We start from the raw sequence: 48,135 nt of genomic DNA, 5'->3' as shown, positions 1-48,135 counted from the left end.
CGTGCCGGTCCAGCCGTCTCAGCCGCTCGATGGCCAAGTGCGGCAGGAACAGCGAGACAACCCGTCTCATCGCAGCCCTCCAAAATCATCGAAAATGCTTCGCCGCCACGCTGCCGTGCGACCTCGACCTGCCACCGCGATCGGCCGACGCCGGCAACACCGAGGCGCTCGGACGACGCACTGGCGATCCGCCAGCGGGTCCAGGCCGCAGACGGCTCGGCGAGCGGATCCTGGTCGCGATTACGTCTGCGTCGCAGGATAAGAACGGGGATGTCGGCGTCGGCCGCTACCAGTTGCAGGCGCCGCGTCGCTACCATCGACATCCGGCTTACCTCGGCGATCACCGCTGACGGCGTTCCATCGCGCACCGCGTCTTCGACGACGGCCAGCAAGGCTGCATCGTCACGGGGTTGTGCGTGAATCAAGTCGGCAGATGATAGCCCCGCCTGCTCCAAGCCCGGCGCATAGAGATCGTTGCGACAGCTCACCCACAGCACCGGTCCGCCTGTATGCGCCGCTTCTCGCGCGGCGATGCCTGCGAGGAACAGCGTTGCTGCAGCATCGTCGACCATCGAACAGCTTTGTGCGGCAACCTCGTGCAGTGCTCCAGCGCGAAGGCCCCTGCTTGCGAGGCGATCGTCGAGCGCAGGGATACCGAACGGCATGATGCGGTGATCCACCACCGGCGTTGCGATTGTCCGCAGGTGGGCGATGGTTGTCGGCAGGGACTCGAGGGCGGTGATCATGATGTCTAGACTCTACCTGTTCCCTTTATGTTCCGTTACCAGAATCGTTTGGTCAAGCGTCAGACTCGAGACTCATGTGGATAAGGTTCCGGCTGGGAACGTTGCGAAGCGCGTTTGGCTATGTGCCGCGGAGGCGGGCTACCGTGAATGCGCGTATGCGAACGACTGTCATTGGGCATGCGGATCGGCGTGCCGGATCCAGTCCGTTTCCCGCGCTATCGAACCTTCGTCAGCCGTGCCTTAGCGCCGAGCTAGCCAAGGGAGGAGTTTGGCTCCGACATCCCGCCAAGTGCATGGAATTCAATCCGGATTAGCCAGTTTTGCATTCGCCATTGCCCGGTCTGCCGGATACCAAGGTGACGCCTTTCAGGCATCCTCTCCTAAAACTTCCAGGGTCGCTTTTGGCGGCCCCTTTTTTTGCCTGAAAGCCGTCGGCACAGCGTATCCGACGCTCTGCGCTACCGGACGTTTGCATATAGCGAACGGCTATCGTCGAGCATGCTGATCGGCGTCGGCGTGATCCAGTCCGCCCCCCGCATCGGATATGGGCCGTAGAACAGATCGCCGAGCGCACGCCGGTAATGCGCGTTCATCCAGCGCCGACGGCGATGTTCAGGACCGTCATAGATCATGTGGCAGCGCTGGCAGAGCGCCGCCAGCTGGTGAAGCGCGCTGTCGCTAGGGTCATGGTTGAGATGCGCGCATGCGAGCACCACTGGTGTCCATTTGCCGAAGCTCAGGATGTCCTCCGTTGGCCGACGAACACGCCGACCGTCGCCATTGCGCCAGTATGACCGGCCTTCGTCCCACCAGCGCCCGTCGCCCATGTGGAAGACCCGTTGACCGTGCGGACGCCCGCAATGTTCGCAGCGTCCGCCTGCGCGCACGAAGCGGACCAGATGCGATAACTGGGGCCAATCGATCGGATACAGGAAGACATGTTCGGGGCGGATCGGCATCGGTGCCCTCCACCAACAGCATCGCTACCCGTATGTCTAGCGACGTTCTGGCCCTTTGATGTTCTTGCTATGTCCTACAGGCAAACATTCGTGCATCCGACCGTCAGCTGAGTCGAAACGGATCGAATGCGATGGGCTATTCAGGAACACATTGGCCGGAAGGGCTGAACGACGAAGAGGCGCTGCAGCGTCTGCAAACTCTATGTCTGGGTGCCTGCGATGGGATCCAGGATCTGGCGGATGACACGCGCTACAAAGCGCTACGCCAGGCGCTGCTTGGCCGGACCGACCTGCGACCGTTGGCGCCGGCCTTTGTCGCAGCGCAGCCCAGCCTTGAGGCATTCGTACGTCATGCGCGAGAGACCAAGGATCGCAATCTGCGGCGTGAGATGGTCCGTGAGCAGTTCAAGGCGCTGTGGGACGAGGTTCGCGGACCGGATGCCGTCAGTTCGGCGACCTGGACCGGGCGCCCTTCTCTGCGCGAGCATGCCGCTGTCATTCAGGCGTTAGCGCCTGTTGCTTTGGAAGCCTTGCAACGGCTGATCGACGATGAGGAGCTCGCTCGCGACAATGGTGGGCCGGTCGATGCCGATCGGGCGGTAGCCCTGGAGCAGCTGAAGGCGCTGCACCATGCGCTGGGCGATCTGATCGCGGCAGTCGATCAAGGGGGATCGCTCGAGGCAGTGTTCGAACGGCTCCGGCTTGTCCGCCAGGAGGCGAAGGTCGCGATCGGAAAGGCAACGGCTGCGCTGCCGGTCACGACGTCGGCGCTGATCGCGTTCGGTAGCGTCGTTGGTATCGTCGAGTTCTTCGTCGGCAATGTTGTTGTTGCGGTCGCTGCCGGGGGGATCGCAGGCAATACGCTTAAAGATGCGATGCTCAAGAAGGAGGCCGCAGCCAATTAAGGATCTGGCACTCCAACACGTTCATCCGCGCTACAAATCTAACATGGATGACGCATGGTCGTCATCACGATCCTAGATCTGATCGTTAGGCAAAAGATGAATTAGTCACCGATGATAAGCAACTTATACGCCAGACGCGTCGACAATACCGGCCCGGTTAAGGCGTGGCAGTGATACAGGACGCTCTGCCAAGGGTTATATGTTTAAAAGGCGAATGGGAAATTCCGAACACATTTTGATCAAAACACTCAAATTCTCCTAATCCTTTTCAATATAGTCCGCCCTCTTCTCTCTACTCGGCGCCTTCCTTCTGGGCCTCCTCGAGATCGTCTGAGTTTTGTGCGTCGGGCGACGGCTTATTCTCAAGACTATCTTCCGGACCGTTATTACTATCCGGCAGTTCGTTGACGTCGGTTTCAAAACCCGGTTCTTCGTCCTGTGGGGCGGCCATAACTACTATCCTTCAGCGGATGTAACGATCCGAGAAGGCACACGGTTGCTATTGCCTGCCACGCGCTAATGATGCCCTGATAAAGCGGGCTGCAGGACCCGGTCTCGGACACGCGCGCGATGCCCCACATCAGACCTTCGTTTAGCGTTGCAAGCGTGGCTAGGAGGAGGACAAATGCCGCTCGCTGATGCTCATCCGTCTCGAAGATAATCCATTTTTGCAGATGCTTGGGAGGCGCAGAGGATACGACGCGGTTAGCTGCCGAATTTGGAACGGAAGCAATCGTTTAGCGCTTGGGGTTGTGATCATTCCGGGAGCTATGACGATGACCGATACCACACGACGCACCTTCGTGACGGGAGCAGCCATTACCGCTGGTGCCATCGCCGCGACGGCTGGACACGCCGCAGCGCAAGGAGGTGGCAGTAACGCCGCGACGACACCGGCAGCCGCAGCGTATCCCAAGCCCCCCTACCCCGTGCAACGGCAGCCTTGGCCCGGTCTTGCGTCGAAGATGACACCGCGTCCCGATCACGGCGAAAAAAGCTACAAGGGTTCAGGCAAGCTGGCAGGCAAGAAAGCCCTGATAACCGGCGGAGACAGCGGCATTGGTCGCGCTGCAGCGATTGCGTATGCGCGAGAGGGCGCGGACGTTGCGATCAACTATTTGCCGGCCGAAGAACCTGACGCTCGCGAAGTCATCGCGTTGATCCGGGCCGAGGGTCGCAAGGCCGTCGCGATCCCCGGTGATCTACGCGACGAGCGCTTTTGCCGACGGCTTGTGCAGCAAGCGAGCGAACAGCTTGGCGGGCTCGATATCCTAGTCAACAATGCGGCCCGTCAGCAGACGCGTCCCGGCATCGCCGATATCTCGAGCCAGGACTTCGACGATACGATGAAAACAAACGTCTACGCGCCGTTCTGGCTGACGAAGGCGGCACTCGAACGGATGAGTGCAGGCGCGGTGATCGTCAACACGTCCTCCGAGCAGGCTGGTAATCCTTCACCCGACATCGTCGACTATGCGCTGACCCGTGCCGCGGTGCTGAACTTCACGAAGAGCATGGCCAAGCAGCTTGCCAGCCGCGGTATCCGCGTCAACGCCGTTGCGCCCGGCCCGTTTTGGACTCCGCTGCAGGTCAGCGGCGGGGCAACGCCTGAGAAGTTGCGAACCTTCGGTGGAGACTCGCCGATGGCAAGAGCAGGTCAGCCAGCGGAAATTGCGGCACTTTACGTTGCCGCAGCCGATCCGTCCTTGAGCTACTCGACAGGCCAGATCTTCGGTTCGACGGGCGGAAATGGACAACCGGCGTAACTTTCGGAACAGCGGATAGTCCGTACCCGGGCGAGCATCGCCTGCTCGGGTTCTGGTAGGCCTGACCAAGGAAAGAACGTTTTGGGTCTAAGCATCTTGATTTGACCGGTACCCTGTTCGAAGCCAGCGGACTTTCTAGCCCGCTGGCTTAGTTCGTCAGATTTGAGCCAAACCTCCGTCGGTGAACAGCTCGCTGCCCGTCATGAAGCTGCTATCCGACGATGCGAGGAACGCCGCGGCTGCTGCGACTTCGGACGGGTCGCCGACGTGCCCAATCGGCGTGGTAGACCCCATCTCGATCATGGCATCGCGACCGACAACCTCGGCTGCCAGCTCAGTTAGCGTTGGTCGTGGCGACAGGACATTGACGCGGATACCCGTACCACGCAGATCTTGCGCCCAGCTGCGCGCAAGGTTACGAACAGCAGCCTTCGAAGCGCTATAGATGCTGAACGCAGGCGTTCCCATCACGCCGGTGGTCGAGCCGGTAAGGATGATCGAACCACCCTGGCCCATCAGCTTCAAGCCCTTTTGCACGGTGAAGATTGTGCCCTTCACATTGATGTCGAAGGTCTCGTCGTAATGCTCGGACGTGATCTCGGTGAGCGGCACGAGGGCGCCGGTCCCAGCATTGGCGAACAGGATATCGAGCGTCCCGCGCTTCTGCTTTACCGTATCGAACAGCCGGTCAAGATCGCCGGCATCTGTGACCGATCCTGCCACCGCACGCGCATTCGCGCCGAGCGTGGCCACTGCCGCGTCTAGTTTCTCCTGTCTCCGGCCGAAGATGTAGACGAACGCGCCGTCCTCGATGAAGCGCTTTGCCGACGCCAGGCCGATGCCCGTGCCGCCCCGGTGATGATCGCGGTTTTGCCGTTTAGTCGGTTCATACATGCCTCCAGTTTTGGTTGCATGCAGCTGGCGCTCGACTTACCTGTGGGTAAGTATGCACCTTTTGGTAAGTATCAATTATGTCTGATCACCTTAGACCCGCCATCGTCGAGCCCGCTCCCGTTGCGCCCGCCTTCACCTGTGGCCTCGACGCGACGCTCAAAATCATTTCTGGCAAATGGAAGCCACTCATCCTGTATTTCCTGTTACGCGGACCGACGCGCTACGGTGAGTTGAAGCGCGCGGTGCGCGACGTCAGCGACAAGGTTCTAATCCAGCATCTGAAGGAGCTGGAAGCAGACGGCGTATTGCGCAGGAACGACTATAAGGAGGTGCCGCCACGCGTCGACTACACGCTGACGCAGCTTGGTCAGAGCCTTGCTCTGGCACTTGAGCCATTATGTGTTTGGGGTACCGAGAACATGGCAGAGATGCAGGCGATCTTTGCTGAACGGCATGATTGGGTTCGTCAAAAGCATGCCTGACTGCGACGTAAAGGACGAACGAAACCAGATTGGACAGTGCCGCGAGCCAAGATGAATGGCGGGATCTGGCGTTAGCTACCGTCAGGTTTGCAACCTAAGCGGCCTACGAGTGGACGCTCACGCGCCCTTCCCCGCTTCACACGTTCAGCCATACGTTCAACGGGCTTGGCGAGCGTGGTGGTCCGAGAACGAAGTTCGTCGAGAGATTTCCAACCCGGACTAACCTCAGGGCTGTGCCGTCTTGGCCACACGACGTCGGCAAAGCCAAAGCAGGTTAAAGAAGCGTTACCGGATCCGGCTTTCGCGGCTAGAGTCGGATCATGGCACAGAAGCTTATTTGGGTTCCTGCTCCGAGGGTCGAACCGGAGTTTCAAGGCCGTTGGGGCTTGCTTTCGCAAGACGGTCGGTGGGTGGATGTAGCGTATGCTAGCGAAGCCGAGGCGAAGATCGCAGCTGATGTAATGACAGCCACTCAGCCGAAGGCATGGTCAGACAACGATAACTCAGCGGCACGCCTTTCCTACGTGTCATGATGCCGCAACGGAACTGACCTAGACGCTGCGCTCTGCAACTGGAGTCACGCGCGTGGTCAGCCTATCCCCTCTGATGCCAGACGAACTGGTTTACTGCGTCGGCAGCGGCTATCCGGCGACAGCTGCTCAGGTTTCCCAACTGGCCGCCCGTATATGGGCAGAAGCGGCCCCGCATCGTTCTGCCTTCGCATGGGGAAATCTTGCGCCAGCGGCATCGGACAGACTGTTCGCAATGCGATCGGCTGCAATGGCACTGAACGGCTGCTGATCACTGCTAAGATTTAGATGCCCCGAGCTGATGGGTCATCGCATTCATCGAAAAAATGGCGCGCGGTCAGTTGCGACGCTTCTCAGGCAGGTCAGTACCGCGGACTAACCCGCAAGGTACCTACCGGCCGCGGCAACTTGCGGTAGGCGTCGTTGATGCCGGGCTCGAATGCGTCATCCAGATCCGCAACCGCGCCTAGAGCATGATGGATCATACTCCGATCTGTCGTTGTGAGACGCCGATAGCTTTTTGGATGTGTCAGATAGCCAAGCAGCCACGAACCGAAGCCGCTCGACCAAGTTTGATGGACGGTGTCTGACATCCGGGCGAGCTGGTCATATGCTACCAACGAACGCCGCCAGCGGTGTTCATCGAAATCGAGTGCGCCATCAGCAAATCGACGACCAACTTCGAGCCCGCGGAACATCAGTGCCCGCGCACGTTCTGGCGGCATGGTGAGGTTGAGGCCGCCTTCGTCTGCCGAAAGCATGACATGGGCAATACGCTCGCGCTGTCCTGGCATCGTACTCAGCAACTGATCCTGCCAGTCTTTCGCCGCCCTCAGGATTGATCCGAACAAACCGCTGACGGACACTGTCTCGCGCGCCGGCAACCCAAAGCCTTGGCGAGCGGTAGCAGGAATGAATACCCGCTGGTCCCCGGTTGTTGTTCCGGGGGGAAGGTCGTCAAGGCTGAGTGCGAAAGTCGGTCGAGCAGGCAACAAGGCATCGAACAGGTGGATAGGAAAATTGCTGCTGATGCCGCCATCGGCAAACAGGATACGCGGTTTTCGACTATCGGCGTAGCGCCGGTGGCGCGCTGAAGCTCGGCGTTCGCGAAGTCGCGGACATGGACCGGTACCGCTGCAAACAGCAGCGGAAAGGCAAGGCTCATCCGCGCGGCAACGAGGACCGGCAGATCGACCGGGGAGGGAAAGCTTAAGAGCCCAGGCATCTGAGCCGGTTCGGCAACGGATCCCGCTATCCACTCGCACACATCGCCCGGAAACAGTCGCCGCCACTCGGTATCGCTGTATGCCGCGGTGATGCCGAGGGTTGGCAGCGTATGCGGCCGCCCCATGCCAAGGTTGGTCGTAATAACCCGCAGATCAATCTGCTCGCCTGAGCTGGTCCCTTGCAATTGCCCGAAGGTTAGCGGCGGTTGGCTCCGCCAGTCTTCACCGAATGCGATGTTTTGGATCGCCGCATGAAGCCAGCTGGTCAGCGCGGGTCCGTTCCCGCCAGATTGATCAGTGCCCGGGCAGACACCAAAGTCGCTTCGCGGCAGCTGCGTTCGGATAAGCGTTTGCACATGCACAAGTAGGGCGGCGACCAGCCCGACAAGTGCTCCAAGGAGAATGCCCGCCAGTCCGGCTCGTAACGCCCACATACCGATCGCACCGACGACGGTACCAACCATAGCTTGAAACGGTGCCACCAGTGGCAGACCTGCAATTAGGCTCAGCGCGCTGCTGCCGCTCTGGGCCCGTAGCAGATACCGAAATAGGCGGCGGAAGCGAGGTTCAGGCTGGAACAGCGCGGCCATGCGCTCGGGTAGTTCGTCACAATGATATTGCAGACGGACAAAGCCGGCAGGATCACCGCGCACCGTGCGCGCATACTCGGCCGCTGCTGCCAGCGACGCGGCGATCGCGCCGGCGGACGTGCCGCCAATCGAGCGGAACCGATACCGGCGAGCAAGCTCCAGAATCGCGTATGGATAGACAATGCCGCTAGTGACGCCGCCTTTCATGACGATGTCGCATTCGTCAGCGGGCGATGCGAACATATCGGCCGTGTAGATCGGGAAATCCTGGTCGTCGCGCATACGAGGTCCTCAGGTGTTCTATGATCGTCGCACAGGCGTCATCAGCCAGCTATAGAAATTGGTCATGCAGTGTTTTTACGACAGCCTTATGATCTACCCGGACGCTCGATTTCGTCGTTGGGTCAAAACGCTCAGGCGTATCGCCCTGATTGCGGCGGTAGCGGTATATGCCTCCCCTGCCTTGGCTAGCGATGGTGAATTGCACACGTTCCACTGCCTGTTCGGCTGTCCCTTGGGGGCGCCGGCCACGAACGACACCGTCGTGCGCGAGATCTACACGCTGTCGTCCAACGACCTAACCAAGCTCGCGGACTGGGTCGCATATCGCGTAACGCCCTCATCGATCGGCCCGTCGTCGGATCGCGACTGGCGCTCCGACCTTTCGCTTGCTGCCGATGAGACGCTCGCCCCGGAAGCTTATGACGGGGCCAATCAGGCTCTGCGGACTGACCGCGGTCATCAAGCGCCGCTTGCGGCATTCTCTGGCACGCCGTTTGCCGCTGACACCAACATCCTGTCGAACATCACCCCTCAGGCTTCAGCGCTGAACCAGGGGCCGTGGAACGCACTGGAAGGGCAAGAGCGCTCGCTTGCGCAGCGACTGAACACTGCCGTCTACGTATACACCGGCCCCTTGTTCGAACGTCTAATGGCGCCGCTACCCGCCGGGCCCGTGCTAGAACGCGTCCCATCAGGCTATTGGAAGGTCGTGGCGCTTGCAGATAGCCGGATCAGCGCGTTCGTTTTCGATCAGGCGACACAGCGTACCGTAGACTATTGCAAGGGCCGAGTATCTCTTGCTCACGTCGTGCTTCGCAGCCGGTTAATCCTGTTTCCGATGGCCAACGCAGCCTCGTTTCGAAGCCTCGATAGCGAGATAGGGTGCACGTCCCCGCCCCCGCCCGATCCTGCCCCGTCGACAATCCCGCCTGAGTAACCAGACTATGTCCGACGCTGCCGTTCTCTGAGAAAGTCTTATTGCTGCGATAGGCTTCTGCGCTTAAAATTGTCCGAGGTGCCAGATCAGGCGCCTCGACGGCCAATGGGCCACATTGCCTTAACGTTAGTATCAAGCCGGGGGTTCAACAGAGACCCACACCTCTCACGGTAACGTCGGCTACGAGGATCTTGGCGATGCCGGCGCCTATGATTGAGCTGGTCGGGCCCGCGGCCGTATCGATGCTATCGGTGGGGAAGATGATCTCGAGTACGTGCGAGTTCGGGACGGGAAGACCATCGTCATCAATAACGATCGGCCGAGGAGCGATTTGAACGCGGTAAGACATAAGTTCGGCATAGCGTGTCATTCTGAATGGCGGCCATACGAATTGGTCAGTCCGACGTCATTGACCCACAAGACGACATTCGCGTCCTGTTTGTCGCTCCCCAACTTCTGCCATTCGTTAATCTCGCTGCGATGGCTGCTTTTGTCTCAGCAGATGAAATTGTATAGATGGCCGGCGCTTCGACCGCGATCCGCCCTCGCGTCGATCGGAAGCGGCGTATTGATCAACAGACTGCCACCCGCGTAGCTGATCTCAGCCGCGCTTCGCTTGGCTCGACCGGAATTGTTGAAACGCTAGCGTCAGGCGGTAGCTGTCGTTTTCTCTTCCTCGTCGGCGGGCGCGGACTGATCGTCCGGCCCCCCGGTCGGCGATGTGACCGACGGCGCAGTTTCTGGTCTCCCCTTGTGTTGTGCGTTTACCTTGGCCTGCAGGGCCGAGAGGCGGAGGTCCGCGGCGTCGGTATCCAGTCCAGCTGCGACGGCAGCTTTGAGATACCGCCCGGCCGCTGCTTCGGTATCGAACCAAGCCAGCTCCTTCTCCGCACCGACCGGTTCTCCGTCGCCGAGCGTTGAGCTCGCTTCCGCGTCGAAGCCCCCGCACTCGTCGAGCTTTCGCCAGCTAAAGGTTCGTGCGACGGAATCGTAGCAGTTCTGGCTGTAGATCATCTCACCGGCGAGTTCTTCTTTCGCAGCGATGGAGACGCGTGAGGCGCCCCGACGAACGCCTGCGGGGCTCAGCGGTTGGGGCGGCAGAGGTGATTGCGCTTCCACAGCAGTTACCAACGCCTCCTGAGCATTACCCACGTCCTCGGCAACGGGCGTGGTTGAAGTCGAAACGCCCGTCGATGACGAGCACTTCGAAATGCCGAATAGCAGCGCAACTGCCACGACAAGGATCAGCCAACCGTTATTCCCGGCATTTTTCGGCGGAGTTGTGCCAGCCGGAGGGATAAGCGCCGGTTTAGGTGTTAGCCGCACGGGCCTGCGTTCGACCAAGATTCCCCCCCGAGTTGTCCTTCGCGGAGCTTAACCTTGTCGCACTGATCGGCAATCGGAATTTTATTTAAGAATTAGAGACTTGCCGTAGCGTATACTCGCTCATAGCATTTTGAACTGAGCTGAATGTGGGGACGGCGTGGGGATGGTGGAAGTTCTGATGGAGCTGTCGATGCGCGACGCTCCGTACGAAGCCGAAGCAGCGAAACGCGTGGCCATGGTCTCGGATACGCTTCGAGCCCAGGTGGAGGGCCGCCACGTGATGATCTCAGGTGCTCAAGACGAGGCCGAAGCACGACATTGCTGGCGCGTGTGGCTGCTGAATGAACGCCTCGTCGCGGAAGCTAGCGCAGACCGCCAAGCCGTCCTCGCATTGCTGGTCGCTTGAGCTTCGTACCGCTCCGCCTTCGACCGACAGGTCGTGGAAGCGCGCTTGCGGTCAGTGACGCCGGACGCTTCTTTGTCGGATCGCCGGACTTTCTGGAACGGCTGGCAGACGAGCGCATATCGGATAGCGACCGGGCCTTTCTCCGATCAGGCGGCTTCTTGATCGAGGAAGGCGACTTACTCGGCGCGACTGCACATACGCGCGGGGTGGCTGATCGCATCGCATCCGTTGGAACGCTGGACTATCTTATCCTGGTCCCCACCCTTCGATGCAACTTGTCGTGCAGCTATTGTCAGGTGTCGCGCGTCGCCGAAACGCGGCAGGGCTTCGACTGGAGCGAAGAGACGCTAGCCGCAGTCCTGACCATGATTGACCGCCTCGAGACGCCGCGGCTCAAGATCGAGTTCCAGGGCGGGGAACCTACGCTCCGACCAGACCTCATCCGCGCGGTGATCGAGCGTTGCGCGCGGTTTGAACAGGTCGAATTCGTAGTCTGCACCAACCTTCAGCATGTCGACGATGAGATCATGGCGATCTTCGACCGTCCCGACGTGTTTATCAGCACCTCCCTCGATGGCGATGCCGCCACTCACTCGCGCAACCGCACGGGCACGTTCGAGATTACGGATGCCTTTTTCGCCAATCTTCGCTCGCTGACGGATCGTCACGGCCCACGGAAAATCTCCGCTCTACCCACGATCGATCCCACCTCGCCGCCCGAGATCGACGAGCTGATTGATGCATACGTCACGCTTGGTCTGGACAGTATCTTCCTGCGCCCGATCAATTATCAGGGTTTCGCGAGGAAACGGCATGCCACCTCGCGCGAACAGGATGATGGTTGGCGCGGATACTACCAACGCTTTGTCCGGCGCCTGATCGAGCGCAATTGGTTGGACCGCGGTCGCGTGCTGGAAGAGACCTACCTGAGCATCGCGTTGAGACGGATCTTTCAGCCCGGCCTCGAAAGACATGTCGATCTGCGCAACCCGAACCCGATGGGGGTCGACTATATCGTCGTGGATCACGACGGCACCGTCTATCCCACGGATGAAGCCCGAATGCTCGCGCGCTCTGGTGTCGTTGATCTAGCGATTGGCAGCGTCACTGACGGATGGAACGGCCCAGCGCGTGATCTGCTCAACACGGGCGTGACGAACCAGTTTGACCCCGACTGCATGCGCTGCGCCTTCCAGCCCTTCTGAGGACGCGACGTAGTGGACGATCTTGCACGCTACGGACGAATGGATTTGCCCAGGCGCGAAACTGACTTCTGCCGCCGACACCTTCATCTCTTCGATTTTGCCTTTGAGCTCATATATTCGGACGACGAGGCCGTGAGACACTCCCTGGGACGGTGGCTTCGAATTCCGGGCACGCCTTCGGCGTTCGGGGAGCGACTGTCATGATCGAACTCATCCGTCCCGCCACTGCCGACGCCGAGAGGCCTTATGTGACGCGACTCCGCAGTACTGCCAGCTCCTTCGACCCGCACGATGCGGTGCTTGTTGACGGGGACGCCGAAGGAGGCTTGTTCAGCGGCGCGTTCGGCATAGTTGCTATTGAGGGCATACCTCCTGGGCAGCTTGAAGGTGAGGTAGTGCTCGTAGATCCGGCCCGCCGCCGCATCGAACGTCTGCTCCGAGCCGAGTCGACGACGAACACGCTGTTGGTGACCGAGCGCTGCGATCAGCTGTGCGTCATGTGCTCTCAGCCACCAAAGAAGACGCACATCGACCGTTTCGATCTACTCGAGCGGGCGTGTTTGCTAGCCCCAGAAGGTATGCTCATCGGAATTTCAGGGGGTGAGCCCACGCTGTACAAGGAGCGCCTTCTCACGTTGATGGAGCGGACGCTTTCCATTCGCGCGGATCTGAGCTTCCACGTTCTGACCAATGGTCAGCATTTTACGGCGGCTGACATCCAGCGGCTTGGCGCTCCCGATTACCGGCGCGTCAGCTGGGGGATCCCGCTCTATTCCACCGAACCTGCCCTTCACGACCTTCTGGTCGGCAAGGATGGCGCCTTTGCACAACTCGAAGAGGGCCTTTCCTACCTCGCGATTGCTGGGGCGCGGATCGAACTGAGAACGGTAGTGATGAACGACAATGTCGGTGGCTTACCGGCTCTCGCGGGCTACGTATCGTCAAGGCTTCGCTTTGTCGAAGCTTGGTCGATCATGCAGCTGGAACATGTCGGCTTCGCGAAAAACAGGTGGCCCGCCCTCTTCTTCGACCACAGCGGGCGGTTCGGGCCGATCGCGGAAGCACTGGATCGGGCTCTGCTACACGGCGTGAGAGCGCAGCTATTCAACTTTCCTCGCTGCACGGTTCCCGCCGCCTATCGCAGCCTTGCGATCGCTTCGATCTCCGACTGGAAGCGCAAGTTCGCGCCAGCGTGCAGCGATTGCCGGGAGCAGACGAAATGCTCCGGCTTCTTCGAATGGCATCCCGATGAGGAGGCACGCGTGACCGTGAGACCGTTGTGAAACGAACTAAGTTCCTTGTGTCGAGCCTGCTGGCGGCTGGCTTCTCTGGCCAGCAGGACGCCCTGGCGCAGGCATTCTCGAAAGCCACGATGCGGGCTATTGATGATCCACAGGGGGGCGCCCTCCTGCGTCGATTCTCGCAGGATCACGCGATCACGCTTGCCCAGCATCGCAGTCATTCCAGCCATTCGAGCCACCGCTCGGGCGGTGGCGGCGGCGGTCATTACAGCCATACTAGTCATCGCTCGTCATCGGGCGGCGGGTACAGCCCGAGCTACGACACCACACCGACCTATTCTGCGCCGTACGTCGCGCCAGCTCCCACGCCGTCAGCTCCGGCAGAGCCCACACCATCGGTGCAGCCTCTGTTCGCACGTGAAACCAGAGCAGCGGCGCCCCCCCCGGACGGGCTACCGGCACTGTCAGGAAGAACGAAGCGCTTCACGTCGATTGTGCGCCGGGTCCAAATCGCGCTGATGGCCCAGGACCTCTACTCGGGAGCAGTTGATGGAGTGGTCGGGCCGGCGCTGCGCTCGGCCCTACGAAAGTTCCAGAAGGCTCGCGGTCTCGACGTTACCGGCACCATCACGCCTCCAACCCTCGATGCGCTGATGGTTTCCAGCGGGTGAGGTTCAATAGTCGTGTGGCGACGTCGAAAATGAGACACGTCGGCGCCGCTGCAAGTCCTCGATGGGTAACCGTAAGAGCGGGCATGAAGAGCGCAACGTCCTTTATGGGGTCGGCGGGCCTGACCCACAAGCAGACGTCCCCGCCCCCTTCCCAGCTTCCCAGCTTCGGCCGCTTGTTCATCTCGGGGTTACGACCGCTTTGGGAGCCTGACCCCGCGAACTCGAATGTCGCGACAGGGCAATAATTTAAGGTGCAGGCTGTCCAGGTCGGAGTCTTGTGCGCGATGAGCTTCCGACAGCTTTTGCGAGAGGCTCAGGCACGGGATGAGCGGCGACGCTACGTCGAACCGTAGGTGCCAATCCGGATTCCTCATTCCACAGAACCAGGATTGTAGCGATCGGTGCGGCGGTGAAAATCAGCAGGAAAAGGCCCATCAGCCATTCGTTGGGCTGTAGGGGCTGCGAGAAGCCACCGCTGGGCTGCATCGACGGGCTAGGTCGCGTAGGGCGCCCGCCGGCTTTCCTAGGGTGAAACGGGCGGTCCGCGGTCGCTCGGTAAGCAGACGGCCTGATCTGCGACCGATCATAGGCGGCGCGTGCTTCCTTCTTCCCCAAAACGGAATACGCCTCGTTGATCTCTTTCGCACGAGCAGAGACATCCGCACCATGATTGGCATCGGGGTGATGTTGACGGAGTAGCGCTTTCCACGCGGCATGAATAGTTTCGCGACTTGCCGTCGAGGGCACGCCTAGAACAGAATAATAGTCGGGTGAGAGAGCCATCTAACTGTTACTTGCGGCGAAAACGTGAAAAAGGAAGGTCCGCCTAGGCAACTGCCAGCGACTCAGGCGCTAACGTCGCGAAAAACAGGCGTTCAAGCCTTATAATTCCGTCCTGGCTGAGCTGAATGTATCCCAAATTACTGAGCGGGATTTCTACGAGGCCACGATGAACCAGAGCTTTTACCCATCGATCCATAGATTGTTCTGGAAGGTTAATTAATTTTGCGACTTGTGAAGCCGTCACCACACGACCTTCCGCCTCTGCCAGATACATGTGAAGTAGAATCAGGCCCACATGATCGCTAAAAAGATCTTTTCCTAACTCGATGAGCCGCGCGTCATAAACATGCTTGACCCGAAGGGCTGCTTTCCAAAGCCGTGACGGTGACGGTTCCTGCCTCCCGTCAATCCAAGACAATGTCGTTATCAAACGTCCTTCATCGCCGAACTTGGATACCAAAAGATCCGCTTTTATAAGGCTGCCATCGGGACGTACATATGCTTTGCGCAGATGGGTTGGAGCGGCCTTATCTATCAGCCCCGTAAGCATTTTACTACTTCTGGAGAGATCAGCAGGAGCGGTAATAGCTTTGTACGATATACCAATTAACCGATCAGGCCTGCGCTGAACCAGTCGACAGAACCCGTCATCAAAATCTAGAATGATCCCTGCCATGCTGGATACACAATGAGCGACGGGCATTCAGCGCCTTTCGAATAATTTAAGTTAATTTTCTTAAGGTTTACGAGATCGGCTTACTTCGTATGCTTGGCAAGTGACTGCTACCGGTTGTTACCCCCCATCTAGCACAACTAAAAGACGATCGAAAACGCACAAAGATGCTGGGGTTTGATGCTATTGGCAATCGACCGCGTTGAGACCCTTTGCCGATCGCATCAAAGCGTGGGCGGGGATGAACGCTCAGGTGCTCGGTAGCGTGAGAAACTCAGCGTTTGCGGTGAGCGAGCGATTGGTTTAACTACCACCCGTCGGGTCGGAGTTTCACGTGAGCCATATCAGTACGGCAGTCGAGTATGCACTTCATACCCTGCTCTACATCATTGACTTGCCTGACGACGCAGCGGCGCCAAGTTCTAAGGATCTGGCTACGCTGCGCGCACTGCCAGTGAAGTTCATGGCAGGCGTGACGACCAAGCTCAACAAGGCGGGGATAGTCGTCGCGACCGAGGGTATGCGGGGCGGCATTCGCCTCGCCCGATCGGCTGAAGAAATATCGTTTTATGACGTCGTGATCGCAGTTGACGGCCAAAAAGCGCTCTTCGACTGCCGCAATGTTAGGCATGCATGCCCCTTGTACGGTCAAACGCCCCCTGCCTGGGCGACGTCCGGCGTATGCGGGATCCACGCCGTGATGCTGGAAGCCGACGCGCGGATGAAGGATGTTCTGAAAGCGAGAACACTTCGCGACATGGCTGATCATGCCGCCACGCGGGTTCCCGCTGAGTTTCGGGAAGAGACCCGAATATGGCTAGAAAACAGATCTCAAACGAGGCGGCGAACATCGAGCTCGCCAGAGGGCATCGCGAAATCTGCTGAGATGACGGAGGTAAAAATATGCCCGAAGTGAAAGCCCGTTTGCAGCAGCTGGCCTTGATCGAGCAAGCCGCCCAGAACGCCGTCTATATTGCTGATCAATGCAATGAGATTTTGATTGGTATTCGAGCGGATGAATGCCTTCAGACTGTTCGTGATCGCATCACTGAAATTTCCGAGCAAGGCCGACTGTAGGTAGCCGTTCTGATGCTACCTTGGCTTGAAGACCCAGTTCCGGTCATTTAAGCCGCCTTCCCCGCCTCCCAACTTCCGACACTCGTTAACATTTGCACTTAAACAGGGCGCATATAGGCTCCAACAGCTTGCCGCCCATTCGTGTTAATTGGCGCCGATCAATCGCGACATCGGATACCGCGCAGAACCGTGGTGGCACCTATTCTTAAAGATCGACCGATGCGAAAATGCCTATAGCCCAATCAAGAAAAACCCGGACACGCGGTGAGAGCTGTCGGTTCTGCGGATAGAGCGCCACGAGCGGCGTCGGCGAAGGTGGATAGTCGGTCAGTACCTCAGTCAACGTGCCAGCGGCAAAATCGTCGACGAAGCGATAACGCGGGGCCTGGATAAGCCCCATGCCCAGCCGGGCAAGCTCCCCCATTGCATCGGCACCGCCGACCGTAACGCGGCTGGGCAATGTGATGTAGTCGAGCCGGCCCTCGACCATAAATTCCAGGGGGATGATCTCGCCGGTTCGCGATGACAGATAGCCGATCATTCGATGACCTTGGAGATCGGCGGGTGTCGCTGGGACGCCGTGGCGCGCGAGATATGCCGGACTCGCGCACGTCATCTCGTTCAGCGTGGCAACACGACGCATGATCAAGCCGCTTTCAGTTGGCTCGCCTGCACGGATGACGCAATCCACGCCTTCGCGCACGAGATCGACGAGGCGATCCCCTTCGCCGATATGAAGATCGATCCGCGGGTAACGGTCAAGGAACGCGGGAATGTGCGGGATCAAGAACCGCCGCGCGATCATCGCATGGACGTCGATCCGAAGCAGCCCACGCGGCTCGGCATCCTGAAACGCGCCCTCCGCCTCTTCGATATCGGCCAGTATCGCGATGCAGCGACGATAATAGGCGTCGCCATCGAGTGTCGGTGTCACGATCCGTGTCGTGCGTTCCAGCAGGCGCACGCCCAACTGGGCTTCCAGCTGCTTGATGCCCTCCGTCGCAGTCGAGCGCGACATATCGAGATCGGTTGCCGCCGCCGTGAAACTGCGACGTTCGACGACCCGTACGAGCAGCCGCATGGCTTCGAGGCGATCCATGCCCATTGTTCGCCATACCCGAATGGACTTGGCAAGACCTGACCGATTATCCCGGCCACACGACCGTCTATATACCCGTCTCAGAAGGAGACGGATCATGACGGAACGTAAAGTTGCACTGGTTACCGGGGGATCGAAGGGCATCGGCGCTGCCATCGCGAAGCGCCTTGCGGCCGACGGAATGGCCGTGATCGTAAACTACGCGCGGGGTCAGGAGGATGCTCAGGACGTTGTGACCGAGATCGCCGCGTCAGGCGGCGAAGCGATCGCGGTACAGGCAGATGTCAGCACGCCGGGCGGGATACCATCGCTGTTCGACGCTGCGGAACGCACATTCGGTGGGCTCGATATCCTGGTCAACAATGCGGGTGTGGCCATCTTCGCGCCGATTGCCGACGTCAGCGACGCCGATTTCGATCACCAGCTTGCCGTCAATATCGCTGGCGTCTTCCGCGGGATGCGAGAAGGTGCGCTTCGCTTGCGCGATGGAGGTCGGATCATCAGCTTCTCGACCAGCGTCGTCGGCGCGCTACTTCCCCGGTACGGCGTCTACACCGCGACGAAGGCTGCGGTCGAGGCCATGACGAGTATCCTCGCCAAGGAACTGGGCATGCGTGGCATTACCGTGAACGCGGTCGCGCCTGGGCCGACGGCAACGGCCTTGTTCATGAACGGCAAGTCGGAGGCCGTGGTGCAATCGATGATCGACGCCAATCCGCTGAAGCGGCTTGGCCAGCCGGACGACATAGCGTCGGTCGTGGCATTTCTAGCCAGCCCCGATGGTGGCTGGGTCAATGGTCAGACGATCCGCGCCAATGGCGGTTTCGTCTGATCAGGTTTCAGGCGCGTCCGCAGCTACGGGCGCTCGTTTCGTGGCCGACAGCGCGCGCTCGTTTTTCTTGCGTGCCCCGTCTCCAAGCCAAGGCTGGTACGGGTTCCTAACGCGTTGTTCCTGTTAGCAGATCCCCACGCCGGCAACATGGGCAAGTTGGGCTAAACAGGGCCAATGTCCCGCGATCAGCTGGGGCCGCCGTCTAAATCACCGACGCATTGCGCGTCGGGCCTCGCTTTCGCCATGCGTCGCAATTCCCCGGTCCGCGCGACGATGCCCGGAAAGATCGTATCGGGGTTGGCCGTGTAGGTACGCAGAAGTTGCAAGGCCCAGGCATAATGCCGCGCGCCGACTTCGCAGCTGCTGCTGCCGCCATCGCCATCGCCCCATATTTGCGCCATCCAGCCCGGCCGTCGCGCTTTAGGATGGCCTGGAAGGTGCCGACCGGCCCTGCGCCGCGAACATAGGCAATCGCACCCGGGCCCGCCCAAAGGACGCGAAACGCGCGGAAGGTGAAACGCGATTGCGCGCTATCGTCGCCCGCGTGGAGCGTCTTGACGATCGCGGTGCGTTCCGGGCTTCCGGGAGCAGGCGTATGGACCGCGAGCGGCGCAGCCAGCGCCGCTGTCGCAAACGCGAGCAGTGGCGCGATGCCCGCTGTGGAGTAACCTGTCATATCAACCGCGCAATGCGATAGATTCGCTGATCGCGCCAGCCATCGGCTCCGTCGATACGGAGGCCCCGCCAAACCAGCCGTGCTGCCCTGATTGCACAAGCAACTGGCGGCTGGACGACCCATACCCAGACGTTCAGGCGCCCTTCCCCGCCTCCCAAGTGCGGACGCTTGTTCATCTCCACGATATCACTAGCTGCCATGCCCAGTGCGCGTTCACGACCGCCTGTCATTAAGGTTCAAGGACAAGGTTGAAGCGAGTACCTGACCGATTGAACGATCTCTAGGTGCGCGTCACGCGTTGGCTTGGCGATAGATGGGATGACATGATTATGGCAGAGCGATCCATTGGCGCTGATGACTTGGGTGCTGTTGGCGAGGCGGAGTTTGAGCGACGGTGCGCCGCTGCCGGGCTCATCGCCAACAAGTCAGGCCGCGACAAGATGGGCTGGGACTACGTCGTGGAGCGGGCGCCGGACGAGCAAGGCCCCGCGCTGGACAAGCGCCGCCTGTTCCCGCTCTGCCGGGTCCAGGTGAAGACGGTATGGAAACGCGATGCCGGTCGCGTTTCGCTGACGCTCTCAGCCGCAGAGAGGCTCGCGAAGCCCGAGGATCCCGCTTTCGTGGTTGCGTTCGAGGCCGAGGATGGCGCGGATGACGTTCAGATCATGTCCGCGAACCTGATCCACGTGACCGGGAACGACCTCTCCCGCGTCTTAGAAAGGCTGCGTGCTGCGGGCGCGGGCCTGAAGAAGAAGCCGCTGAACGAGCAAGAGATCACGTTCCGGATCGATAGCGGCACCCCGTTTGCGACTGGCAAGGAGCTGCTGGCCGCGCTGCTCACGGCGATCGGAAACGATCCTGACGGCTACCGCGACGCAAAGCGCGCGGCGCTGGCCAACCTCGGATACGACGGGCCGCGCTACAGCGTGCAGGTCGCCCTGACCTCGGAAGACCCGGACCACCTCCATGACGCGCTCATGGGTCGCCGGCCAATCGAGGTGCGCGGGACAAATGCGGTAGATCGCCGCTTTGGCACCGAGATTCCCTCGGGCCATACCTGGGAGGCCGGGCCGGGCGGACGGCTGATGGCCACATTCAAGCCGATCCCCAAGGGTGACTGCTCGATCGTAGTGCGGGGCGAGGACGGCGAGACCGTTGGCTTCGACGGGACATTCTCCACGCTCCCGCTTCCAAACGTGCCCAAGGCCGATGAGAGGCTCCTGTTCACCACGCCTACCTTCGAGTTAGATGTGCGCGGCAGCGGGCGCATAGCCCTAAACATTGGCGGCGAGCGCCTCGAGGCAAGTCGCCTTCCGCTCCCAGACTGGCGGACGTTGTTCAAGCTCGTCCGGCTCGTGAACGCCGGTCCGACAAAATTTGAAATCCGTGAGCGGAAAACAGGTGCGAGGTTCGAGATCCCGCTGTCGAAGGCGGTCGAGGACAAGCATTCGTCGACCGGGTCCGACTTGCTGAGCCTATTAACCCGGATCGAGGATCTCTGGGGTGAAGCCGGCGCACGGGTGCGGGATTTCACCCAGAAGGAACTCGCTGCCGCTGGTGAAGAGGTGGACGCCGTCCATCGCTTCTGGAAGGGTGACCTGCTTGAGAAGCTCGACTTCCCGATAGCCGGGTCGGAGTCGGCGGAAGCTACCGAACTCGTCCTGATCCGGGTGATGTCTGTGGAGCTCGCCGGCTCGCACGTGGCGGTTGGAGAGCGTCTTGTGATGACGAATGGAAGCGGTGGTGCAGGGTACACTCAGCGAGACCGCAGTGTGGCTACGGTCGAGGAAATCGGGGAGGCGGAGGACGCGGTGACAGAGTTCGCCAAACGGATTATGGAGAAGGTGGGCGCACACGGCATCATGACGCTGGGCAGCGACTAATCCCTGCCTGGTTAGGAAAAGCTGCCCCTTCTGACCCACTTCCGGACATTCCGGTGCCCATTTTCGCTTTCCAACTTCGGACGCTCGTTCATCTTGAGAGAGGGTGCGGCGCCGCCTTTTGAAACGGGAGCGCGGATGGCTGATAGAAATCAGTGACCTGCGGATATGAACACTTTTCCTAGAGAACACCTTCTCCTCACATTAGAGTATTCCCCTCATGTGAGATATCCGTCCAGACAAGCGGCTACGTGATGCATCAGCCGTCAGCCGGGCAATACCGGGCTAGGAAGTCGCAATGTCGCGGTAGCAGCCGCACCGTACTTGCTATTCCTCTGGAAAGATCTTCGAAAGAGGTTCGCAACTCCTGTCCCTTGATGATGCTGGCGATGCGGTGATGCGCGCGGGGCACGACGCCTTGCCCGAGCATGACTGAGACCCAGGAATCGATCCTGAACAGGTCGTCCTGTCCCTGCCAGGCGCCAGCGGTCTTCGTGAAAAGTGCGATCCGCTCAGCAAGGCTGTCAGGAATGGTCATGCGCGCGCAGTCCCGCCAGAACGCCGAATCGTCGCGTTGGGTGACGTGGTAATGGAGGATAATGAAGTCGCGCACATGCTCCCACTCGTGTCGCGACTGCGCGTTAAAGCGCGAGGCCAGTGCACCGTGATCGTCGCCACGGAATGGGAACAGCTGGATCAGGCGGATCACCGCATTCATGATCAGATGGATGCTGGTCGACTCAAGGGGCTCGATGAAGCCCGCTGCCAGACCCAGCGCGATACAATTCCGGTTCCAAGCCTGCTGTCGCATTCCCGAACGGAAGCGCAGCGGTCGCGGCTCGAACAGCGTCCGGCCATCCAGAGCACCGATCAACGTTTCGTGCGCCTCGTCGTCACTCATGTGCCCGCTGGAATAGACGAGACCGTTGCCCGTCCGCGTCTGCAGCGGGATCTGCCAGCGCCAGCCAGCACCGTGTGCGATCGCGCGCGTGTACGGCACGGGGGGGCCGACCGTCTCCGTCTGCACGGCGAGCGCCCGGTCGGTCGCGAGCCATTCCGACCAGTCCTCGAATCCAGTCTCAAGCGTGCCTTCGGTCAGCAATGCGCGGAAGCCGGTGCAATCGACGAACAGGTCGCCAGAGATCCGCTCGCCTGAGGCGAGGACGAGCGCGGCAATATAGCCCCCCTCGCCGTCACGCTCGACCCGCTCGATGCATCCCTCGACGCGGCGGACGCCCCAGGGTTCGGCCAGCGCGCGCAGGAACCGCGCATAGGCGGTCGCGTCGAGGTGATAGGCATAAGCCAGCGAATGCTGCTCGTCGTGACCGAAGAGGCCAGCGCCGGCTGCCTGCTGTTCGAGCGAATAGTCGCCGTACGCCTCACCGAACCCGCGTGCACGTGCCTCCAGCCAGAAATGCTGGAAGTCGGCGATCGCCACCGACCTGCCGATGCTGCCGAACGGATGGAAATATCGGTCTCCGACCTGGCGCCAATTCTCGAATGCGATGCCGAGCTTGAAGGTCGCCTGCGTGGCACGCATGAACGCCGCTTCGTCGATGCCGAGAAAGGCGTGAAAGCTGCGCGCTGTCGGAATGGTGGACTCGCCGACGCCGACGGTGCCGATCTCGTCCGATTCGACGAGTGTCACATCGACTAGCGATCCCAGTTGCCGCACGATCGCTGCGGCGGCGATCCATCCGGCCGTGCCACCGCCGGCGACCACGACGCGGGTACGTGGAGGTTCAGACGTATCATTCATCGGTTCAGCCTGTGCAGCAGGTAGGCTCGCAACTGGCGTGCAGCATGCTCGTCAAGCGGCGCGAGCGGTCCGCGTGCCGGTGGCGGCAGATGCGCCGCGACCGCCTCCGCATCGCCGAACACGTAATGATCGAACATCACGCGCCACGCGCGCTTCTCCTGCGCTGGCCGGTCACGCAGGCTGAGCAGCGCGTGCAGTAGCGTATCCATCGGCGTGTCCATGAAGGCGGGCGCCGCGTTCCACCAATAGTTCACCAGCACGTTAAAGTCGTCGAGCGCCTCGACATGGTGCCACCACAACGCCGGGTAGACGAGGACGTCGCCAGCCGCCAGATCCGCCACCGATCCGGCGGCAACAGCGGCAGCGAAGCGTGGATAGGCATCGAGATCCGGCGCGGCGAAATCGACCATGCTCACCACCTGCCCTCCGGGAGTCGGCGAGAGCGGGCCGGGATAGAGGTTGGCGACCTGATCCGGTGGGAATAGCGTGAAGCGTCGCCGCCCGACTGCGCAGATAGCCGCATTGTTCGACATGTCGTGATGTGCGGACGCGACCGTGCGGTTGCCAATCCAGATGCTGGCGAGCGGCGGGTGGCGATCGAAGACGTCACCGTGCGGCACCAAATCGTTCTCGGCGCGGAAGCCGGGGAGATGGGTGTCGAGATCGGTGGAGCCGATATAATAAGCGGGTGCCCTGGCGTCGCCGAGATGACCGAGCACATGATCGAAGAATTCGCCCAGAGCGATCCGCTTGGCGGCGAAGTTCATCGCAGTCGCAGTCTCGTCATAATGGAAGCGTCCCCTGATCGCGGGATCGCCGACATAGCCAGTGACGGGACGGCCAGCGTCGAACCGGCGCAGATAGGCGGCAGCCTCTTGCGGCGACCTACGTCCGGCCTGGACCAGCGGCCAGTCGGCGGCGAGCCCGCGCAGGATCACCGGCTCTTCCGTCGCTATCAATGCGTCCAGATCGAGGACACCGGAGTGATCGATCTCGCGGACGGGTCGCGATACCCGCAAGCTCTCAGCCATGAAGCTCTTTCCGAAGCTTCCGATCGATCAGGTGGCGAAGGTTGCCGAGCGATGAGGCAATCCAGAACGCCGGACGCAAGAAGTCGTCGCGGTGGAGCCGTGCCAGGATATCGCCGTCGAGCGCAGCCAGCTTCCCCGCATCGACGGTGAAGCGATCGGGAATGTCATAACAACGCCCGTCGGCGAGATCGAGTTGCAGCGTGGCGGGTTCGAGCAGGCCGGCGGCGGCGAACGCGTCAAACATCGCCTTCTCGGTCTCCAGACCGACATAGATCCGCTGCAGCATCGCCGAGACGTGATCGAGTAACGGCGCGTTACCGCCGAGCTCGCGGAACACCGGCTCGCCGTTATCGACGATGCGCGGATGGTTCGGATCGACGTGGATCATAGGTTCGCCATCGGCACCCGAACCGATCGAGAAGGGACCGCGCGCCCGCGCCGCCGGCACGTACCGCGCGTCCCACCGCTCGCCGTCGAGAAACAGGTTCTCGTCCGGATCGAGCCCCAACAGGACGGTCGAGAATAGGACGCCGTGCTCGTCGCGACGTAGCAAGATCGCATAGTCGCGCTGCAGTTCCTCGAACTCGGCCGGGAAGACGCGCGTCTGGTTGATCGCATCGCCGTAGCGCGCGTGATGACCGACCGCGACACGCAGGTCGCGGTGGTCAATGTTGTTGAGAAGTACCGAGGCCATGAGATAATCCTAGACGAGGAAGGCCGCTTTCGTCAGCGGCCTTCTCGCCGCTTGGTCAGAAGCGGTATCGCGCTCCGACCAGATACCGTGCGGACCCTTCCGACAGGTACCAGATGTTGCTCTTGTCGCGGCCGTAGGAGCGCACGCCCTCCTCGGTGATGTTGATCGCTTCGAACCCGAGCGCAAAACGCGAGGTGAGGTCGAAGTTCACCGACAGGTCGAGCTGACCATAGGGCGCGGTGAACACCGGATTGCGATCGCCGCCGCGGTTGATGCCACTGAGGAACTTGTCGCGCCAGTTGTACGACATGCGCGCCGAGATACCGTTCTTGTCGTAGATCAGCGTGGCGTTGGCGGTATCCGACAGACCGACCAGCGCGAACGTGTTCACGCTCGGATCGGCCGCGATGTCGATGCCGATGTTGCCGCGGACCAGCGTATAGCTCGCTGCCACGCCGAAGCCCGTATCCCCGAGAAAATACTGCCCGGCAAGTTCGACGCCGTAGATGTGCGCGTCCTGGTTGTTGATCGGCGTATTGACCGCGAAATTGAACAGCGGATCCTGCCCGTTGGCGGTGATATCGTACTGGCCGAGTATCTGATCGACGAACCCCTGGTTCAACGCGCGGCTCTGCGTGTTGTAGTTGGCCGCGAACTGGGCGTTCGTCGTCGCGACGTTGCCCGCATTCTGCTGCAGCAGCGCCGTGTAGGTGAACAGGTTCACGTCGGTGATGTCGGCGTTGAACGTGCCAGCCAGCTGCTCACGCGCCGTGCCCGAACGCGTCCCGGCGGTGCCCGAAGTGGGATCGCGCAGACCGAACAGATTGCGGTTGACCACCGTCTGGCCGATGAAGTTGTGGACCTTCTTGTTGAAGAAGCCCGCCGACAGGAACACGTCCTTGCGCGGATACCATTCGAGGGAGACGTCGATGTTGTCCGACGACAGTGGATCGAGATCGGTGTTGTGCGCAGTGCCGGTCGCTATGCCACCGATCGCCGTCGGGCGGCCCGGACCGGCGACGTTGGTCGACGCGAACAGGTCGCCGTAACCGGCACGCGAGATCGTCTTGCTGTACGAGGCGCGGGCGAAGAGGTTATTAACCACCTCGAACTTGGCATCCACCGACGGCAGCCAGTTGCTGTAACCGCCACGCGACGACAGCGTCTGCCGACCGGCGGTGTTCAAGACGAAGAAGTCGTTGTCGGCAGTCCAGACAACCGCGGTCGGTACCGGCTGGAGCGAAACCGCTCGTACCTTGGTGTTCTCGTACCGAACGCCGGCAACCAGCTGCGCGTTGTGATCGAACAGCTTGCCGTTCCAGGATCCCTGGACATAGCCCGACCAGATGTTCTCGCGGACACGGTTGTCGTCGTTCGCGTCGATGTTGTCGGCGTGGTTCACGCCGTCGTTCGTCACGCCGAGATAATAGTCGTGCAGCGTGTTGTAGAGCTTCGTCGCGTCCTGCGTGCGGAATGCCACCAGGGTGTTGGCGTCCGGATTCCCATCGTTGTGCTCAAACTTGCACACGTTGCAGAACTGGAAGACCTGACCGGGCGCGAGACGCGCGATGTCGGGCGGCAGCGAATTGCCCCAGTCACCCAGGACCTGGCGCGTGTTATACTGCGTCTGACGCGTATTCGTGGTGCGGTAGTCAGCACCAGCGTCGAGGCGGAGCTGATCGTTCAGTGCCCATCCCGCGTCCGCGCGAAGTTCCTTGACCCGCTGCGTCTGGTTGGATGCGAACTGACGCTGCACAGCGCTCGACAGGTCGCCGAGATCGATCACGCCGTTGCCGTTGCCCTTGATGAAGGACTGGCCGGTCGGCGTCGTGCTGGCCGAACCGTCATTGATCGCGATCGTCTGCTGCGGGAAGCCATCCTTGCCCAACGTGAGCGAATGTGCGGCGACGACCGGCGCGTTGAAGGCGACTGTGGTCGAAGTCTGACCATTGGGATTGTCAGGCGAGCTGTCCGCGCGACCGATATGGCCGTCGATAGCGAGCGAGAAGCGGTCGGTCGGCTTCCATTCGACGTTGCCGCCGAAGTCGTACAGCTTGTTCTTCTGCGCACGATACGCCTGCTCGAACGCCTCGTCCTTTACGCCGTTGATCGTTTCGGACAGGAAGCTCGTCGTCGCGATGCCGTTGCTGGCGTCGTCGAACGTGACAACGCCGAACGGGCGGTTGAACCAGTTGGACTGGGTCGAGCGACGTTCCGACTGGCGCAACTGCGCATAGAGGCCATCTGCAGTGAAGGTCAGCGTGTCGGTCGGACGGAATTGGATGACGCCCGACCCGTTGATGCGCTCGCGGCTTGCCTCGGAGAAGTGATAGCGCGAGTCGTTCGGCACGGAGACCAGGGCGTTGCCGTTGGTCGGACGGTTGTTGATCACCGTCTGACCGTTGACGAAGCCGTTGCCGGGATTGAGGAAGTCGGTCAGCGACCGGATGTTCCAGTTGTCGGGCGCGACGCTGGAGAAGCTGAAGTTGCGCTTCTGGTAGCTGCCGAACAGCGACACGCCGAAGCGCTGGTTGGGATCGCTCCAGCTGGCGGTACCCGAAACTTCGGGCGTCACGCGCGCGCCGCAGTCGAAACAGTCTGACGAGCTGTTATCGTAGCTGCCCTTGACGCCGAGCGAGCCCAAGAGACCCGTATCCTTGGAGTCGAGCGGACGACGGCTGACGACGTTCACCGCCGCGCCGATGCCACCCGAGGGGATCGCGGCGCGGCCGGTCTTGTATACCTCCAGCGTCTTCACGCCTTCGGAAGCGAGGTTGGAGAAGTCGAACGAACGACCGAATCCACCCGCGCCGTCACCGCCCTGATCGCCGCCCACCGCGACGATGTTCGATGTCGCGAGCTGACGGCCGTTGAGCGTGACGAGATTATACTGCGCGCCGAAGCCGCGAACCGTGACGGTCGAGCCTTCGCCGTTGCGGCGATCGATCGACACGCCGGTAATGCGCTGCAGCGATTCCGCGAGATTGGTGTTGGCGAACTTGCCGATGTCTTCCGCGCTGATCGCATCGACGACGCCGAACGAGTCCCGCTTGATCGCGATCGACCGCTCGAGCGAGGCGCGAACGCCGGTCACGACGATCTCGTCGCCTGGGGCCTGGTCGGGCATCGCGTTAGTCGCAGTAGCGCCGGTCTCAACCTGCGGAGCGCCTGGCGACGTATCCGCTTGTGGCGTGCCCTGCTGTGCCTGAACGGCCGGTGTCGGATCTGGAGCGGCCTGCGCATTCGCCAAGCCGGGCATCGTCAGCCCCGCCACCAACGCGAATACCGACGTCGAGCGCGCGAACGCTGACGGAATAGAACCCCTCATACTCATCCTCCCTGACCGGCATGTCCCTACCGGTGTATGATTCTGGCGGTGTAACCCCGCGTTCCTCAACCGTGCTGCCGTCCGACATCGATGTCAATCAGCGCGTGACATCGACGTTCAGCATGCGCGGATTTGTTTCAAGGTGTGTCAAAAGCAGCACGGCCAGACGCAAGGCGCCGGTCAGTCAGACCGACCGTGCCTTCCGAGATCATCGTCTGCGCGTCCGTTGCGAGTTTGAGCGCATACGCGCCGCCCTTCAATCGCCAGCCGGCCCCTTCCCATCGCGCCAACGCACGCGGATCAGCGGTGATCGTCACGTTTCTGGTCTCGCCAGCCGCCAGCGTCTGACGTGACCAGCCGACCAACCGTGGCGCTCCGCCGTTCGGCAACGTTGCGTACAGTTGAGGTACGGCGGTGCCGGTGCGTGCAGTCTGATTGGTGACGGTAAACGTCACTCTGGCGTTGGTCCCGCCCGAAAACCGTGGGTTGCTGATCCTGGTGCTGGCATAACTCAGCCCGAAACCGAACGGAAACAACGGTGTATCCTTGCGTGAGGCATACCAACGATACCCGACGTTCGCCCCCTCCTGATAGGTGACGGGATAGGCCGGAAGCAGGCTGGCATCTCCGGCGCCGGCATTGGCCGAGGCAGCGTTGCTGGTCGCGCCAGTCGGCGATGTGATCGGCCGAGGGCGAGGGAGTTGCTCGATGTTCCGCGGGAAGCTGATCGGCAGACGGCCTGATGCATCGACCTCGCCGAACAACACGCGTGCGATCGCCTCGCCGCCACGCTGGCCCGGATACCAAGCTTCGACGATCGCCGGCACCCGCGTGGCCCACGGCATCAGAACCGGTCCACCGGTCTCCAGCACGACGATGGTGCGTCGGTTGGCGGCGGCGACCGCGTCGATCACCGCATCCTGATTATCGGGCAGCGACAAGGAGGGCGCATCCTGCGCTTCGGTCTGCCAATGCGTTGCAAACACAATCGCGAGGTCGGCGGCGTGGGCCGCCTTGGCAGCGGCGACCGGGTCGGTGCCGTCGACGAACGTCACCTGCGCATTCGGCGCCAGCGCCTTGATGGCGCGCAGCGGAGATGACGAATGATAGGTAACCCGGGCGAATGACGCCGCCGCGCCGCTTTTGAGCGGGATCTCGATCGGCACGCCGCCGACGGAGCGAACCTGGGACGAGCCGCCCCCGGACAGCACGCCGACGTCCGCATGACCGCCGATGACAACGATCGATCGCACGGTCTTGGCAATCGGCAAAAGATCATTCTCATTCCTGAGCAAAACGATACCGGCCTCGGCGGTACGCTGTGCGATCTCGGCGTTAGCGGCATAGTCGATCGGCTGTGCGGATGTGGGCGTGGGATTGTCGTAAAGACCGCTGGCGATGACCCCGGTCAGGATGTGGCGTACCATGTCGTCGAGCCGCGCCGTCGAGACCCGCCCGACAGCGACAGCGTTAGCAAGCGGCGTGCCGAAATAGACCTTGGCATCCAGTTCCTGGCCTGACTCTTGGTCCAGCCCTGCGTTGGCCGCCTTCTCCGTGGAATGTACGGCACCCCAGTCGGACATGACGAACCCTGGATATCTCCAGTCTCCGCGCAGGACGTCGGTCAACAGGAACTTGTTCTCGCAAGCATAGTCGCCGTCGATGCGATTGTACGCGCACATCACCGAACCCGGCTTCCCATCCGCGATCGCGATTTCGAACGCTAGCAGGTCGCTTTCCCGTAGTGCCGTCGGATCGATCCGCGCGTCGAGAACGGCTCGCCCGGTCTCTTGGCTGTTCAGGACGAAATGCTTGATCGTCGAGACGATATGGTTCGACTGGACGCCCCGGATCGACGCCGCGCCCATGACGCCTGTGAGCAGCGGATCTTCGCCAAGATACTCGAAGTTTCGCCCGTTCCACGCATCACGCGTTAGGTTTACGCCGCCCGCAAGCAATACGTTGAAGGTCTTCGCCCGCGCTTCGCTACCAATCATCGCGCTCCCGGCATAGGCAATGGCGGGATCGAAACTCGCGGCGGTGGCAAGGCTTGCGGGCAGCGCAGTGGCCACATCGCCCTTGCGTTGCTCGACCTGATTGGCAACGCCCAGCGACGCATCGCTTTCGCGCAACGTCGGTATGCCAAGACGAGGGACACCGGGCACGTAACCGGCGGACGGAATCATGTCGGACGTCATCGGTTTCGCCATCGGTGGAAATATGCCGTGAACGTAGCTCAGCTTTTCGGCCTGCGTCATCGCCGCCACGAGAGCGTCCGCCCGGTCCGCTGCGGTTCTCGTCGTGTCACGCCAGATTTCCGACGTCCTTGCGCCCGTTCCGCCAGCCACCTTGGAAGCTGAAGCTTTTGCAGACCCCACCCCTGGCAGAGCCTGCGCCGAAAGCGCCATCGGCGCGACGCTCAGCAGCGCGCAGGCGATGCGCGGAAATCCCGTGCTCATCGTAGATATCCTCCCATGCCGCATTTTCCCGAGCGACTTGGCAGCGTGATCGCCAACTCCGACATCGATGTCAATGCGAAGCACGATGTCTTCGTCATACATTGCGCAGCAGCCCCGCCTTGCTAGGATGAGGCGTGAACACCAGCAGCATGCCCCTTGCGCCCGCTACCGGCGAACAGCGCGCGACACTGCTGTTCCAGCTTTGTATCGGCGTTTATTTTCTCGGCGGATTCCTCAACTCGCTTGTCGGATTGCTGGTGCCCCGGTTGCGGATGATCGAAGGCCTGAACCACACGCGCTCGCTGCTGGTGCAGTTCGCGTTCCATTCAAGCTATCTCCTTTTCGCCGTGCCGATCACCGTGCTGGTGGTGAAGTTCGGCTACATGCGAAGCATCGCGGCGGGGCTGGTCGTCATCGCGCTGGGTTGCGGCCTACTGGCCGCATCGCTCGGGTCGCTTGGGTACATGACTGTTCTACTCGCGCTCCTAGCCGTCGCCGGCGGCGTTACTTTTCTGCAGATCGCGGCCAACATAGTCGTCCCTGTTGTCGAACCGGCACGCCGCGCCGTCTCGCGACTGACCTTGCTGCAAGGCTTCAACTCGCTTGGTACCGTGCTCGCGTCCCTGGCTGGATCCACGCTGCTGCTGGGGACGGGTCGGCAACGATCCGGCGCCCTGGCAGACCACATACGGGTCGTTCTGCCGTTCCTTGCGGTTGCGCTGGTCGCGCTTGTGCTTGCCGCAGCCTTTATCAGCCGACGCGACCTGCTGCCCGCGTCCTCAACGCCGCGTCGCGTGCCGCTCCCTGGCATCGTCGCCGTGTTGTCGAACCGACGGTTGCTGGCAGGTGGCGGCGCGATGTTCGCCTATGTCGGCGCCGAGGTCACGATCGGCACGCTGCTCGTGGAATATCTGGCGATGCCCGACATTCTGGACGTCTCGCCGGTCGCGGCGGGGCAACTCGTAGGTCTGTACTGGACCGGTGCGCTGATCGGCCGACTGGTAGGCGCCCGCTACCTCACCCGCTATGGTGCGACAACGATGCTGCTCGGTTGCGCGATGGTCGCCGTCGGGCTCGTTGCGGTGGCGATCGGTCTGCAGGGGCCGGTGGCCGCCGCTGCGCTGCTCGCAGTCGGACTTTGCAACGCTATCATGTATCCAACGATCTTCGCGCTTTCACTGCCCGATGATCATTCCACCGCCACCTATGCCTCGATGCTGTTGTGTATGGTAGTCGTCGGCGGCGCCATCATCCCGTTGCTAACCGGCGTCGTCGCGGACGCGGCCGGCTTGAGGATGTCATTCATGCTTCCTGGCGTCTGCTACATCGTCATAGCGGCGTTCGCTAGGTGGCGGCATCGCACATGGGGTTTATAGCACGTTGATGCCGCCGGTAACCATCAAGGATGTCGCGCGCGCTGCAGGCGTGTCGCCCAAGACCGTTTCGCGGGTGATGAATGCGGAGGCGCATGTTAGGCCAGCGGTGCGAGACCATGTGCTGCGTGTCGTCGCGGAATTGGGTTATCGCCCGAACGCCTACGCCCGCAGCCTGTCGAGTTCGCGGTCCTACCTCATCGGATTGTTCTTCGACGATCCGGCATCGGGGTACGCCGCAGAGGTCCAACTCGGTGCGATGGCCCGCTGCCGCCATCACGGCTATCATCTCGTCATCGAACGGATCGACCGCGACGGGCTCGAGCCGCTCGACGAGGTATCGAGAACGTTGCAGGCATTGCAGCTCGCCGGGGTCATTCTAACGCCGCCGATCTGCGACTGGTCCGATCTCACCGACCTGCTCGATCAACGCGGCATCCCTGTTGTGAAACTGAATTCATCACGAACCGGCTCATCGGCCGCGGTGATCCACATCGACGACTATCAGGCCGCCCGCGATATGACTGATCACCTCATCACAATGGGGCATCGCGACATTGCGTTCGTTCAGGGGATCGTATCGCACGATGCGGCTGGCAAACGACTAGCGGGCTTTTGCGACGCGATGAGTTGCGCGGGGATCGGCATCAGGGAAGCTTGGGTTCAAGCCGGCGACTTCAGCTTCAAGTCGGGTATGGCGGCCGGCGACGCGATTCTGTCGACCAACGATCGTCCCAGCGCCGTGTTCGCCGCCAACGACGAGATGGCTCTGGGTGTTCTGGTCAGCGCCGCACGCAGAAACATTGCCGTACCCGGGGCCCTGTCCGTGGTGGGCTTCGACGATGCGCCTATTTCTCGCATGGCGTGGCCTCAACTGACGACCATTCGTCAACCCAATGCCCTTCTTGCAAGTGTGGCCATCGATATCCTGGCCGACCCCTTGTATCAACAGGTAGGCGACCGGCTCGCACGATCGGTTCAGGTACCATATACTTTTATCGGGCGTTCAAGTTCGGGACCGGTTTAACGTACGAAACCAGGCTGGCCGAAAGCAGCTCCAACATTTAGGTGCTTGCCACCGGCGACCAACCTTATGGTTACAGTGTGTCGCTCATGAGCCATGATCTGAAGCATCAAGACCCATATGCGGTCATTCGTCCCCGCTTGTCGCGTATCCAATTCTCGCCGTTCATTCATCTGCCAGATGCGTTAACCTGGGGCCCTCGGCTAACCGCGATCCATAGTTGCGGTCAAACGGTCCATCGGCCAGCGTGGCGTTGAGGTACGACGGGAGAGCAAGCTTGGTGGAAGTGTTGCGATTGACAGGGGCGGATATGCCAACTTCGCCGCCCGGCGTTCCAAATGCGGCACCGGACCAGACAGCGACGGGCAAGGATCATTTCGAGGTGCTCGACGGTCTGCGCGGCACCGCTGCCATGCTCGTTGTGCTGTTCCACATTCAGGGCATCACGGTGATGTGGGATGCCTCCAAGGTCATTCTTCACCACGCGGTCCTGGCCGTCGACTTCTTCTTCCTGCTGTCCGGCTTCGTGATCGGTTACGCCTATGACGATCGCTGGGACCGTATGTCGGTCCGCCGTTTTCTGACTTTGCGACTGATCCGGCTGCACCCGCTCGTGATCCTTGGCGTTGTGCTGGGCTTCGTGAGCTATCTGTCCGACCCGTTTGCCGGTAGTGCGCAAGCCGTGCCGCTGGGCAAGCTGCTTGGCGTGTTCGCTCTTGGGCTGTTGCTGCTGCCCGCCGGGCCGCTCCCTAATCGCTGGAGCGACACGCACCCCTTCAACGGGCCATGCTGGAGTCTGCTTCAGGAATATATAGGCAATATCGCCTACGCGCTCCTGCTTCGTCGCTTGTCCGCCCGCGCGCTGCTGGCGATTGCGATCGCAAGTGGGATCTGCCTCGTCGTATGCGGGCTCAGACTCGGCACTATGGATCAGGGCTCAGGCTGGGATAGCTTGTGGATGGCGCCCGTCCGGCTGTGCTTCCCGTTCGTCATGGGGCTTTGGCTTTTCCGCGTACGGGGCCGACTGCCGTTCTTGCGCCTTGGTTATCTGCCGCTGACGGTCGTCCTGATCGCGGTGGCCGCGTTCCCGACGCTGTCGAACGTGGGCCCGGTCAAGCTCAACGGCCTATACGAGACGACGTGCATCGTCGTCGTATTCCCGCTCGTCATTTTGGCCGGAAGCCACTCGGAAGCGGGCCGCGGCATGATGGGGCTGTGCAAGTTCGCTGGGCGCATATCTTACCCGATCTACATGACGCATTTTCCATTCCTGTATGTCTGGATGAACTTCGTAGCGAACGGCCATCCGACCCAAGATATGCTGGTAGTCATCGGGCTGGCGCTCATTCCCTTCCTCATCGCAGTTGCATGGGCGTCGTATACATTCTGGGACGAGCCGATCCGTGCGCGGCTCCGTACCGCGCTTGGCAGTCATCGTTGATTTGTACTGGACAACAAATTCGATGCCGGTCTGCCGCCCGGTTTTTCATCAGTACGACAAACGACCCACAATCGGTCGTTCAACGCGCTCGCCAGTCGTCCCAACTTTTGCCGGTCGTTCATATTGACAAAACGGGGGGCGGCACCAGCGGGAGCCGGCAACCTGCTTCGCGCATGCCGTGATCCATCATCGACTGTTAAAAAGCGCTCCGCCTACCGGCTTCAAACATCTATCCATGTTAATTTGGGCCCTCGTAAGGCGTGCTTACTAAACTCGCGCTTGTCAGATATCGCTAAGGCCAAGCCCCTCCTGTGATTGAGTATTTCATCGGTCTCGCTTGCACTCAACGGCATGCCTAACAGGTACCCTTGCGCTTCCTGGCAGCCGAGCTCGCGCAGGATATCACGCACGGAGGCGTTTTCGACGCCTTCAGCGACCACACGTAGTTCTAAGCTTTCTGCCAACCGAATGATCGCCGAAACCATGCGGTGAGCGGCGCTATCGGTATCGACGTTGGAAACGAACGAACGGTCGATCTTAAGTTTGTCGAAAGGCAGCATCCGGAGATGCTGAATAGACGAAAACCCGGTGCCGAAGTCGTCCAGAGCAAGAGAAATTCCCCGGTTCTTCAACGACTCGATGATCCGCTGGGCCGAAGCAGGATCAGAAATGAGGGCGTTTTCGGTGATTTCGAGGCAAATACGGCGCGCCGGGAAGCCCTGCCGTGTTAGCACTGCCAATATCTTTTCCGACAGCCACGGGTCGCGAAACTGGATCGGTGATAGGTTTATCGCGATAGTCAGTTCGGACGGCCATTTATTGGCGTCAAGGCACGCCCGTTCGAGGAGTTGCAACATGAGCTCATCGATCAGCCCGCACTCCTCAATAATCGGGATGAAGCGACCGGGCTCAACCATAATGCCGTCGGCGCGGTTCCACCGAGCAAGCATTTCGAAACCAACGATATTGCCAGACGCCAGATCTACGATCGGTTGATAATATGGACGGAAGGCCTCTGTACCAAAATCCACGCGGATCTCACGCTCAAGCACAGCGCGAGCCACCAGCGCCTCTCCCATGACCGGCTTGTAAAAGCGATGTTGCGAACGACCACCCGATTTTGCCTCATACAAGGCGATGTCCGCGTGCTGCATCAACGCTTCACGGCTCGCGGCGTCGGTAGGGAAACAGGAGATCCCGATGCTAGCGCTGATATGGTGGAAGAACCGGTCGATCGGAAACGATGCAGCCATTTCACGGACGAGCTTATCCGCCATGACGTTCGCGGGACCGATGCCGTCACCATCAAGCTGGAACGTGACGGCAAACTCGTCGCCACCAAGTCGGTAGACATTACCGGTAGGGATCACGAGCATGCGAAGCCGCGTTGCAACTGCAACTAAAAGTTGGTCTCCAGCACCATGCCCGTACGCATCGTTCACGCCCTTGAACAAGTCCAGATCGATCATGAAAAGATACATCTGACTCCGCGGCGCACTGTGATAGAGAAATCCATCAAGATGCTCGGTAAGCGCACGCCTGTTTGCTAGGCCAGTCAGCACATCTTCGTAGGCCATTTTCTGCGCCGCAAGCTCTGCGGCTTGCGCGCGCTGTTGCTCGACCAGCATGTCAGCGCGAGACTGTAGCACTTGCCTGAAGCCTGCGTGGTTCGTAGCCAATGTCCGCAATATCAGTATGGCGACGATCAGGAAATTTGCGCCAACACTGAACAGCGACCAATCCGACGCTATAAACAGACGAGTTGTGACAGGCATCACGCCGAACAGCAAGACCATATAGCCGGCACTCGGAAGTGCTTGCAGACAGAAGCAACAACTAATCGCTCCTACAAAAACGTAGAGCGAAATTGATACGCTGCGGATGGGTTCAGCTTCAGAAAACAGCAACGACCCCCACGTTCCGAAAACTAGGCTCAAAAGTGTAGCCGTGAGGATAGTGCCACGAAGATAGCGCCGAATCTGGTCAGGTTGCGCGATAATCGATCTGCGTCGGACCCAGAGAAGCGCGCGCGCAGCAATCGCAACCGATAACAGGATCGGTATGCCAAAACTCATCCCGAATGGTACGTCACGAAAAGACTCTATGCCGAGAAACAGGACGTTGATGAACATCAGCCCGTACATTAAGGGAATCTGGCGGCGCAACGCGGCATATTGCTCAAGAAGAAACGTGTCCGACGCCGGCATTCGGCGCAATCTGAATTCAGGTAGCCACTCGAACATTCTTTCGGTCCCTTAACGACCTTCATTAGCAACAAAGGGTTCATAAAATGTTGAGAACGAACGCGGACTGAAGCTTTTTCCGCCAGGTAGCCTTCGCAGTTTGACGCAAAAATGGAACTGGCGATCATTTCAGATCTCCCCGAAATAACGAACGTTAATTGATCTGACCTCCGCCCCGATGGGTACTTTTTTGAACTTAAATACGTCCAATCCTCGTTATGTAGTTGGCACCGACGCCTTCCCGAAACCGGTCGTTCGTTCATGTGATCCGCAGTGGCCGACATCGGGAGCTTTGATGCCAGGCGCTTTTAGGATGGGACCGGTCGAAAGCCGACTGTTCCCGGTGTCACGGTCGTTCGGTTGTCAATTCAACAGTTAGAGCGATTTCCGATCAGGTTGGATCACTGGCACGGAGGCGATTACGGCACGGTACGAGGCGGGAGGAGGGCGCGATGCTGAAGCAGCGACGAGCAACGCTGTACTGTGTTGAAAGCGGCCCGCCGCAAAGCGGGCGCCCGAAGGGCGATGACGGTAATGCAACGTGGTCGGAGAACCGCTTAGAGCATGATGATATTACGATGAGCCGTTCGCGCCTATGCTGTCGAAGCCATGCCCTTCTCTTCGCCGCAGCAGCATAGGAAACGGTACCTCGACAGGCTCAGCACGAACCGAGCTAGGCGCGGGTCAATTCATCGCCATTTTGCTCTACGGCTGGCGCTCGTACCGTCCCTTGGCGCCCTCGATAAACAGCGCGATACCCGCGATGCGCAGGCGCAACGTGTCGAACGGCCGCGCCATTAGTTGCTGCCGATCGAAGCCGATCCGGACGATCCCGTGTTGCAGCGGTGCGAAGGTGATCGTCATGTCACTCGCAATCGGCGCCTCGGTGTGAATGGTAAGGCTGACGGCCTTCGTTGCGCCGCGCGGGGCGAACGCAAAGCCGCTCCTGCCGGTGACCAGCTTCTCCTTAGTGCCATTCGCAAAGTGCAGCGTGACGGGGAGGTTGCGCGCGGGCTGGTCCGACGCGGGATCGAAGATCCTGATCGCCACGCCCGGGGAGGTTCGCGCGGTACCGCTTTCGGCCGCGTCGGCTGGCGACATGGTGCACGCCGCGGGCAGCGTCGGATCGGCTAGCGTGGGTTCCGGCAAGCCTGCCGCACGTGCGGCCTCGATCGCCAGCGCGCGCGCATCCTGCCAATCGGACAATGCCTGTCGCACCTGCGGGGCAGCTGGCTCTGCCCCGGTCGACGGACCATCTGACATCAGTCGAGCAGCCAGGAGCTCCGCATTCGTCCTGGCGACGTTCGCAGCGCGCAATGCCGTGGCGGCGCGCTGTTGAAGGATTGTCGTGGACGGCGCGGGGGCATTGTCGGCGGTCGTCAGAGGCGTCGCGGAAACAAATGGTTCGGGGAAGATCGGGCAGCGGGCGCGGATCGTGGCCTCGATCTCGCTGCGCTGGTACCGCCGACGTTCGTTTCCGGTCTCCTCATCCCACGGCGCGGTGGACAAGTAGGAGAAGAGCGGCTTCTGCGCGCTTGGTGCGGACGCCACGAGCACGACCTCGTCGCGCTCGACGTGCCACATGCCCTGCGCCTCCTGGTCCAGCGCACCGTAACTCAACGCCCAGTCGAATTGGCCGTCTGGCCGCAGCAACAGCTCGGATCCGGTCTCCATCACACCCATGAGGTAATAATGGCCAACGAGCACGGCAGGTGTAGCGTGGCCGCCGTTGGCACGCGCGTCGGCAGGCGTGCCCTGCGTCGAGGGGGCATCGGCAGGAGTGAGCGCATCCAGTGCGTCGCTCAGGTGACACGACTTGCCCGGTTGATAGTCGAGAAACTCGGCAACGGTCAGGACGTTACGATCACCCTCCTCGCTATAGCTGCTCATCACGTCGGCAGACGCGCGCCGGCCATCCTTGCGATAGCGGGCGACCGCCTGACCTCCCGGCACATCGCGCAGCAGGTAGTGCGACGCCGCCAGATCGCACCACGTGAGGATGACCTTGCCTCGCTCGATTGACAGAGTACCGATGAAGCTGTCCATGCTGGAGAGTTGCGCATACGCCGGCAGCGGCGCGACCAGTGCCAGCGAGACGACGATCGCGCGGTGCCAATTCCGTCTCACAGCGATGTCCCATCCTTGTCCAGCATATCGAACCGATATGCGCAGCCGTAGAGTGTCTTGCCGGGGTGCGTGGTGACGTTGGAGATCGTTCGGGCGACTACCATGTGGCTGCCATAGCCGTCCTTGCCCGCGGGTTCGGTGACGTCGGTCATGATCCGCTCGCCCAGGAACTTGCGAAAGGGGAACTCGGCTTCCGCCTGGGCGCGGGTCACCTTACCCGAGGCGGCCATCGCGTCGATCATCGGCTGAGCCGACATGCTGTTGTCGATCTTTTCGGCACGCGCCACGATGGCGGGGTCCGCGACGTCGAGCACCGCGAGGATGGCATCGCCGGTAAACGCGATCCGGCGCGTGCTGTATGACCCCGCGACGGTAATCGGCTTCGGCAGGTCATATTCGGCGATGAACGAATTGGGCGAGGCGATCTTCTTCCATCCCCGCGTCCGCGCGAGCTGCTCCTCGCCATCGATCGCCATGGCGAAGCGCATGTAACCGGGAACGTCCAGGCGGCAGCTAACGGCATCGATCTCGGAGACATCAGCCGGGTCGGTCTCCGCGGCGGTCTGCTGGAGCATCGCGGCGAGCATCAGGGCGTAGAGAATGAGCATTGACGGACGTTAGGGTTGCAGCCAGAATTTGCCAGCAACATCGCTGCAGCAGGGCCGGCCGGTTTCCATTCCCCCCGTTTCGCGCCAACGAGCGCCTGTAGCACCGGCTAAAAAACATCATTGCACGGTTGAGAAGCTGTTCTACCGCTACAATCATACCCCTTTGAATGCCCCTTTTATAGTGATTGAGGATGGGGGCCCCAGGCATCGATACGGACCTCACCAACTCATTAGTGCGGACGCCGACTTGCCTCCAGGGCTGCGACACCATCTGCGGCCATCGCGTTCCACTCCGCCTTGGTATGGCAGACCCTTTTAGAAAAGCGCGATCCGGTAGTCTCTTCAGATCGACAGATCGGTTTTTCCGCAGTCACCGGCTTGGCAGCTGCCACGACAGAATGGGGCGTGGTAGGCGCAGTTTGATGAGCCGCCGCACCCGAAGCCATTAATATGGTTGCCACCGGCAGCATCATAAACTTTCCCATCGTATACTCCTCGGCCCAGAGCTTTCAGAGCCTAGCGGAGCTATTTCGACAATCAAGGGCTCAAGATCACTGGCAGACTTCCTAATCGACCTCTGGCACCTCTTTATCTAGGTCAGTTGTATTAACGTATCTATGATGCCAAGTATGCAACGGGCCGCATCATACAGCGTTAAGTCGATATGGCCGACAGAGGGGCGTGATTAATAGTGTCAGATGCATTTGGTACTGCACACGCCGCCTTGGCGTTTCTGGAATCCCACCATCTTCAGCCCACGACGGCCAATTACGCGTTCGCTCTAGAGGTCGTCAGCGACCTAGACGGACCATTAGCGCGGGCTGTAGCGCTTGAAACGGATGGCGGACTGAGGCTGACGCCGAGGTCTCTAAACGAACTAAGTCAGCGCTTCTTGGCAACAAAATCCGGGACCGCGGCGCGCATGGAAGACGCTGTCCAGAGCCATGCGACCCAGTTGGGATCATTGACATCGGATGCGCAATTACTGACGAAATCCCTGAGTGATGACGTCACCGCCATGGCGGTGGAGGTCCAAGACTGGCCAGATTCAAACGCTCTAGTGGCACGACTGACCGACGCTGAACGTGAACTCGCCGATCTGCGCAGGGATGTAGCTAAACTACAGGCCAACTTGGGATCGCTAAGCGAGCAACGCATAGATCCTACACGCGATACAGCTACGCAGGCATTGACCTCCGAAGGGGCTCGTCCTCTTTTTGCGCGGCTCGGCGAACAAAATCGTGCGTACGTCATGATGATATTCAGCGTCGCTGATCTCAGCAATATCAACGAACGTTTCGGTCACCCTGTAGGTGACAATGTGCTGAGCGCATTCGTCGCCAACCTGCGGCAGGTTTTAAAAAACGAAGAGATCATCCGTTGGACCGGCAACGAGTTCATGGTCGTGGTTACCGATGTCGCGCTGGCGAACGCCCGCTTACTTGCAGAGGAGGTCCTTGCAGCATTCGCGACCAGGCGCCTAAAATTACGCGGAAGCGGGGAGTGGATCGGAATGGTGACCGGCTCGGCCGGCATCGTCGTGGGACAGGGCGCCGACCAAGCTGCAGCTCTGATACAGGCTCGGGCTAAATTGTATCGAGCGACGATAAAGGGGCTAGGACAGGTTGAGGCGTAATTGCTGCGCTCTTAGCTGAAATGGTGCTTTTGATGAGGGCAAATATGACCGATCGCGAGGCTTGGTTGAAGGCAGGCGAAATCGTAGCAGCTCATGGAAGCGATTCTGCACGATATGTGCTGAGATCGCTTGGAAATATTTTATCCTCGGGCGATGGAGCTGAGGATTGGCGCCGGGTCGCCTTAGCAGTCGACGATATCCTCGCAACACCCCTGCAATAATTATGAACCGTGTCGAAGCGCTGGCACGGCAGGCGCTGGCGAGCTTCGAGCTCGTTCTGCAAGTCTATGCCGACAATGAAGGGGGATGAGCTGGTTCATGCTCAGCTTGCTCGAATCAGCGGAGCCGGAATATGCTCATGGCATGGCAGATTTTGATGATTGCGCAGATCCTGAACTCGGCGCGGCGTGCAATCGCCTCGCTGCTTGGGTCGAGCCGATGCCTGAAGGACTGGTGATCGATCCCGCATCAGGGCTGACGGAAGAGGACCTCGCGATAATTCTGCGTCGGCTCTACGCTACGCGTGAGGATCTGCCCGCTCCTATCCTGAGTATGGACGAAGTCCCGCGGGCCCACGTCAGTCCATCGGTGCCGCTGACCAAGAGAGGGCGGTGGGGTTGATCGCCTGATGGGGCTTTTGTGGCCCCTTTCTTGCCTAAGCCAGGCGTTTCCTGTCCGTCAGATCGCCTCATTTCGTTCTACGATATACTCGAGAACGCGATTTGGAAGGGGATGGCAGAAGTCGATTCCGATAGCTTCCGGACTGCTCCAAGCAACCCAGCCCGGTACATCGGCGAAATTCGGGATGGCAACGTCCACGAACGTGCCAACCGAAACCGCCAAGCGGGTCTCAATCCGACAACCCAATTGCGTGCAGTCACTGATCCGCACGGCTTGGGTATCAAACTTGTCTGCTGTGACAGTTGCCGACCAATCTACGGCTATCCGGACGGCCTTACGTCCGTCCTCTGCCCGCCACGACGGATATTCGGGTTTTGATGATCGATCGGCCATAGTCCGGGGATAGCCGCCCACCCTAAACATCTGGTTACAACGGGTCAGTTCCGGCCGGGGGGATGAGACCCTAAGCGCTCGCCTTTAGCCAAGGGTATTAGCTCGTGAGAAGGATAGCCGAACGCTGCGACGGCTATTGGCATGAACAGCGACTTTGGCTCAACCGAACGAACGTTAGCTTACGCCGATAGCCCCCCGAAAGCGGCGAACTCGGCTTCGGTCCAACACGGGCGTTCACGCCCCCGCGCCCTGCCGCATGAACAAACGTCCGTTTTATCTCCGACCGCGACCCGAAAGCCGTCGTTCCGCTTTCCACCACGAAAGGCCGAAACGCTGTCCTACGTCTTCGAGGCTGCTGCCGTATCTAGCTTGGGGACAAACTGATAAACGGTGCCTCGGGAAATGCCGAGTTGGCGAGCGATATGTGCAGGCTTTATACCGTCGGCGATCAGCTTACGCACCGCGTCGGGATCAATACGCGGCTTACCGCCTTTGTAGACACCCCGCGCCTTTGCTGCCTCGATACCTTCAAGTTGCCGTTCGCGTCGAAGGTTCGTCTCGAACTCTGCAAATACGCCGAGCATATCGAGAAATGCTTTCCCCGTTGCCGTGCTTGTGTCGATCGGTTGCTCCGTCGCCTTGAGAGCGATCCCCCTGCCCTTCAGCTCGTGCACAATATCCTGCAGATCTTTCATCGACCGAGCGAGCCGATCAATACGGGTCACTACCAGAGTGTCGCCTTTGCGAAGGAAGTCGAGCAGGCCTTGCAGTTCGGTCCGGGCGCCGCGCTCGCTCCCTGATTTTTTCTCCGATCGGATGGTCTGGCAGCCAGCGGCCCGCAGCGCGGTTTCCTGTATCCCGAGATCCTGCTCAGAGGTCGATACTCGCGCGTAACCAAAAAGTGTCATTGGAGCCCCATTTGTTCAATCAGGTTCTAGACCACTTGCGCGGAGTGTTCAATCTCTATGCAAGTGACCCTGATTGAACGGGAAGACTGTCCAGCGCGGTATGTTCACTCACGGTATACCCTTTATGAAGCCATGGCGTTCCCATAACTCCGTCTGCCAATCACGCTTTTGAGAGAACCATTTCCGGAACGGTTTTTTTGGGCAGATGGAGATTCCCCATCGCTCGGAGAGGCCGGTATCAGCGCAGCGCGGCACGTCATCCCCGAACGGCGTTCGTTATCGGGAGTTATCTACAACAAACCACAAACACACAGACGGCGTTCATTAGGGATCGTAGATCAGCAAGTCGCCGGGCTGGCAGTCCAACTCGCGGCAGATTGCCCGCAACGTGGAAAAGCGTATCGCTTTTGCCTTGCCGGTCTTTAGGATCGACAGATTGGCGATAGTCAAGCCGACGCGCTCGCTCAGCTGCGTCAGGGTCATGCGTCGCTGGTTCAATAGGTCGTCAAGTTTGACGCTGATGCGCTCTCCATCCTCTCCCATCAGACCGTACATCCTAGGTCGTCCCCCATCGCCGCATCATGGCGGAACACGCGCGCAGGCACGAACAACGTTAGCGCGAGGATGCTACTAGTGCAGAGCGCTGGGGTTAGCGCTGGAACCCTGCGAGCAGATATTCGACATCTCATTCAATAACTCCCATCGACCATTCGTAGGAGATATATCGAATTTCAGTAAGATATGCGGCAGAAATTAGTCAAGGAGATTCATTGAATATCGATATTGTATTGATTGATTTAAGCTGAAGCTCGGACACGCCCGGATCATCGTAGAACGTTGCCATCTGGTCGATTGCTTGCAGGATGAACGCTCCAGCACGCGATCGCAACTTGAGCGCTGGCTTTTAGCATGAGTAGCTATAGACCGGCTAACCTATCATCCGGATGCGTTCGCGCGTTCACCCCGGCTTACCCCTTTTAGGACTCCTGCGGGATAGCACAGGCCGTCTTGATCGCTGTTGCCCGCGGACATATCAGTCTTGTGCGTCCGTTGCATCGATCGTGGTTTGTACCTCAACGGCCGTTCGCCTACCGCGTAGATCCGTCTGACGCATATAAGCTGAAAACAGTCCTTTGTTGTAGTTCCGAGTGACCATATTTGAGAGCCAATACATTTATGTACGGGCTAGCTGTTTTGAGGTGGGTTTTGTTGGGATCGTAGTGAATAGCAACGCAGCACCGGTCCCTCGGGGGGCTGGGCATGCCTTGCGAAGATGCGGCTTCGGAAGCGGCGGTTGTCGTAATCGCTGGGTACATTCCACGATTTCCGGCCCGGACTGCAGGGCGTCCCTGGATCAGTCTGCATCGCAGAAGCGGTCGGCGAGGATCACTGTGCCTCGGGCAGATCGTCCAATAACGTTGCGGTTCCAGTGTAATCGTTGACATGGCCAGCAGCCATAAAGAAGCTCGGCCAGCGGAGTCAGCATCAGCGATGGCGCGCGGCTTCGTATACTGCATTTGGTCCTACCTATCAGCCGCCCGAACGACCTTTGCTGCGTTTGCGCTCGCGGCAACCAGCACTTCAATTACTCCATCGCACTCTTCGGTTCGAGACCGTCTAATACGGATCATACTTCCGAGGTCTATCGCACGAGCGTAAGCCGTTGCGGTTGATAAAACGATGTCGCTCAACGCCCACCGATCATATATTAGTGGCTGCTATGGTTCTTGGGCAAATATGGGTCGAACCGGGTCACCTGCTCACCGGACAGCCGGCGCAAGTTGCTTATGCGCGGTCTTCGCACGGACCCCGAATTATATCCTGTCTTTTAGATAATTAAATCCCAGATTTAATACCTAACTGTCTTTTTGAGGATGTCTCGTTGGTAAACAAACCCATGCTTCATGTGATGCTTATGGCGGCAGTGATATTTATCTCGTTCCCAGCAATGATTGCGCTAATCCGGGGTCATCCTGACCGTAAGACAATATATCGACTTAGTCCCCTAACAATAGCATCATTTGTGCTTTGGTTTGCGTTAGTAGTATGGGCTGCGTCTGACAAACGCAACGATGCTACAATCTCGCGATATGTGGCGAAGATGCGATCGAGTAATCAGTTCGGCTTTGTGATAGGGTCCCTAGTCGTACTTGGCATTATTGGTGCTATTTTGGCGGTATAACTTCCGATTTACGATAATGGAGCTTTAACATAACATGACGCGCGATAGTTATTTAAACGTTAGTCGTGATGCACACGTTGCAGAGGCACTTTGCGAAACCAGCAACGTATGCGATATATCACTTTTGACGGGTTAGAGCCGCGGACTCCACCTCGAAGATTAGACCAAGTCAGGGCAGCCACAGCGACGACATCGGCAAAAGTGCTGATTTCGAACATGGTGATGTAGCCTAACACCTCTGGCGACGCCAACCCCATTAATCTCAGCGCTTCACCCTGCTCAAACCATACTAGCGCGCTTATAACAGCCAAGAAACTTAGCAGTACGATAGCGTGCCCTCTCGATAAACTTATCGTCCAACCCGCAGGCCATTCTACCATCCACCGATACAAAAACTTGCCGGTCGAAGTTCCTCGAGATAGTAAAAGCAAGGTCCATAAAATAGAGAATAAAACAAAAAAGGTCATTACGGCTCCGCTACACCGAATTAGCTTAAGCTAAACTCACAGTATACCCAAAGCACCTTTTACTATGTCACTTTCATCCATACCAAAACGGGTCGTGAGCCGTTCCCGCTCCTGGGGAGCAATATGAATTATACTGCTTGCGGCACTTGCTCTAGTGCGGGCACACGGATGGTTTTGTATGATAGCTTCAAGGGGCTCTACGGCATCCAAAATACCAAGGTGACCTATCATATCAATCATGCTTACGCGGGAGCTTATCATTCCCGCAACGTAGCCTGATGTGGTTCCCTGCTCAACATCAAAGAAAAACTGCTGTCGAGTTGTCTGCTCTTCGGTAATCGCTAAAAGGTTAATAGAGATAGACGGAGAAACTGGGTGGTGCTGCGTATGAACGTCTTTTGACTTTTCATATAGCATCACCTTGCCCACTGGAAGATCTGTGCGCTCTTGAAACTTAAAATCTGTTGGCACCCCAAGCCTACTTTTCGCCATCTCGTAATCATACGTATACAAATCAGTAACGTACCCCGGCCCAAAAAATCCAACCGTGAGAAAGTCGAAGTTATGATCATGTGGCAAATGATATGAGTAAAGGTTATTTTCATATAAAGCTGAACCGGCGCGCTGCTTCGGAACCTTCCATAGATTAGCCCTTACCAAGAGAGCGCCATTCTTTGCTGATCCTAGCATGAACGTTGCGTCAGTATACTTGTTTTCTGGCTGAGCACCGGATGCGTTCCGCTTCAAGGGATCGAGCAAAGTCTCGTTCAGGAGCGTTTTATTCTTAGAGAGGCGATTTAGCATGCAGGATGATGCCGCAATACTATCTACGTCACGCTCATCTACGTTATCAGAAACCCAATCGAGATAATCCTCTATCGAAATGGCAGGAGCGTCGTCAAATATATACGATTGTACCATAACGAGCCTTTCAAGCTACACTTAACTGTTCTAGGGCGCTATTAGCTGACCTTCTGATATGCGGGTGGCTATCGGAAGTAAGGCGTTTCAAAGACTCAATGGCAAGGGGAGGGTCGAGCGCGCCAAGCCCCTGCACGGCCTTCCATCTAATGAAGTGAAGCGGGTGGTCTACCAAAGACTCAAGGATTCCAATGGCGTTCTCACGCGGCAAAACCGTTCCCGTTAAAGATACGGCCACGTCCATCAAGGTTTCCATCCTGCCGACGGAGGGCAGAGTCACGCTCGGAAACACAGGTGCCAATGTGGAGGGATCAAACGTCCATTGATAATCTAGAGTTGAAGTTTCACTGAGACGTAGAACGTAGATCGGCGATGAGAAATCAAGCTTGAATACCTCGCCGGCGTTGTAGCGATAGCATGGCGATTTCTCGTCTAGTTCTTGGTCATCGACAAGCTTAGGCCTGACTTCGGGATCAAAAACGGAAAGGTCAACGCCCTCCGGCAACCTATAGCGAGCCGCGTGCAGAGAACCGCTCGGACTGATTACGGCTTGCAGTCCGTTTTCAGGAGCAGTGGCTATATACCTGCGGCCATCGGTAGGGAGGGCGTTCAGCGGCAATGCGCCAGCCATTTGTATAGATAATAAAAAATGATCATTCCTGAATATGATGAACGAGTTCGAACTCAGCACATCTATACGAGCGGATGGTTCGCTATCGATCATTTGCAAGACTTTTATCATATAGCTTTTGTATTCACCGGATAGAACGAATGACTGAAACACCGGTTCTATGTTTGGGCATTCGTCCAACGACTTTACACCGGACTTTAAAAGCCCAAGCAGTCGTTCCGTTGCGGGCAACATCTTAAATATACCCCCCTTGTTTCATTGCTATGTATACCGCGCTCTAATCTGGCAGTCCTGACAACAAAGGCCGCCTATCATTAAAATAGGCGGCCCCTAATGTTGATTAGGTAATGGAGATGCCGATTGCGATAGCAATCAAAACAACGCCCGGGTTAAGCGTTTCGCCGCCCGAGCCAGCAGGAGCAATCGTGTGCTCCAAGTCAGCAATGATAAGACTTGTCATATTTATTACCCTTCTTTTTGTTGCACAGCCGTAGGCGAGTATTACCACGAACGATTGTAAATGGCAAAAACATGCATCTATTGCTATAGTACAGGTGGGCTAAGCTAGGTCTCTAGCTTGCGGAACCAGTTTGCGCCGCTCCGAAATAATGGAGTGTAGAGATCTGTCATGTCAAGCAAGGCGATGCGAATTTTACGTCCATTTTGATGGTAATATTCGCTCGCTATCTCGTTACAAACAAAGGTCACCCTTTGGTGGAAAATGTCTTCATCCGACCTTTGTCGAGATCTCGAGCGTCGTCCAAACGGCACCGCTTGCAAAGACCAACGGTTTCCCGATTTGCAGATAATGACGGCTTTCGGAACGCGTTCGCTTTTCCGATCTACCGTCCTTTTGTTTTGCCTGCATCGGTCCGCAAGGCGATGGGCCTTCATGGGGATGCGAAAGTCATCTTGACGGTTGAGGACGATCAGGTCCGCCTGTCACCGATTGGTTACGGGGTTTCCCGAGCTCAGGCGCTTTATCGGGAGTGACCTGCTCCCCAGACTTCATGCCATTGGTAAGTTAGCTCGTCAGATGGAGACGAGTGATGCGGCGAGGCCGATTTACCGAGGATCAGATCATTGGCGTGCTGCGCGAGCAT

The 48,135-nt window shown here is 59.4% G+C and carries 39 protein-coding genes and 2 pseudogenes; 17 read left to right on the top strand and 24 right to left on the bottom strand.

The window, feature by feature from the left end; all coding sequences use genetic code 11:
* Both C8J43_RS20920 and C8J43_RS20915 read right to left on the bottom strand, forming a co-directional pair.
* On the bottom strand, nucleotides 1–746 hold a 746-nt coding region (locus tag C8J43_RS20920; protein WP_243645716.1), incomplete at its 3' end, for a protein ImuA.
* A 458-nt stretch (nucleotides 747–1,204) separates the two neighbouring features.
* Nucleotides 1,205–1,705: a hypothetical protein gene (locus C8J43_RS20915; protein ID WP_243645715.1), complete on the bottom strand. Its 501-nt coding sequence runs from the start codon at nucleotides 1,703–1,705 to the stop codon at nucleotides 1,205–1,207.
* A 131-nt stretch (nucleotides 1,706–1,836) separates the two neighbouring features.
* Between C8J43_RS20915 and C8J43_RS20910 the strand changes: the two genes are divergently transcribed.
* On the top strand, nucleotides 1,837–2,610 hold the full coding sequence (locus C8J43_RS20910) for a hypothetical protein (protein WP_133032494.1): 774 nt from the start codon (nucleotides 1,837–1,839) through the stop codon (nucleotides 2,608–2,610).
* Between the two features lie 292 nt (nucleotides 2,611–2,902).
* Here the strand turns inward: C8J43_RS20910 and C8J43_RS22085 are convergent, their stop codons facing one another.
* Nucleotides 2,903–3,061 (bottom strand): hypothetical protein, encoded by a 159-nt coding sequence (locus tag C8J43_RS22085; RefSeq protein ID WP_165899724.1) that lies wholly within the window; start codon nucleotides 3,059–3,061, stop codon nucleotides 2,903–2,905.
* A gap of 325 nt (nucleotides 3,062–3,386) precedes the next feature.
* On the opposite strand from C8J43_RS22085, the gene C8J43_RS20905 reads away from it, so the two are divergent.
* Nucleotides 3,387–4,376, top strand: coding sequence for an SDR family oxidoreductase (locus C8J43_RS20905; protein ID WP_207893477.1), 990 nt, complete (start codon nucleotides 3,387–3,389; stop codon nucleotides 4,374–4,376).
* A 156-nt stretch (nucleotides 4,377–4,532) separates the two neighbouring features.
* Here C8J43_RS20905 and C8J43_RS20900 read toward each other — a convergent pair.
* Nucleotides 4,533–5,266: pseudogene (locus tag C8J43_RS20900) on the bottom strand (SDR family oxidoreductase).
* 81 nt (nucleotides 5,267–5,347) lie between these two features.
* Here C8J43_RS20900 and C8J43_RS20895 point away from each other — a divergent pair.
* A complete protein-coding gene (locus C8J43_RS20895; RefSeq protein ID WP_133032493.1) occupies nucleotides 5,348–5,752 on the top strand; it encodes a helix-turn-helix domain-containing protein in 405 nt (134 codons plus the stop codon).
* Between the two features lie 892 nt (nucleotides 5,753–6,644).
* Here the strand turns inward: C8J43_RS20895 and C8J43_RS22235 are convergent.
* Together C8J43_RS22235 and C8J43_RS20890 are read right to left on the bottom strand one after the other, a co-directional pair.
* Nucleotides 6,645–7,043 (bottom strand): hypothetical protein, encoded by a 399-nt coding sequence (locus C8J43_RS22235; RefSeq protein ID WP_207893476.1) that lies wholly within the window; start codon nucleotides 7,041–7,043, stop codon nucleotides 6,645–6,647.
* A gap of 71 nt (nucleotides 7,044–7,114) precedes the next feature.
* Nucleotides 7,115–8,380: a patatin-like phospholipase family protein gene (locus C8J43_RS20890; RefSeq protein ID WP_207893475.1), complete on the bottom strand. Its 1,266-nt coding sequence runs from the start codon at nucleotides 8,378–8,380 to the stop codon at nucleotides 7,115–7,117.
* 64 nt (nucleotides 8,381–8,444) lie between these two features.
* Between C8J43_RS20890 and C8J43_RS20885 the strand changes: the two genes are divergently transcribed.
* The gene (locus C8J43_RS20885) at nucleotides 8,445–9,317 is read left to right on the top strand and encodes a DNA/RNA non-specific endonuclease (protein ID WP_133032492.1); all 873 of its coding nucleotides are present in this window, start codon (nucleotides 8,445–8,447) and stop codon (nucleotides 9,315–9,317) included.
* Nucleotides 9,318–9,965: 648 nt separating this feature from the next.
* Here the strand turns inward: C8J43_RS20885 and C8J43_RS20875 are convergent.
* The gene (locus C8J43_RS20875) at nucleotides 9,966–10,553 is read right to left on the bottom strand and encodes a hypothetical protein (protein WP_133032491.1); all 588 of its coding nucleotides are present in this window, start codon (nucleotides 10,551–10,553) and stop codon (nucleotides 9,966–9,968) included.
* Nucleotides 10,554–10,806: 253 nt separating this feature from the next.
* Here C8J43_RS20875 and C8J43_RS20870 point away from each other — a divergent pair, with 253 nt between their 5' ends.
* From C8J43_RS20870 to C8J43_RS20855, 4 genes are all read left to right on the top strand, one after another.
* Complete coding sequence (locus C8J43_RS20870; protein ID WP_133032490.1) at nucleotides 10,807–11,049, top strand: hypothetical protein; 243 nt, start codon at nucleotides 10,807–10,809, stop codon at nucleotides 11,047–11,049.
* Complete coding sequence (locus C8J43_RS20865) at nucleotides 11,046–12,254, top strand: radical SAM protein (RefSeq protein ID WP_243645714.1); 1,209 nt, start codon at nucleotides 11,046–11,048, stop codon at nucleotides 12,252–12,254. The genes C8J43_RS20870 and C8J43_RS20865 overlap by 4 nt, the downstream gene beginning before the upstream one ends.
* A gap of 200 nt (nucleotides 12,255–12,454) precedes the next feature.
* Complete coding sequence (hxsC, locus tag C8J43_RS20860) at nucleotides 12,455–13,537, top strand: His-Xaa-Ser system radical SAM maturase HxsC (protein ID WP_133032489.1); 1,083 nt, start codon at nucleotides 12,455–12,457, stop codon at nucleotides 13,535–13,537.
* Nucleotides 13,534–14,166, top strand: a complete 633-nt coding sequence (locus tag C8J43_RS20855; protein WP_133032488.1) for a peptidoglycan-binding protein — start codon at nucleotides 13,534–13,536, stop codon at nucleotides 14,164–14,166. The genes hxsC and C8J43_RS20855 overlap by 4 nt, the downstream gene beginning before the upstream one ends.
* Nucleotides 14,167–14,992: 826 nt before the next feature.
* On the opposite strand, the gene C8J43_RS20845 is transcribed toward C8J43_RS20855, so the two are convergent.
* On the bottom strand, nucleotides 14,993–15,652 hold the full coding sequence (locus C8J43_RS20845) for a PAS domain S-box protein (protein WP_207893474.1): 660 nt from the start codon (nucleotides 15,650–15,652) through the stop codon (nucleotides 14,993–14,995).
* Between the two features lie 304 nt (nucleotides 15,653–15,956).
* Here C8J43_RS20845 and C8J43_RS20840 point away from each other — a divergent pair, with 304 nt between their 5' ends.
* Both C8J43_RS20840 and C8J43_RS22080 read left to right on the top strand, forming a co-directional pair.
* Nucleotides 15,957–16,538 (top strand): Rrf2 family transcriptional regulator, encoded by a 582-nt coding sequence (locus C8J43_RS20840; protein WP_133032485.1) that lies wholly within the window; start codon nucleotides 15,957–15,959, stop codon nucleotides 16,536–16,538.
* Entirely contained in the window at nucleotides 16,526–16,699 is a 174-nt protein-coding gene (locus C8J43_RS22080; protein ID WP_165899721.1) for a hypothetical protein, read from the top strand. The genes C8J43_RS20840 and C8J43_RS22080 overlap by 13 nt, the downstream gene beginning before the upstream one ends.
* 205 nt (nucleotides 16,700–16,904) lie before the next feature.
* Here C8J43_RS22080 and C8J43_RS20835 read toward each other — a convergent pair whose 3' ends face one another.
* Nucleotides 16,905–17,942 (bottom strand): LysR family transcriptional regulator, encoded by a 1,038-nt coding sequence (locus C8J43_RS20835; protein WP_243645713.1) that lies wholly within the window; start codon nucleotides 17,940–17,942, stop codon nucleotides 16,905–16,907.
* Here C8J43_RS20835 and C8J43_RS20830 point away from each other — a divergent pair.
* Nucleotides 17,896–18,630, top strand: coding sequence for an SDR family oxidoreductase (locus tag C8J43_RS20830; protein WP_133032484.1), 735 nt, complete (start codon nucleotides 17,896–17,898; stop codon nucleotides 18,628–18,630). The two genes, C8J43_RS20835 and C8J43_RS20830, sit on opposite strands and share 47 nt — an antisense overlap.
* 185 nt (nucleotides 18,631–18,815) lie before the next feature.
* On the opposite strand, the gene C8J43_RS20825 is transcribed toward C8J43_RS20830, so the two are convergent.
* Nucleotides 18,816–19,031: a hypothetical protein gene (locus C8J43_RS20825; protein WP_133032483.1), complete on the bottom strand. Its 216-nt coding sequence runs from the start codon at nucleotides 19,029–19,031 to the stop codon at nucleotides 18,816–18,818.
* A gap of 598 nt (nucleotides 19,032–19,629) precedes the next feature.
* Here C8J43_RS20825 and C8J43_RS20820 point away from each other — a divergent pair.
* Nucleotides 19,630–21,189 carry a hypothetical protein gene (locus C8J43_RS20820; protein ID WP_133032482.1) on the top strand — a complete coding sequence of 520 codons (1,560 nt, stop codon included), beginning with the start codon at nucleotides 19,630–19,632 and terminating at the stop codon, nucleotides 21,187–21,189.
* 256 nt (nucleotides 21,190–21,445) lie between these two features.
* Here the strand turns inward: C8J43_RS20820 and C8J43_RS20815 are convergent, their stop codons facing one another.
* From C8J43_RS20815 to C8J43_RS20795, 5 genes are all read right to left on the bottom strand, one after another.
* On the bottom strand, nucleotides 21,446–22,945 hold the full coding sequence (locus C8J43_RS20815) for a tryptophan halogenase family protein (protein WP_133032481.1): 1,500 nt from the start codon (nucleotides 22,943–22,945) through the stop codon (nucleotides 21,446–21,448).
* Nucleotides 22,942–23,976, bottom strand: coding sequence for a cupin-like domain-containing protein (locus C8J43_RS20810; protein WP_056054632.1), 1,035 nt, complete (start codon nucleotides 23,974–23,976; stop codon nucleotides 22,942–22,944). Before C8J43_RS20810 ends, C8J43_RS20815 begins: the two co-directional genes overlap by 4 nt.
* Nucleotides 23,969–24,670, bottom strand: coding sequence for a SapC family protein (locus C8J43_RS20805; RefSeq protein WP_133032480.1), 702 nt, complete (start codon nucleotides 24,668–24,670; stop codon nucleotides 23,969–23,971). Before C8J43_RS20805 ends, C8J43_RS20810 begins: the two co-directional genes overlap by 8 nt.
* A gap of 55 nt (nucleotides 24,671–24,725) precedes the next feature.
* Nucleotides 24,726–27,998 carry a TonB-dependent receptor gene (locus C8J43_RS20800; protein WP_133032479.1) on the bottom strand — a complete coding sequence of 1,091 codons (3,273 nt, stop codon included), beginning with the start codon at nucleotides 27,996–27,998 and terminating at the stop codon, nucleotides 24,726–24,728.
* A gap of 137 nt (nucleotides 27,999–28,135) precedes the next feature.
* Nucleotides 28,136–30,457 (bottom strand): beta-glucosidase, encoded by a 2,322-nt coding sequence (locus C8J43_RS20795; RefSeq protein WP_243645712.1) that lies wholly within the window; start codon nucleotides 30,455–30,457, stop codon nucleotides 28,136–28,138.
* Between the two features lie 134 nt (nucleotides 30,458–30,591).
* Here C8J43_RS20795 and C8J43_RS20790 point away from each other — a divergent pair, with 134 nt between their 5' ends.
* The 3 genes from C8J43_RS20790 (at nucleotide 30,592) to C8J43_RS20780 (ending at nucleotide 34,295) form a co-directional block, all read left to right on the top strand.
* On the top strand, nucleotides 30,592–31,833 hold the full coding sequence (locus tag C8J43_RS20790) for an MFS transporter (RefSeq protein ID WP_236698781.1): 1,242 nt from the start codon (nucleotides 30,592–30,594) through the stop codon (nucleotides 31,831–31,833).
* Between the two features lie 7 nt (nucleotides 31,834–31,840).
* Nucleotides 31,841–32,857 (top strand): LacI family DNA-binding transcriptional regulator, encoded by a 1,017-nt coding sequence (locus C8J43_RS20785; RefSeq protein ID WP_056054624.1) that lies wholly within the window; start codon nucleotides 31,841–31,843, stop codon nucleotides 32,855–32,857.
* A gap of 277 nt (nucleotides 32,858–33,134) precedes the next feature.
* Nucleotides 33,135–34,295, top strand: a complete 1,161-nt coding sequence (locus tag C8J43_RS20780; RefSeq protein ID WP_243645717.1) for an acyltransferase — start codon at nucleotides 33,135–33,137, stop codon at nucleotides 34,293–34,295.
* Between the two features lie 221 nt (nucleotides 34,296–34,516).
* Here C8J43_RS20780 and C8J43_RS20775 read toward each other — a convergent pair whose 3' ends face one another.
* The 3 genes from C8J43_RS20775 to C8J43_RS20765 all read right to left on the bottom strand — a co-directional run bounded on the left by C8J43_RS20775 (nucleotide 34,517) and on the right by C8J43_RS20765 (nucleotide 39,273).
* The gene (locus C8J43_RS20775) at nucleotides 34,517–36,538 is read right to left on the bottom strand and encodes an EAL domain-containing protein (RefSeq protein ID WP_133032478.1); all 2,022 of its coding nucleotides are present in this window, start codon (nucleotides 36,536–36,538) and stop codon (nucleotides 34,517–34,519) included.
* A gap of 705 nt (nucleotides 36,539–37,243) precedes the next feature.
* Entirely contained in the window at nucleotides 37,244–38,665 is a 1,422-nt protein-coding gene (locus C8J43_RS20770) for a hypothetical protein (protein WP_133032477.1), read from the bottom strand.
* Nucleotides 38,662–39,273: a hypothetical protein gene (locus tag C8J43_RS20765; RefSeq protein WP_056054615.1), complete on the bottom strand. Its 612-nt coding sequence runs from the start codon at nucleotides 39,271–39,273 to the stop codon at nucleotides 38,662–38,664. Before C8J43_RS20765 ends, C8J43_RS20770 begins: the two co-directional genes overlap by 4 nt.
* 922 nt (nucleotides 39,274–40,195) lie before the next feature.
* On the opposite strand from C8J43_RS20765, the gene C8J43_RS20755 reads away from it, so the two are divergent.
* A complete protein-coding gene (locus C8J43_RS20755; RefSeq protein ID WP_133032475.1) occupies nucleotides 40,196–40,909 on the top strand; it encodes a GGDEF domain-containing protein in 714 nt (237 codons plus the stop codon).
* Between the two features lie 306 nt (nucleotides 40,910–41,215).
* A complete protein-coding gene (locus C8J43_RS20750) occupies nucleotides 41,216–41,530 on the top strand; it encodes a hypothetical protein (RefSeq protein WP_060525153.1) in 315 nt (104 codons plus the stop codon).
* A gap of 57 nt (nucleotides 41,531–41,587) precedes the next feature.
* Here C8J43_RS20750 and C8J43_RS20745 read toward each other — a convergent pair whose 3' ends face one another.
* The 6 genes and pseudogenes from C8J43_RS20745 to C8J43_RS20725 all read right to left on the bottom strand — a co-directional run bounded on the left by C8J43_RS20745 (nucleotide 41,588) and on the right by C8J43_RS20725 (nucleotide 47,266).
* A complete protein-coding gene (locus C8J43_RS20745) occupies nucleotides 41,588–41,923 on the bottom strand; it encodes a hypothetical protein (protein WP_133032474.1) in 336 nt (111 codons plus the stop codon).
* Nucleotides 41,924–42,261: 338 nt separating this feature from the next.
* On the bottom strand, nucleotides 42,262–42,831 hold the full coding sequence (locus tag C8J43_RS20740; RefSeq protein WP_133032473.1) for a recombinase family protein: 570 nt from the start codon (nucleotides 42,829–42,831) through the stop codon (nucleotides 42,262–42,264).
* A gap of 324 nt (nucleotides 42,832–43,155) precedes the next feature.
* The gene (locus C8J43_RS20735) at nucleotides 43,156–43,374 is read right to left on the bottom strand and encodes a helix-turn-helix transcriptional regulator (protein WP_133032495.1); all 219 of its coding nucleotides are present in this window, start codon (nucleotides 43,372–43,374) and stop codon (nucleotides 43,156–43,158) included.
* 814 nt (nucleotides 43,375–44,188) lie between these two features.
* Nucleotides 44,189–44,295, bottom strand: a pseudogene (locus tag C8J43_RS22465) (IS5/IS1182 family transposase); the annotation flags it as partial.
* 1,221 nt (nucleotides 44,296–45,516) lie between these two features.
* The gene (locus tag C8J43_RS20730; protein WP_133032472.1) at nucleotides 45,517–46,401 is read right to left on the bottom strand and encodes a hypothetical protein; all 885 of its coding nucleotides are present in this window, start codon (nucleotides 46,399–46,401) and stop codon (nucleotides 45,517–45,519) included.
* Between the two features lie 10 nt (nucleotides 46,402–46,411).
* Nucleotides 46,412–47,266: a HEAT repeat domain-containing protein gene (locus C8J43_RS20725; RefSeq protein WP_133032471.1), complete on the bottom strand. Its 855-nt coding sequence runs from the start codon at nucleotides 47,264–47,266 to the stop codon at nucleotides 46,412–46,414.
* Nucleotides 47,267–48,135: the final 869 nt, after the last annotated feature.

It is taken from the genome of Sphingomonas sp. PP-CE-1G-424 (assembly GCF_004341085.1).
In the GTDB taxonomy this organism is placed as follows: domain Bacteria; phylum Pseudomonadota; class Alphaproteobacteria; order Sphingomonadales; family Sphingomonadaceae; genus Sphingomonas.
Note: the sequence above shows the minus strand (reverse complement) of the source record. Positions and strands in the feature narration are given on the sequence as shown.

Coding starts and splice junctions, on each gene's coding strand:
- C8J43_RS20775 (WP_133032478.1), bottom strand. CDS start 36,538: ATGTTCGAGTGGCTACCTGAATTCAGATTGCGCCGAATGCCGGCGTCG.
- C8J43_RS20845 (WP_207893474.1), bottom strand. CDS start 15,652: ATGCCCGTCGCTCATTGTGTATCCAGCATGGCAGGGATCATTCTAGAT.
- C8J43_RS20740 (WP_133032473.1), bottom strand. CDS start 42,831: ATGACACTTTTTGGTTACGCGCGAGTATCGACCTCTGAGCAGGATCTC.
- C8J43_RS20905 (WP_207893477.1), top strand. CDS start 3,387: ATGACCGATACCACACGACGCACCTTCGTGACGGGAGCAGCCATTACC.
- C8J43_RS22235 (WP_207893476.1), bottom strand. CDS start 7,043: ATGCTTTCGGCAGACGAAGGCGGCCTCAACCTCACCATGCCGCCAGAA.
- C8J43_RS20800 (WP_133032479.1), bottom strand. CDS start 27,998: ATGAGGGGTTCTATTCCGTCAGCGTTCGCGCGCTCGACGTCGGTATTC.
- C8J43_RS20750 (WP_060525153.1), top strand. CDS start 41,216: ATGAGCTGGTTCATGCTCAGCTTGCTCGAATCAGCGGAGCCGGAATAT.
- C8J43_RS20810 (WP_056054632.1), bottom strand. CDS start 23,976: ATGGCTGAGAGCTTGCGGGTATCGCGACCCGTCCGCGAGATCGATCAC.
- C8J43_RS20890 (WP_207893475.1), bottom strand. CDS start 8,380: ATGCGCGACGACCAGGATTTCCCGATCTACACGGCCGATATGTTCGCA.
- C8J43_RS20725 (WP_133032471.1), bottom strand. CDS start 47,266: ATGTTGCCCGCAACGGAACGACTGCTTGGGCTTTTAAAGTCCGGTGTA.
- C8J43_RS22080 (WP_165899721.1), top strand. CDS start 16,526: ATGCCCGAAGTGAAAGCCCGTTTGCAGCAGCTGGCCTTGATCGAGCAA.
- C8J43_RS20735 (WP_133032495.1), bottom strand. CDS start 43,374: ATGGGAGAGGATGGAGAGCGCATCAGCGTCAAACTTGACGACCTATTG.
- C8J43_RS20815 (WP_133032481.1), bottom strand. CDS start 22,945: ATGAATGATACGTCTGAACCTCCACGTACCCGCGTCGTGGTCGCCGGC.
- C8J43_RS20755 (WP_133032475.1), top strand. CDS start 40,196: ATGGAAGACGCTGTCCAGAGCCATGCGACCCAGTTGGGATCATTGACA.
- C8J43_RS20745 (WP_133032474.1), bottom strand. CDS start 41,923: ATGGCCGATCGATCATCAAAACCCGAATATCCGTCGTGGCGGGCAGAG.
- C8J43_RS20785 (WP_056054624.1), top strand. CDS start 31,841: ATGCCGCCGGTAACCATCAAGGATGTCGCGCGCGCTGCAGGCGTGTCG.
- hxsC (WP_133032489.1), top strand. CDS start 12,455: ATGATCGAACTCATCCGTCCCGCCACTGCCGACGCCGAGAGGCCTTAT.
- C8J43_RS22085 (WP_165899724.1), bottom strand. CDS start 3,061: ATGGCCGCCCCACAGGACGAAGAACCGGGTTTTGAAACCGACGTCAAC.
- C8J43_RS20870 (WP_133032490.1), top strand. CDS start 10,807: ATGGTGGAAGTTCTGATGGAGCTGTCGATGCGCGACGCTCCGTACGAA.
- C8J43_RS20730 (WP_133032472.1), bottom strand. CDS start 46,401: ATGGTACAATCGTATATATTTGACGACGCTCCTGCCATTTCGATAGAG.
- C8J43_RS20830 (WP_133032484.1), top strand. CDS start 17,896: ATGACGGAACGTAAAGTTGCACTGGTTACCGGGGGATCGAAGGGCATC.
- C8J43_RS20805 (WP_133032480.1), bottom strand. CDS start 24,670: ATGGCCTCGGTACTTCTCAACAACATTGACCACCGCGACCTGCGTGTC.
- C8J43_RS20795 (WP_243645712.1), bottom strand. CDS start 30,457: ATGAGCACGGGATTTCCGCGCATCGCCTGCGCGCTGCTGAGCGTCGCG.
- C8J43_RS20765 (WP_056054615.1), bottom strand. CDS start 39,273: ATGCTCATTCTCTACGCCCTGATGCTCGCCGCGATGCTCCAGCAGACC.
- C8J43_RS20825 (WP_133032483.1), bottom strand. CDS start 19,031: ATGGCGCAAATATGGGGCGATGGCGATGGCGGCAGCAGCAGCTGCGAA.
- C8J43_RS20915 (WP_243645715.1), bottom strand. CDS start 1,705: ATGCCGATCCGCCCCGAACATGTCTTCCTGTATCCGATCGATTGGCCC.
- C8J43_RS20895 (WP_133032493.1), top strand. CDS start 5,348: ATGTCTGATCACCTTAGACCCGCCATCGTCGAGCCCGCTCCCGTTGCG.
- C8J43_RS20910 (WP_133032494.1), top strand. CDS start 1,837: ATGGGCTATTCAGGAACACATTGGCCGGAAGGGCTGAACGACGAAGAG.
- C8J43_RS20885 (WP_133032492.1), top strand. CDS start 8,445: ATGCAGTGTTTTTACGACAGCCTTATGATCTACCCGGACGCTCGATTT.
- C8J43_RS20835 (WP_243645713.1), bottom strand. CDS start 17,942: ATGCCCTTCGATCCCCCGGTAACCAGTGCAACTTTACGTTCCGTCATG.
- C8J43_RS20820 (WP_133032482.1), top strand. CDS start 19,630: ATGATTATGGCAGAGCGATCCATTGGCGCTGATGACTTGGGTGCTGTT.